The following is a 56525-nucleotide window of genomic DNA, read 5'->3' as shown; positions in this document are numbered from 1 at the left end:
CCAGACCGAAGCCGATGCCGAACAGCAGCGCGAAACTGTAGCCGCTGCCGAGGCGACTCATGCTGCCATACAGCCCCTCACGGAACTCCGGCTCCTGCACCGCGCTGACCATTCGCTCGAACACTGTGGGTATTCCCGGCATCAGGAATGCCGGCAGACTCCAGGCGGCGGCCTGCCAGATCAGCAGAATGAACAGAATCGCCAACACCACGGCGAGGTATTTCTTCGCTCCAGTCAAACGACGTCCCTGGCTCATGCGTGCTCGACCTCCGTCTTGATACCTAGCAACCGCAGAATCTCCCGGCGCTCGGCAGCGAATTCGGAAAGATCGTGACTCTTCTCGCAATGGGTGAAGTTGAAGGTTTTCAGCACACGGGCCGGGCGCGCACTGAACACCAGCACGTGATCGGCCAGGTACAGGGCCTCATCGACATCGTGGGTCACCAGCAGCACGGTCGGCTGGTGCTCCTCGATCAGCTCGCGCAACACATCCTGCAGCGCCATTCGCGTCAGCGCGTCGAGCGCACCGAATGGTTCGTCCAGCAGCAGCACCTCGGGCTTGGCGATGAACGCCCGCGCCAAGGCCGTACGCTGGCGCATTCCGCCCGAAACCTGGTGGGGATAGTAGTGTTCGAAGCCTTCCAGATTGACGCGCGCCAGCCAGGCTGCAGCCTGTTCGAACGCGCTACCCTTGGCGACACCCTGCAACTCCAGCGCCATTGCCACGTTCGCTTGCAGGCTGAGCCACGGATACAGCGCATGCTCCTGAAAAACCAGAGTGCGTTGCGGGCTCGGCGCGGAGATCGGTTGACCATCAGCCAGCACCCGTCCCGCACTGGGTTTTTCCAGCCCGGCCACCAGATGCAACAAGGTCGATTTGCCACAGCCGGACGGACCGACCAGCGCCACCAACTCGCCCTGCGCGAACTCGCCGCTGAAGCCCTTGATGACTTCCAGCTGACCAAAGCGTTTGTCTACTTCATCAAACCTGAGTTGCATAAACACTCTTGAACAGAAAGTGGCTCATCGAATCGAGCCAGAACGAACGGGGCCTGCCGCGCGGCGAGCAGGCCCCCGCGTAGATCATCGTGAATCAGAGCTGGCGGGCATCCTGCCAGGACAGATCGAGGATTGCGCGGGTATCGAATGCCTTGCCATCACGGGTCTTCAGCGACCCCTGCTCCTGCAGGATATCGGCGAGTTCCTGAATGCGTGCCAGATCCTGATCGTCGAGCTTGGCGCTGAACGTCTGGGTCGCGATGGCTTCCTCGATGACCGTCTCACGGGGCAGTTCGCCACGCTTGAGGGTTTTGAGCGTCGGTTCGGCGATGAAGTAGTCGGCGATCAGCTTGGCTGCTTCAGCCGGCTGCTGCTCAAGCAGGCTGATCGCGTCACGTTGTGCATCGAGGGATTTCCACACGGCATCCTTGCGCTTGGCCAGCGTGTCACCGGAGGTGATCACCACCATGCAGGGGAAAGGCCAGACCTCGCCGATCTCGTAGACCTGCTTGACCGGCGCGACCAGTTGCGCGATGCGGTCATAGGGCTCGAACAGGAAGGCTGCGTCGACCCGCCCGGAAACCAGCGATTGCACCGCGACCGCCGGGCTGACGCCCATGATGTTCACATCGCTCGGCTTGAGACCGGCAGCCTTCAGCGTCACACCACGCAGCACGGCATCGGCGGTGCTGCCTTCACGCTGAGATGCCAGACTATGCCCCTTGAGACCGGCCACATCGGCAATACCGGTCTGTTCGCGAACCAGAATCGAGTGATAGCCCTGCTGGGCGCCGCCCACCACTTTCAGGTCCGCGCCCTTCGAAGCCCAGGCCACGGCGTTGGTGAAGCCCAGCACACCGGTATCCAACTGACCGCCGACGATGGCCTTGATCAGATCGGTACCGGAACTGAACTCGATCAGCTCGACATCAAGACCATGCTTGGCATACAGACCGGCCTCATGCGCCACCATTGCCTGCGCATCATCCATTACCCGGATATAGCCGACCTTGAATTTTTCCTGCGCTTGAGCGAATGCGCTCACGAGCAAAAGTGCCGAGAACAGCCAATGCTTTGCTTTCATTTACGACCTCGATTCGAGCTGCACGCAAAGGAATGCCATATAACCAAAAGCAAGCAAGTTATTCTTTTTGGTTATCTAGCGGGTTTGGCTTAGAACTTTACAGGAATCAGAGCAGAGGCGGCACTGGCAAAGCGCTATAAGGTTAAAGCGTTGCGGCATACTGAGCGCGGCGATTTCACAGGCTGATAGGTTTACGTCCGGCCAGCGCGTGGGCCAGTGTACCGCCATCGACCAGATCCAATTCGCCGCCCAGCGGCACGCCGTGGGCGATGCGACTGATGACCAAGCCTTTGGGCACCAGCATCTGGGCGATGTAGTGCGCGGTGGCCTCGCCTTCTACCGTCGGATTGGTCGCCAGAATCACTTCAGCGAACGCACCATCGGCAACCCGCGCGAGTAGTTCGGGAATACCGATGGCCTCGGGACCGAGACCGTCGAGCGGTGAGAGATGCCCCTTGAGGACGAAATAGCGCCCGCGAAACCCCGTCTGCTCGACCGCGAACACATCCACCGGGCTTTGCACCACGCACAGCAGCGCATCGTCGCGGCGCGGATCGGCGCATTGCGGGCAGAGCTCATCCTCGCTCAGCGTGCGGCATTGGCGGCAGTAACCGACGCCTTCCATCGCCCGGGTCAACGCCTGCGCCAGACGCAGACCGCCGCTGCGATCACGCTCGAGCAACTGCAGGGCCATGCGTTGCGCAGTTTTCTGTCCAACGCCGGGCAAAATCCGCAACGCATCGATGAGCTGGCGAATCAGTGGGCTGAAACTCATGGGAATCTCGAAGAAAGAACAGAACAGCAGGTGCCTGTGGCGGCCTCCGCCTGGAAAGCCGGCCACGTGCAGTTGACGGCTGTTGTTAGAAGGGCATTTTGAAGCCGGGTGGCAGCTGCATGCCGGCAGTCATACCGGCCATCTTTTCCTGGCTGTTCTGCTCGATCTTGCGCACGGCATCATTGACCGCTGCGGCGATCAGATCTTCGAGGATTTCCTTGTCTTCCTGCATCAGGCTGTCGTCCAGACTGACACGCTTGACGTCATGACGACCGTTCATCACCACGCTGACCAGGCCCGCACCGGACTGGCCGGTGACTTCGGCATTCGCCAGCTCTTCCTGCATTTTCTGCATCTTTTCCTGCATCTGCTGCGCCTGCTTCATCAGGCCGGCCATGCCACCTTTCATCATGGGAATCACCTCAAATGGGGGTCAGGTTTCGGTGTGTTCTACAGGTTCGATCGTGCCGTCTCGAATCACGGCAGAGAATTGCTGCATCAATTGCTGCACCATCGGATCGGACTGGATCGATCGCTCGGCGGCACGCTGACGCTCTTCGCGACGGCGCGCCGCGGCCTGCGCCGGCGTTTCCTGCTGCGGTTTCTCCAGCTTGATCTCCAGCTGCAGCTTGCGCCCATGATACTGATCCAGCGCGTCGTTCAGGCGCCGCTGCTGAGTGGCGTTGAACAGCGCGCTCTGCGCCGGGTCCAGATGCATCAACCAGCGGTCGCCGTCTACCTCGATCAATGTGCAATTGGCGGCAATGCTGCCAGTCAGCCCGGACAGGCCGAGCTTGAGGTACAGCTCCAGCCAATCGGCAGCCAGCCCGGTTGCTGGTTCGGCCGCCGGCAACGGCTCGCTGGCAACAGCCGCCTGAGTCTCGACCAGATCGTCCAGATAGGCTTCGACCTGGTTTTCGACTTCGTAATAATCCTCGTCACTCAACGGCGGCTCGTCGTCGTCCGTATCCTCGAGCGGAGCCAACGGTGCCGGCTGTTCGGCCGCGATGACAGGCGACGGTACTGGTTCGACGGCGACCACCTCAGGCGTCGCCTGCGCAGTACTTGGCGACTCTATCCACGGCACGTCGATGACCGGTGGTGCAGTGGGTTCGTTCGCGGGCAACGCCGGTGTCTGAACGGTGGATGCCTGCTCGACCGGCGGGACGACCTCGGTCACGGTTGCGACAGGCGGCACGGCGGCAGGTGGAACAGCCACAGAAGGCACGGGAGCAGGCGCGGTGGCCGCTGCGGCCACCGGAGTCCTGTCGGAATCAGCCGTGGCCGGGCTGACTCCCAGGTGCTTTAGCTGTGTTCGCGGCGCGTCTTCGCTGTCGGCGGGACGGAACGCCAGCATGCGCAGCAGCACCATCTCGAAACCGCTGCGCGGATCGGGCGCCAACGGCAGGTCGCGCCGGCCGATCAACCCCATCTGGTAATAGAACTGCACATCCTCGGAGGGCAACGCCTGAGCCAGCGCGAGGACGCGATCGCGGTCGCCCTGGCCATTATCAATCGCTTCCGGCAGCGCCTGGGCAATGGCCACGCGGTGCAGCACATTGAGCATTTCTGCCAGCACGCCGGCCCAGTCCGGGCCCTGCTCGGCCAGCTGGCGCACGGCTTCGAGCAGTGCGCGCGCGTCACCTTCGAGCAACGCCTGCAATACACCGTAGACCTGCCCATGATCGAGCGTGCCGAGCATCGCGCGCACATCGGCGGCGAGCACCCGGCCCTCGCCAAAGGCGATCGCCTGGTCGGTCAGGCTCATCGCATCGCGCATCGAGCCATCTGCCGCCCGGCCGAGCAGCCACAGGGCGTCTTCCTCGAACGGTACGTTCTCCGCGCCAAGTACATGAGCCAGATGCTCGACCACCCGCTCCGGCGGCATGTTCTTCAGCGAGAACTGCAGACAGCGCGAGAGGATGGTGACGGGCAGCTTCTGCGGGTCGGTGGTCGCCAGCAGGAACTTGACGTGCGGCGGCGGTTCTTCGAGCGTCTTGAGCAGCGCATTGAACGAATGCGACGAAAGCATGTGCACTTCGTCGATCAGGTAGACCTTGTAGCGGCCACGGCTCGGCGCGTACTGCACGTTGTCCAGCAGTTCGCGGGTGTCCTCGACCTTGGTGCGGCTCGCGGCATCGACTTCGATCAGGTCGACGAAGCGCCCCTCGTCGATCTCGCGACACACCGAGCACTCACCGCAGGGGGTCGAGCTGACGCCGATTTCGCAGTTCAGACACTTGGCGATGATCCGCGCGATGGTGGTCTTGCCCACGCCGCGGGTGCCAGTGAACAGATAGGCGTGGTGCAGGCGCTGATTATCCAGCGCGTTGATCAGGGCCTTGAGCACGTGCGTCTGCCCGACCATTTCGCGGAACGAGCGCGGACGCCATTTGCGGGCTAGAACCTGATAACTCATAACACCATCGTGGGCTAAGCGGAGGACGGGTAATGCTAGCGGAGCAGGCCGCAAATTGCATCCGACCAATCGGCTTAGCCCAGCAGCGCACCCAGCCCGCGCACGACGCGGGTCAGTTCGTCGTTGTCGCCCTGAATGTGCACCCGCACACCGTCGATTTCGCGCCGTGGCGGATAGGCCTTGCGCAGCTGATCGAAGGCAGCACGACGCTGCGCTTCGTCACCGCGCAGGCTGCGGCGGAACGCGGCATCGTCGCTACGCGGGTCGTAGACCGCGCGGCACAGCGTGGCCAACAGAGTGCATGGATCGGCAGAGCCATCGAAGCTCAGCGCCTGTAGCGCCGGCGCCGGCATCAGCTCGTCCAGCGTCACTGTCGGCGCCAGCCCCTGGGCGGCGCAGAACGCCTGATAGACCTGTGCAGTGCCGCGCAGCTTGCCATCCAGGCTGTAGCCGGCGATATGCGGCGTGGCCAGCTGGCACAATTCGGCCAGGGCGACGTCGACCTGCGGCTCGCCTTCCCAGACATCCAGTACCGCCTGCAGATCCGGTCGACGTAGCAGCAGTTCGCGTAGAGCGGCATTGTCCACCACCGCGCCACGGCTGGCGTTGATCAGCCAGCTGCCAGGGCGCAGTTGCGCCAGTCGGGAAGCGTCGAACAGATGGAAGGTCGGATGCGCGCCCTGCAACTCCAGTGGCGTATGCAGGCTGATCACATCGCACTCGGCGATGATCTCCTCCAGCGTGACAAAGTCACCAGTCTCACGTGCCTGGCGCGGCGGATCGCAGACTCGCACATCCCAGCCCAATCCGCGCAGCACCTCCACCAGCCGCCCGCCCACTTCGCCCGCGCCGACCACGCCGTAGCGACGTGTCGTCAGTTCCTCGCCCTGCCGTTCGGCCAGCGTCAGCAGGCTGCCCAGCACGTAATCCACCACTCCGCGCGCATTGCAGCCGGGCGCACTGGCCCAGGTGATGCCGGCTTCGAGGAAATAGTCGAGGTCCAGATGATCGGTGCCGATGGTGCAGGTGCCGACGAAGCGCACCGGTGTGCCGGCGAGCAATTCGCGATCGACGCGGGTCACCGAGCGCACCAGCAGCACGTCGGTCTGCTCCAGCGCCGCCCGGTTGATCGAGCGGCCGGCCATGCGGCGGATGCTGCCGAAGCCGGCGAAGAAGGCATCGACCAAAGGAATGTTTTCGTCGGCGAGGATACGCATGGCAGGCTCCGTTTCAGATGCGGCCCATTCTAGACGCCTCGCCGCCGTTTTTCCGCCTTTCGGCCAGCTGTCGTGCGGCGTAGACTACCGCGCTCTTTGTATACAACCGGAACGATGCAATGCCTTCTGAGTCGAGAGCCGGCCGGGTGCGGACCGAGCTGCGCACCCTCTTCGCCCTTGCCCTGCCGATGATGATCGCTCAGCTGGCCAATACGGCGATGGGCTTCGTCGATACGGTGATGGCGGGTCGGGTCAGTGCGCACGATCTGGCGGCAGTGGCCCTGGGCAATTCCATCTGGGTGCCGGTTTTTCTGTTCCTGACCGGCGTGATCCTGGCGACCACGCCGAACGTGGCGCAGCGTTTCGGCGCCGGACGCCACGGCGAGATCGGCCCTCTGGTGCGCCAGGCGCTGTGGATGGGCGGCGGCCTCGGCAGCCTGTGCGCCGTCCTGATGTGGAACGCCGAGCCGATGCTGCACTGGATGAACGTCGAAGCCGCGCTGATCGATCCCAGCATGGGCTATCTGCGCGCCGTCGCCTGCGGCTTTCCGGCGATCGGGCTGTACCAGGTGCTGCGTTGCTACAGCGACGGCCTCGGCCACTCGCGCCCGAGCATGGTGGTCGGGGTTCTCGGCCTGCTGCTGAATATCCCGCTCAACTACATCTTCATCTACGGCAAGCTCGGCGCGCCGGCACTCGGCGGTGTTGGCTGCGGTGTCGCAACGTCGCTGGTCATGCTGTTCATGCTGCTGGCCATGCTGTTCTGGGTACGCCGCGCCGCGCCGTATCGACCGAGCCGGCTATTCGCCCACTTCGAATGGCCGCGCTGGCCGGTGCTCAGCCCCTTGCTCGCGGTCGGTCTGCCGATCGGTATCGCGGTGTTCGCCGAAGCCAGCATTTTTTCGGTCATTGCGCTGCTGATCGGCGCATTGGGCGCGACGGTGGTGGCCGGACACCAGATAGCGCTGAACTTCACCTCGCTGATCTTCATGATTCCGCTGTCGCTGGGCATGGCGGTCACCGTGCGGGTGGGACAGGCACTGGGCCGCAGTGCGCCGCGAGATGCGCGTTTCGCCGCTGGCGTCGGAGTGGGAACGGGGCTGGTGTATGCCTGTTTTTCCGCCACCGCGATGCTGCTGTTCGCCGTGCCGATTGCCCGCATCTACACGCCCGACCCCGCGGTGATCGCCGTGGCGTCCGGCTTGTTCTTCTATGCGGCACTGTTCCAGTTCTCCGATGTTGTGCAAGTTACCGCTGCCGGTGCCCTGCGCGGCTACCAGGACACGCGCATGACCATGATCTTCACCCTCTTCGCCTACTGGGGCATCGGTCTGCCGATCGGCTATGTGCTCGGCCTGACCGACCACTTCGGCCCGGCATCCGGCCCCGGCGGGCTGTGGCAGGGTCTGATCGCCGGACTGAGCTGCGCAGCGTTTTTGCTCAGCATCCGCCTGGCACGCAGCGCACGGCGCGCAATTCGTCTTCAGCGGGCTCGCCCGGCTCAGGCCTGAGCCGTCGACGCGAAATCATCGAAGGCGCTCTGCATCAGCGGAAGAGGCGATGACGCTGGTCAGCATGACTTGACCGCCGAACCGGGCAACTGAATACTGTATTCATATACAGTATTTTTGGATTGCCTTTGCATGACATCCGTGGTCGCCCTGGATCGCCTGCTCGATGCACGCCGTGTCTGGCGTGGGCAGGCCATCGTCGCCCCTGCCGCCAGCCAGCCGACCGGACACGCCGCGCTGGATGCCGCCCTTCCGGGTGGCGGCTGGCCGGAGGCGGCACTGAGCGAGATCCTCCTCGCCGCGCCCGGCACCGGCGAGCTGCGCCTGCTGTGGCCGACCCTTGCCCGGCTGACCGTGGCCGGCGAGCGGGTGGTGCTGGTCGACCCGCCGCATCTGCCCTACCCCCAGGCCTGGCTGACCGCCGGCGTCGACCTGCGGCAGTTGAGCATCGTCCACGCCAGCGGGCGCGATGCGCTGTGGGCGACCGAGCAATGCCTGCGCTCGGGTAGCTGTGGCGCCGTGCTGTGCTGGCCGAGGCAGGCGGACGACCGCGCCCTGCGGCGCCTGCAGGTGGCCGCCGAAACCGGACAGACGCTGGCCTTCGCCTATCGCCCGCAGGCCGAAGCGCTGAACCCCTCGCCAGCCGCCCTGCGCCTGGCCATCGACGCTCACCCGGCGCAACTGCGCGTGCTCAAGTGCCGAGGCGGTCTGGCGCCGGCGCGGCCGATCGCCGCCAGCGCCTGGCGGTGACACGGACATGCTCTGGGCCTGCATCCTGCTGCCGCAACTGGCGATGGACGGCGTGCTGCGCGAACGCAGCGACCCTGCCGCGCCGCTGGCCTTGCTCGCCGGGCCGGCGCAGCGGCGCGTGCTGCAAGCGGTCAATCCGGCGGCGCGCGAACTCGGCCTGAAACCCGGCCAGACGCTGACTGCCGCCCAGGCGCTGACCCGCAATTTCGCCAGTGCCGATTACGATCTGGCGGCCATCGAGCGCTGGCAGCGCTTCCTGGCCGCCTGGGCCTACGGTTTCAGCGCTCAGGTCAGCCTGCATTACCCGCGCTGCCTGCTGCTGGAAGTGCAGTCCAGCCTCGGCCTGTTCGGCCCCTGGCCGCGCTTCGAAGCGCGCCTGCGCCAGGAACTGAACGCCCTGGGCTTCCGCCAGCGCATCACCGTTGCCCCCAACCCGGCGGCGGCACGGGTACTCGCCAATGCCCACGATGGTCTGGCGGTGAGCGATGACACAACGCTGCGCGAGGCGCTCGGACGTTTGCCGGTGGAGCGCCTCGGCCTGTCGCGCGAAGTGGCCACGGCCTTCGCGCGCATGGGGTTGCGCAGTCTTTCGCAACTGCTTGCCCTGCCCCGCGACAGCGTGGCCCGGCGCTTTCCGGCCGAGGTGCTGCTGCAGCTCGACACCCTGCTCGGGCGGCAGCCGCTGGCGCTGGAGTTCTACCGCCCACCCGATGTTTTCGACGCGCGCATCGAATTGAACTTCGAGGTCGAGTCACACCAGGCGCTGTTGTTCCCGCTGCGCCGGCTCACCGCCGACCTGGCCGCCTATCTCGCCGGGCGCGACAGCGGCGTGCAGCGTTTCGTCCTGCAACTGGAACATCGCAACCTGGCCGACAGCCAGGTCGTCGTCGGCCTGCTGGCTGCCGAGCGTGAGGCCGGCATGCTGTTCGAGCTGACCCGCGGCCGCCTGGAACAGCTGCAACTGCCGGCACCGGTGCTGGCAGTGCGATTGCTGGCGCGCGAGCTGCCGGCCTTCACCCCGCAGCACCGCCAGCTGTTCGATGAAAGAGCGCAGCAAACGCTGCCCTGGGAACAGCTGCGCGAACGCCTGCGCGCGCGTCTCGGCGACCATGCTGTGCAGGGCCTCGGCGCCTGCGCCGATCATCGCCCCGAACATGCATGGCAGACGCAGGCACAGGCGCCACGTACAGCCCTGCCGGCAAGCGGCCCGCGCCCCGGCTGGTTGCTGACCGCACCTCAGTCGCTGCGCGAAAGCTCGCTGCGCATCCTCGCCGGCCCGGAACGTATCGAGTCCGGCTGGTGGGACGGCGAGGATATACGGCGCGACTACTACCTCATCGAAACACGCGCCGGCCAGCGCGGCTGGGCCTTCCGCCCGCTCGGCAGCGACGGCCCGCTGCTGCTGCACGGCTGGTTCGCATGAGTGGTTACGCCGAACTGCACTGCCTGTCCAACTTCAGCTTCCAGCGCGGCGCTTCCAGCGCCCAGGAGCTGTTCGAGCGGGCAGCGCGACTGGGCTACCGCGCCCTGGCGATCACCGACGAATGCACACTGGCAGGTATCGTCCGCGCCTGGCAGGCAGCCAAGGACAGTGGCGTACCACTCATCGTCGGCAGTGAGGTGCGTATCGAAAACGGCCCCCGGCTGATCCTGCTGGTTGAAAACCTAACCGGCTATCAGGCGCTTTGCCGCTTGATCACCCTGGCTCGCCGCCGTTGCGAGAAGGGTCGCTATCGCCTTTTGTTCGACGATTTCGTCGAGTCCCCGGACGGGCTGCTGGCAATCTGGCTGCCGGATGATGACGACGACCACCTGCCCAGGCTGCGCCGCTTGTTCCCGCAGCGACTGTGGCTGGCCGTCGAACTGCATCGCGGCGCGGATGACGCCGCGCAACTGCAGTACCTGCTTGAGCGGGCGACGTCCTGCGGGCTACCACCGGTGGCCTGCGGCGACGTGCACATGCACGCCCGCGGACGGCGTGCCCTGCAGGACTGCATGACCGCCATCCGCCACCACCTGCCGGTGGCCGAGGCCGGCGCCCATCTGTTCCCCAACGGCGAGCGCCATCTGCGGCGCCACGAGGAGCTGGCCGAGCTGTATCCACCGGCCCTGCTCGCCGAAACCCTGCGCATCGCCGCGCGCTGCACCTTCGATCTCGGCCAGTTGCGCTATCACTACCCGCGCGAACTGGTTCCGCACGGGCATGACGCCACCTTCTGGCTGCGCGAACTGGTCGAGCGCGGCGCCCGCTGGCGCTGGCCGAACGGGGTGCCCGAACAGGCCCGCAGGCTGCTCGAACATGAGCTGAAGCTGATCGCCGAACTGGCGTACGAGAGCTACTTCCTCACCGTGCACGACATCGTGAACTGGGCACGCGAGCGGCAGATTCTCTGCCAGGGGCGTGGTTCGGCGGCCAACTCCACGGTGTGTTTCGCCCTCGGTATCACCGAACTCGACCCCACCCTGCCGGGACGCCGCCTGCTGTTCGAGCGCTTTCTCTCGCGCGAGCGCAAGGAGCCGCCGGATATCGACGTGGACTTCGAGCACGAGCGCCGCGAGGAAGTCATCCAGTACGTTTTCAGCCGCTATGGCCGTCACCGCGCTGCCCTCACCGCCGTGGTCAGCACCTATCACAGCGCCGGCGCGCTGCGCGACGTGGCCAAGGCGCTCGGCCTGCCACCCGTTCAGGTGAATGCACTGGCCGACTGCTGCGGACGCTGGAGCGACCATGTGCCCTCGGCCGAACGCCTGGCCGAGGCCGGCTTCGATGCGAACAACCCTTTGCTGCGCCGGGTGCTAGCATTGACCGGCGAGCTGATCGGCTTCCCCCGTCACCTGTCGCAGCATCCTGGCGGTTTCGTGATCAGCGAACACCCACTGCAGACCCTGGTGCCGGTGGAGAACGCCAGCATGGCCGAGCGCACTGTGATCCAGTGGGACAAGGACGACCTCGATCTGGTCGGCCTGCTCAAGGTCGATGTGCTCGCCCTGGGCATGCTCAGTGCGCTGCGTCGCTGCTTCGCCCTGATCGAGCGTTATCGCGGCACACGCTGGACGCTGGCCAGCCTGCCGCAGGAGGATCCGGCGACCTACGCCATGATCAGTCGCGCCGATACCATCGGCGTGTTCCAGATCGAGTCGCGGGCGCAGATGGCCATGCTGCCGCGCCTGCGCCCGCACAAGTTCTACGATTTGGTGATCCAGGTGGCCATCGTCCGCCCCGGGCCGATCCAGGGCGATATGGTTCATCCGTACCTGCGCCGGCGTAACGGCGAGGAGCCGGTGCTCTATCCCTCCGACGAACTCATGCCGGTATTCGAGCGCACTCTCGGCGTGCCGCTGTTCCAAGAACAGGTGATGGAACTGGCCATCATCGCCGCCGACTACAGCCCCGGCGAGGCCGACGAACTGCGCCGCAGCATGGCCGCTTGGAAGCGCCACGGCGGTCTGGAACATCATCGTGAACGGCTGACTGCGCGGATGCTCGCCAAGCACTATGAGCCGGAATTTATCACGCGCATCTTCGAGCAGATCAAAGGCTTCGGCAGCTACGGTTTCCCCGAATCCCACGCCGCCAGCTTCGCCCTGCTCACCTACGCTAGCAGCTGGCTGAAATGCCATGAGCCGGCGGCGTTCGCCTGCGCGCTGATCAACAGCTGGCCGATGGGTTTCTACAGCCCCGATCAGGTATTGCAGGATGCCCGGCGCCACGGCATCGAAGTGCGCCCGGTAGACGTATGTCACAGCGACTGGGATTGCAGTCTGGAGCCCGGCGCCGAGGCACAGCCGGCGATCCGCCTGGGCCTGCGGATGATTCGTAGCCTGCGTGAGGCGGATGCCCGAGGCATCGAGAGCGCTCGCCGGACACAAGCGTTCAGCGATGTCGATGACCTCAGCCGGCGCGCCGGGCTGGACGCCCGCGCGCGCGAACGGCTGGCCGATGCCGGCGCCCTGCACGGCCTTGCCGGGCATCGTCATCACGCGCGCTGGGCCGTCGCCGGGGTCGAACCGCAGCTGCCGCTGTTCGCCGAGCTGGCTGCAACGACGGAAGCGCCGGTGAACCTGCCGTTGCCCACGACCGGCGAAGACCTGCTGACCGACTACGCAACCCTCGGCACGACGCTTGGACCGCATCCGCTGACACTGCTGCGCGACCAATTGAGGGCGCGACGCTGCCGCAGTTCACGCGAGCTGGCCGATGCCGAGCCCGGCCGGCCGGTCAGCGTTGCCGGCCTGGTGATCGGTCGGCAGCGCCCGCAGACCGCCAGCGGCGTGGTTTTTGTCACCCTGGAAGATGAGTTCGGATTGATCAATGTGGTGGTCTGGCAGCATCTGGCCGAACGCCAGCACCCGGTGCTGCTGCAATCGCAACTGCTGCAGGTCGACGGTCATCTGGAGTCCGCTCATGGTGTGCGCCACGTGATCGCCGGCCGTCTGCGCGACCTCAGTGCGCTGCTCTCAGGGCTGGATGTGCGCAGTCGGGACTTCCAGTGAACCGGCTCGAACGGAGCCCTCACGACGCGCCTGGCGGCTAGCGCTGGGTATTCGCGGCCGGCCTCCGTACAATGCGCGCCTCACGATAGACCCCGATGCGGCGCATGTAGCCCGCACTCAGTGCTGCCCGCCGAAGCGATAACGCCGGCGCCGAGCCGCAATGGCACGCGAAACCTGCCCACAAGCCCCAACGTAACCCTTTGAAACCCGTGAGATAGAGCCTCTTGATTTCCACCGCTAACATCACCATGCAGTTCGGCGCCAAGCCGCTGTTCGAAAACGTTTCCGTCAAGTTCGGCGGCGGCAACCGCTACGGCCTGATCGGCGCCAACGGCTGCGGCAAGTCGACCTTCATGAAGATTCTCGGCGGCGAGCTGGAGCCGTCGGCCGGTCAGGTGATGCTCGAACCCAACGTGCGCCTGGGCAAGCTGCGCCAGGATCAGTTCGCCTACGAAGACTTCAGCGTGATCGACACCGTGATCATGGGCCACGAGGAGCTGTGGCAGATCAAGGCCGAGCGTGACCGCATCTATGCCCTGCCGGAAATGAGCGAGGACGACGGCATGGCCGTCGCCGAGCTGGAAGTACAGTTCGCCGAGTTCGACGGCTACACCGCCGAATCCCGCGCTGGCGAGCTGCTGCTCGGCCTGGGCATCCCGCTCGATCAGCATTTCGGCCCGATGAGCGCCGTGGCACCGGGTTGGAAGCTGCGCGTGCTGCTGGCCCAGGCGCTGTTCTCCGACCCGGAAGTGCTGCTGCTGGACGAACCGACCAACCACCTGGACATCAACACCATCCGCTGGCTGGAATCGGTGCTCACGGCGCGCAACAGCACCATGATCATCATTTCCCACGACCGTCACTTCCTGAACTCGGTCTGCACCCACATGGCCGACCTGGATTACGGCGAGCTGCGCCTGTTCCCCGGCAACTACGACGAATACATGACCGCGGCGACCCAGGCCCGCGAACGCCTGTTGTCGGACAACGCCAAGAAAAAGGCGCAGATCGCCGAACTGCAGACCTTCGTCAGCCGCTTCTCGGCCAACGCCTCGAAGGCCAAGCAGGCCACCAGCCGCGCCAAGCTGATCGACAAGATCCAGCTGGAAGAGGTCAAGCCGTCCAGCCGGGTCAGCCCGTTCATCCGCTTCGAGCAGTACAAGAAGCTGCATCGCCAAGCGGTCACGCTGGAACGCCTCAGCCAGGGTTACGACGGCACTGCGCTGTTCAAGAACCTGAACCTGCAGATCGAAGCCGGTGAACGGGTGGCCATCATCGGACCCAACGGCATCGGCAAGACCACCCTGCTGCGCACGCTGGTCGGCGAGATGCCGCCGCTGTCCGGCGAAGTGAAATGGACCGAAAGCGCCGATGTCGGTTACTTCGCCCAGGATCATGCCGAGGACTTCGAGGACGACGTCACGCTGTTCGACTGGATGGGCCAGTGGACCCAGGGCGGTGAACAGCTGGTGCGTGGCACCCTCGGGCGCATGCTGTTTTCCAACGACGAGATCAAGAAATCGGTGAAGGTGATTTCCGGGGGTGAACAGGGCCGCATGCTGTTCGGCAAGCTGATCCTGAAGAAACCCAACGTGCTGGTGATGGACGAACCGACCAACCACCTGGACATGGAATCGATCGAGGCGCTCAACCTGGCGCTGGAGAACTACCCGGGCACGCTGATCTTCGTCAGCCATGACCGCGAGTTCGTCAGCTCGCTGGCCACGCGCATCATCGAGCTGTCGGAGAACGGTGTGACCGACTTCAGCGGCAGCTACGACGACTACCTGCGCAGCCAGGGCGTGTTGGTCTGATCGATCGACAAGCCCCATGAAAAAGCCCCGCGAAAGCGGGGCTTTTTTGTTTCCGGGCTCAGCGTCCTAACCCACCGCCGTGCTCCAGTCGATCAGGCCGAACTGCCAGGTCGCCAGGATGATGATGCCGAAGACGATGCGATACCAGGCGAACGCCGCATAGCTGTGGTTGCCGATGAACTTCAGCAGCGCCCGCACTGCCAGCATCGCGAAGAGGAACGAGGTGACGAAGCCGATGGCGAACACCGGGAAGTCGCCGGGCTGGAACAGGTCGCGATACTTGTAGCCCGAGTACGCGGCTGCGCCCACCATCGTCGGCATCGCCAGGAAGAAGGAGAATTCCGTCGCCGCCTTGCGCGAAAGGCCGAACAGCAGGCCACCGATGATCGTCGAGCCGGAGCGCGACGTACCCGGTACCAGCGCCAGGCACTGGGCGAAACCGACCTTGAGCGCGTGCGTCCAGCGCATGTCGTCGACCGTTTCGGCTTCGATGCGATGGTCGCGGTTCTCCGCCCAGAGCATGACGATGCCGCCGATCACCAGTGCGGTAGCAACCGTGATCGGGTTGAACAGGTAATGATGGATGAGGTCGGCGAACAACACGCCAAGCACTACTGCCGGCATGAAGGCGATCAGCAGATTCAGCGTGAATCTCTGCGCTTCGCGCTCCTTCGGCAGGCCCACCACCACGCCGATGATCTTGCGCCGATACTCCCAGACCACCGCCAGGATGGCGCCCAGCTGAATGATGATGTTGAAGGCCAGCGCGCGTTCACCGCCGAAGCCGATCAGATCCGCGACGATGATCTGGTGCCCGGTACTGGATACCGGCAGAAACTCCGTCAGGCCCTCAACCACTCCCAGAATCAATGCCTGTACGGCAATCCAAAGATCCATCTATTCCCCATCAGCGATGCAGACCATCGCACTTGAAAATACAACAAAGGTATATGCCAGCACGGCGTCTGGCCGCTGTTCTGACTCGTCGCGGCCAAGTAAATTCCGCCGCGTCACGGGAGGGGGCTCATTTTTAGCCACGCGCGGCCGAAAAGCTATCAGGGAGAGGCCGGACAGGCAGAGCGGCGACGATCACTCATCTGTCCGGCACATTGCACCGATGCCGGTGCGCATAAAGATAAAAGGCTCATCAGGAGTTCTACGAAAATGAATCTGCTGCGAAAGTTTCCCATCAGCAAGCGTCTGTGGCTGATTCCGGTGGTCGCCATCCTCATGCTGTTCATCCTCGGCATGCTGATGATCCAGCAGGTGCGTAGCGATCTGTACAAGGGCAAGCAGGAGATGACCCGTCATGTGGTCGAGACTGCTGCCGGCATCTTCGATCACTACCGCCAGCTCGAAACCAGCGGTGCCATGTCCACCGCCGAGGCGCAGCAGGCGGCCATCAAGCAAATCCGCGCGTTGCGCTACGACGGCCAGGATTACTTCTGGATCAACGATCTCGGCCCGGTCATGATCATGCACCCGATGCAGCCCAAGCTCGAAGGTCAGAATCTGTCCCAGGTCAAGGACCCGACCGGCAAGGCACTGTTCAACGAAATGGTCGCCGTGGCCCGCAGTAACGGCGCCGGGGCCGTGGACTACATGTGGGCCAAGCCGGGCGAAGCCGACCCGGTACCGAAGATTTCCTACGTTCAGCTGTTCCAGCCCTGGGGCTGGATCATCGGCTCGGGCATCTACGTCGATGACGTCGAGGCCGAGTTCAAGAACTATCTGATGCGTTTCTCCATCATCGGGCTGCTCATCGCGGCGATCATGGCCGTACTGGTGGCTATTCTGATCCGCAGCATCACCCGCCCGCTGCGCAACTCGATGTCGGCGATGGCCAACATCGCCAGCGGCGAGGCCGATCTGACGCGCGATCTGGATGTTTCCGGCAACGATGAACTGACCACCTTGGGCCGCGACTTCAACCGCTTTACCGGCAAGCTGCGCAGCGTGATCAGCCAGCTGCTGGAGACGGCGCAGTCGCTAGGACAATCGTCCCAGACGCTCGGCAGCGTCTCCGGGGATGCCTTCCAGCAAAGCCAGCAGCAGCTGCAGCAGATGGAGCTGGTGGCCACTGCGATCAACGAAGTCACCTACGCCGTACAGGAAGTCGCGAAGAACGCCGAGCATGCCGCCAGCGAAGTTGGCGATGCGGAGAACCAGGCCGGCCAGGGCCAGCAGAACATCGAGGCCAGCCTGCAACAGATCGACCAGCTGTCGGCGACCATCAGCCAGGCCGTGGGCGTCATCCAGTCGCTGGCCGATGAAACCACCAAGATCGGCAGCGTGCTCGAAGTGATCGGTTCCATCGCCGACCAGACCAACCTGCTCGCGCTCAACGCCGCCATCGAGGCCGCCCGCGCCGGCGAACAGGGCCGCGGCTTCGCCGTGGTCGCCGACGAGGTACGTCTGCTCGCGCAGCGCACCCAGCAATCGACGGCGGAAATCCAGACCATGATCGAGCGCCTGCAGAAGAACTCCGGCGCGGCGGTGAACGTGATCATGGAGAGCAACCGGGCATCGCAGCTCACCGTCGAGCAGGCCAGCCAGGCCGGCGAGAGCCTCGGGCAGATCGCCCAGGCGCTGCGCAACCTGTCCGGCCTCAATGCCTCCATCGCCAGCGCGACGCTGCAGCAGTCGCATGTGGTCGAAGACATCAACCAGAACGTCACCCAGGCGGCCGGCCTGGCACAACAGAGCACCGACGCCGCCGAGCAGACCCGCGAGGCTGGCAAGCACCTCGGTGAACTGGCCGAGCGCCTGAACAGTCTGCTGCGCCAGTTCCGCGTCTGATCGACTGAGCGCCCCGGTTACATCGGGGCGCCGAGTCACACGGCAGGCATCGGCCTGCCGTTTTTTATTTGGCGGCAAGTTGTCGCAGCCCGACTGACCGCCGGTCGCCTGGGCAACGCCTGCGCCTTCCAGCAAATTCCTTTTAAATCATGTTCTTAGCACGCCTGATTGGTGCGCCAGAAACCAAACTCGCGCGTTATACCTTTGGCTAATTGCAAAAAAAGTCTCAACTCTCGGAATTCGAGTGTGACTCGCAAGTCCTCTGCGTACATCAACTGCATGTAAGGCCAACGCTGCAAGGCTCGAATGGCCCACCCATCGCACACAGAGAGACATGCCCAATGAACGCACCGCTCCGCATCAACGACGCCCTCCTCATCACCGATCGCGCATTCAAGCCCTTCCAGTGCGTAGCCTGGACCCTGCCGGAAGGTAACGGCGAAGTCAGCATCACCGTTGTCGACAGCGCCCTCGCCCGCCCGCTGGGCCGCTGCAAGATGTCCAGCAGCGTGTACACCGATCCGGTCAAGTTGGGCGAAGCGTTGGAGCAGTCCCGCGAGCAGATGACCCGCGACGGCATCCACTTCTCGCCCTGGCACATGCCTGAATAAATTCGGTGCGTGTCTCCAGAAGGCCCGGCAGCTCTGCTCCGGGCCTTTTGCATTTCCGGACGCTGCGTTTGTTTCGCGTCGACCGACCCATTCACCTGTTTCACGGTCAGTAGAGATATCGACGAAACAGGAGACTCCCCATGAAAGGTGCTCACGCCTACGTCAACGACCAATGGCACAGCTGCGGTCTGGCCAGCCTGCCGCAAGGGCCGGGCGCTCACGACATCACCCTGAAGTTCATCATCCCGCGCGATACCCAGTTCACCGGGCTGCTCGAACATGTCTGCAAGATTGCCCTGCAGCACCTGCAGGAGGCCTACCCGGGGCGCGACGTCACCCACGCGCCAATAGTCGGCTCCGTGGTCGGTGACGGCAGCGGCGACGGAATCCGGCTCGTTTACCACGTGGCGGCCGCCTGAACGCAACTTCGCAGATAACGAGAACAACTACCGATGACGCCCTTCGACTGGCAACGCATCCTGCTCGATGACTTCCCCCTGCTGTTCATCGCCGAGGTGTCGATGCGCGCGCTGTTCGCCTTCGTCGCCGTGTTCGCCTTTCTCAAGATCAGCGGCCGACGCGGCATCCGCCAGCTTTCGGTGTTCGAACTGGTGATCATCCTGACGCTCGGTTCGGCGGCGGGGGATGTGTCCTTCTACGAAGACGTCCCGCTGCTGCCGATCATCGCGGTATTCGTCACCCTGCTTGGGCTGTATCGCTTCACGGTGTTGCTGATGACCCGCAGCCCACGCTTCGGCAGCTGGCTCGAGGGCAAGCCGGTGACGATCATCCGCGATGGCCTCTACGAACTGCACAGCCTGAATCGCCATGACATCTCCGCCGACGAGTTCTTCATGGAGCTGCGTCAGCAGGGCGTCGAACATCTAGGTCAGGTCCGACTGGGCATTCTGGAAACCGACGGTGATGTCAGCCTGTTCTTCCATACGCCGGACCAGGTGCGCCCGGGTTTGTCAGTGCTGCCACCGGAGCATCGCCCCGAATTCCGGCAGGTTCCGGCTAGCGGCCTGTATGCCTGCAGTCATTGCGGTTTTCCACAGACACTCGAAAGCCAGCAGGAGATGAGCTGTCCGCGTTGTGGGCATCGCTGCTGGTGCAAGGCGCTGACCCACCCACGCCTGCACTGACACACGGTCCCGAACCGCGTCGCTGGCCGGCGGTCAGTCTGAACAGGGCCGACATCACGCCGGCCTCCCCCGAAGGAGATGCAGACATGTTGGGTGATTACTCCGCTATCAACGACCACCTCGATACCGCACGCAAACACGCCGATCAGGCCGAAACCGAAGGCAAGCCGGCGATCTATCGGGAAGCTATCGACGAACTGGTGGCCGCGATCCGCCTGCTGATGCGCAACACCGCCGAACGCGACGAGTGACCCCACAAGCCGATGCGCAACCCTGCCGAGGCTCCGAAGCTACCGCCGCAGGCAACCGGCATCCGCCCAGTGCCCGAAGACGAATCGGGCGACACCGGCACGCCGCTCTGCCCCACACTGCCGGCAGAGCTGAACTACGTCGACGACAGCCAGCCGGGCATCCGACGCCGGCGACTGCGCGGCAAGTTCGTCTACTACACCGCGCAGGGCGAACGCATCACCGACGAGGCGCAGGTTCGCCGCATCAACAGCCTCGCCATTCCGCCAGCCTATCGCGACGTCTGGATCTGCGCCGACCCGCAAGGTCACCTGCAGGCCACCGGGCGCGATGCACGCGGGCGCAAGCAGTACCGTTACCACCCGCGCTGGCGCGAGATACGCGACAGCAACAAGTACGAGCGCATGCTGGCGTTCGGCGAAACCCTGCCAACGTTGCGCAAACGCCTGGAACAGGACCTCGCGCGTACCGGCATGCCGCGCGAGAAAGTCATGGCGCTGGTGGTGACGCTGCTCGAATCCACGCTGATTCGCATCGGCAATCCACGCTACGCCCGCGACAACCGCTCCTACGGTCTCACCACGCTGCGCACACGGCACGTCGACATCCGCGGCACGGCGATTCGCTTCCAGTTTCGCGGCAAGAGCGGCGTCGAACACCAGGTGACACTGCGAGATCGGCGGCTGGCGCGCCTGTTGCGGCGTTGCCTGGAGCTGCCGGGACAACAGCTGTTCCAGTATCTGGACGATGACGGCCAGCGCCGCACGGTCGGCTCGGGTGACATCAACCAGTACCTGCGCGACCTGACCGGGCGCGATTTCACCGCCAAGGACTACCGCACCTGGGCCGGCAGCGCGCTGGCGCTGGAGCACCTGCGCACACGGCGATGGCAGACCCAGACCGAGGCGCGCCAGCAGCTGGTCGAGACGGTGAAACAGGTCGCCAGCCAGCTGGGCAACACGCCGGCGGTATGCCGCCAGTGTTATATCCACCCGGCGATTCTGCAGGCGTTTGCCGAAGGCGAGCTGGCGGACCTCAAGCGCGCACGTCAGCGCAAGTGGTTGAGCCGCCAGGAAGTAGCCTTGCTGGCCTTTCTGCGCAGTCGTAGCGACGCGCAATAGCCGGACCGCCCATCACTGGTCGCGCGCGGCGTGCCCATGCAAGGTGACGCAGTTGCGGCCGGCGGACTTGGACGCGTAGAGCGCACTGTCCGCCCATTCGATCAGCTGCGCATGTCCCGTGCTGGGCTGGCTGAGATCGGCGATGCCCAGGCTGATGGTGAAACGGATCGGCCGCCCGTCGTGCTGCACTTCATGCGCCTCGACGACCCGGCGCAGGCGCTCCGCAAAGGTGAATGCGCCCTGCTTGTCGGTATCGCGCAACAACACCACAAACTCCTCACCACCGTAGCGACCCGCCACGTCGCAATCGCGCATGGTTTCGCGGATCAGCTCGGCGACCTGCTGGATCACGGCATCGCCGGCCTGGTGACCGTAGGTATCGTTGATCGACTTGAAGTGATCGATATCGAACATGACCAGTGCGGACTGGCTCTCGTGGCGACGATGGCGCGCATAGTCCTGACGAAGAATCTCCTCCCAGTGACCACGGTTGTACAACCCGGTCAGGCGGTCGGTGCTGGACAGCCGCTGCAGCTCGCGATTGGCCGCCTGCAGCTGGCGACGGTTCACCGCGACGTCGGTCACGTCATAGATGATCAGGCAGACCTGCTCGATGGCGCCGCTGGTGCCCCGCAGCGGCAGCAGCGTGGTGTTCTGATACATGAAGTCTTCCAGCCCGGTGATCGGCTGGTAGTTCTTGAAGCGCAGCAGGTAAGGCCGCTGCTCCCAGATGGTGAACGACGGCGTGCCGAGGGTTATGACGCTCTCGACCTTGCGCCGGAACCACTCCTCGTCCAGCTCGGGGAACAGCGCGAAGAACGACTGCCGGCGCGCCGCTTCGGGCAGCACGCCGGAGCGGTTCTCCATGAAGGTGTTCCAGACTTCGACGCAGTAGTCTCGATCGAGAACCACGACCCCGACGTCGATGCTCTGGACAACCGCCAGCAGCCAGTGAAATTCGCTGGGTTGGGACATGGTCAGTTCATCAGGTAGGCAAGTTTGCGGGACAGCAGGTCGAGCGAATCCTCGGTGAACAGCAGCAGCAGGTCGAAATGGATGTCGTGGCCTTCCAGGCTGTAGCTGATCTCCACCGCCAGGGTGCGCTTCCAGCGCAAGCGATTCAGGCGAATCAGCTCGTCGATCGGCGCGTGCTGGCCCAGCACCTGTGGATGTCCCTGGGAGAAGGCGACGTCGATCTGGTCGGCGATACCGCTGAGGCAGGCGCTGATCAGCAGGCTGGACAGGTCCAGCAGCATCTCGATTTCGTGATGATCTTGGCGACGCAGCAAGCGCGCCATGTCGGCGACTTCCGAATCATGGAACAGCAGCAGCGCCTCGCCCGCGATGCCGCCGCCGATGTAACCCTGGCAGACGGCGGTAAGCCTGTCGCCACGCGCGGCATCGGCCAGCGCCATGTGCAGCTCACTCACTTCGAGAAGGTTGACGTTGGGAATCGGCAACTGGATGAACACCCCCAGCACCCGCGCCAGCAACGCTGCTGCGCGTCCCATCGCAATATTCACAACCTCGCGCAGGGCATCGCGAAAACCGATGGCTTCACCGTCGGCGCGCGTCGCCAGCGCCGTCTGCTCGTTCAGAAGGCCGAGGCTCGCCAGCGTCTGATAGAGGTGCAGCGGTTCGGCCGGCTTGCGGATGAATGCCAGCGCCCCGAGCTCGAGTACCCGCCGCACCGCTTCATCCTGAACATCCGCCGATACCACGATTGCCTTGCACGACAGGCCCTCGCGCCGCAGGGCCGCGAGCACCTGATAGCCATCCATGCCAGGCATGGTGAGGTCGAGTATCAGCACGTCGATGCCGCCCTGGCGAATGCGCTCCAGCGCCGCGGCACCCGTTTCCACCTGCGTCACGGCCACCGGCCAACCTGCCGGCAGCGCACGCAGAAGCTGCTTGCGCGCCAGGTTGGAGTCGTCGCAGATCAGAAGGGAGGTGGTATACATGCGCGCTGGCATTCCGTGCCGATGGAATCGGAAGCCGCCAGCTTATATCAACCGCGAGATGCATTGGTGGCCATTTGGCATCATCCGACAAAATGGCACTTTCGAGCGACAGCCGTGACGCGCGGTTATCGCGTCACGGTGTTGGGAAGGGTAACTCAGTAGTAGGCGTTGTCGCGGTTGCTGTGGTCGGTCACGTCGCGCACGCCCTTGAGTTCGGGGATGCGCGCCAGCAGCGTCTTCTCGATGCCTTCCTTGAGGGTGACATCAGCCTGCCCGCAGCCCTGGCAACCGCCGCCGAACTGCAACACGGCAATGCCCTCGTCGACCACGTCGATCAGCGTGACCTGGCCACCGTGGCTGGCCAGCCCGGGGTTGATCTCGGTCTGCAGGTAATAGTTGATGCGCTCGTTCAGCGGGCTGTCTTCGTTGACCATCGGCACCTTGGCATTTGGCGCCTTGATGGTCAGCTGCCCACCCATGCGGTCGGTCGCGTAGTCCACCAGCGCATCTTCCAGGAACGGCTCGCTGGTGCCGTCGATCCAGGCGGTGAAACTCTTCAGCGCCAGGGCGATGTCGTCCGGCTTCTCCTCGCCCGGCTTGCAGTAGGCGATGCAGGTTTCCGCGTAAGGGGTACCCGGCTGGGTGATGAAGATACGAATGCCGATGCCGGTGGTGTTCTGCTTTTCGAGCAGATCGGCCAGATAGTCGTGTGCAGCTTCGGTAATGGTGATCGCGCTCATGGCAACTCCTCGCAGATATGCGCGGCAGTGTACGCCAACGCGGGCCGCGGATAAAGTCCTAGTAATTTAGTCAAGTACAGCCACCACCTTTTACAGGTTCTGATAACGGTTCATGTCGAGCACACCCGCTTCCAGCGGATCGGTTTCTTCCAGATAGCGTGACAGGTCGTTGAAGTAGAACCAGAACTGCGGGTGGCTGCGGCGAATGCCCCAGCGCTCGACGATACGCTCGAAATCGGCACCGTCGCGGACCCGCTCCAGCGCCGCGACAAACGTCGTTACCTCCCGGGCATCGAGATTGAACAGGAAGTTCGGATAGCTGCTGAGTATTCCGGGGTAAACCGTCAGCGTGTCCCGCCGCGGCTGGTAGCGCCAGTCCTCGCCGAACATGAAGGCGACATTGCTGTGCGCGCGGTTGCGCAACAGGCTGTACAACTCGCGCTGGCCGGAGCCGTACTCGATGCGCAGCAGCGTCGCCTCCGGTAACTGGCCGACGACCGGCAAGCCAGCGGCCATGCGGTTGCTCAGGCGGCTGAGTGCTTGCTCGGCCTGCTGCAGCGGCACCGGCTGGTCGGCGCGATAGCAATGCGTGCCAAGGCAGCGATTGAGCGGGTCGGGCGCGGCGTTGATCGGTGCCAGGCGTGTCAGTAACTGGCGGGCCAGCGTCTGCTTGGAGTCGCCGGGCTCGAGCATGAGCCTCGATGGCGTCTGCGTATCCAGCGAGGTGTAGGCCAGCAACAGCTTCAGCTGGCCGCCTTGCTCGTACCAGCTGTCGAGAATCGACTGGCGCGACTTCGCCGGCAGCAGGCGCAGGAAGTTCAGCTCGGCACCGTTGCGAATCAGGTCGAAGTAAAGACGCGTCTGCCCCTGGTGAGACACGTTGCCGAACACGTCGAAGTTCACCACCAGCTGGTAATAGGTGCGCTCCAGCAGTGGATAGTCCATCCACCACAGGGTTTGCGGCACCGCACCGATCAGGCCTTTGCGCACCGAGGCGCTGTCGTGCTGGCGGAAGATCGACAGCAGCGCGTTGTCGTTGCCAGCCCAGATATGCGCCCACTCGGCCGGCTGCTCGGCATAGGCCTCCATGCGCAACTTCTCGTAGCGGTTGCGCTTGGGCTGGTAACGCTTCCAGAAACCCAGCAGCTCGCCAAGCTCGTCAAACTGACCGGGCATCGCCAGCAGCGGCGTGGTCTTGTCGCGGTAGTCGGCATCGGTGAGATAGAGGTCGTGCTGCGGGTCCTGGAACAGCACCCAGAAGTTGTCGCGAATCACGTCGGTGGCGATCTGCCCGCGGCACACCGGGCCGCGGATGAAGGTGCGCACGAAATACTCGGCGTTATCCAGCATGAACTGATAGCGCGCCTGCGGTGGAATCGCCGCGAAGGTCAGGAAGGGATTGGCGCGATGCCCCGCGCCATAGCCCGGTACCGGCCCGGCCTGCCAGTCAGAGCCGAAGAACAGCTGGCGAACCCGCGCCAGCCGCGCCTCGCTCAGCGGATAGGTGATGTGCGTCTTGTGCACGATCACATCGCTGATCGGCCACAAGCGGTAGTAGAACGTGGTGCCCGGATCGCCGTTGGGCCGTCGCGTGGCGATCGGATCGGCCGGCGCGCCGCTGGGGGTGCGCGAGCGCACCAGCTGATAGAAGTGCCCGCCCTCACCCTCTCCTTCGAAGTACAGATGGGCGAGGAACAGGTGTTCGTAAAGCCAGCGGCCGACCAGCTGCTCCCGCGTGCCGGGGGCGTTCAGCAGGTCTTCCCACTGGCGGATCTGCTGCTGCTCGCTCGCGCTCGGCTGCAGTTTGGCCAGCTCTACCGGCGCACCCTGTTCGAGCCAGCGTTGCAGGGTCGCGTACTCGTCATCCGTCAGCCCAGTCACCGCGAACGGCATGCCTCCATGAGCGCTCTTGGCGGCGTAGGCGGCAAACTCATCCGGCAACGGGCAGCTGTTCTTGCGGCCGATGCTGATATCCAGATCGGCCGGCAATTTGGCGTTCGGCTCCAGCGGCTGGCTACGCCCCAGCTCCAGCATGCGCGCCATCAACGCGGCCTGGCCGTCCGCCGCACTGAGTACGGAATGGAACCCCTTGCGCCGCCAACCTGCCTCGTCATGTGCATCGAGAAACAGCCGCGTCGTCTCCTGCGCCCTGACTCGCGTGCCGTCGTAGACCGGCTGTTTGGAAAAACCACGCTGCGCGCCATCGCCGCTGCCCAGGTTCAGCTGGCACGGCGAGTCGTAACAGGCATGGCAGGCAACGCACTTGGCGGTGAAGATCGGCTGAATGTCACGCTGATAGGACGGCGCTTGCGCCTGCGCCACGGCACCGTACAGAACGACCAGCAAGCCGAGCAGGAGTCGAGCAAACATGACGAATCAACCTGAAGAAGAGCCGGCATTCTAAACAGCGGCCTGCTGGAGGGCTAACCCAAACGACAAGCTGAATAATATTCATGGAAAAGGCGACATGATCAAAAAGCATGCAGCTTTGCTATGATTGTCCGTCTCTGTCACCCGCTCGTTCAGGTAGTCCCCATGTCCACTCGCAACACCCGCCTCCAGGCACTCCAGCACGCACTCAAGGAGCGCATTCTGATCCTCGACGGCGGCATGGGCACCATGATCCAGAGCTACAAACTGGATGAAGCCGACTACCGCGGCGAACGCTTCGCCGACTGGCCGCAGGACGTCAAGGGCAACAACGATCTGCTGCTGCTCAGCCGGCCGGATGTGATCCAGGCCATCGAAAAGGCCTACCTGGATGCCGGCGCCGACATCTTGGAAACCAACACCTTCAACGCCACCCGGGTGTCCCAGGCCGACTACGGCATGGAAGAACTGGTCTATGACCTGAACGTGGAAGGCGCCCGCCTGGCCCGTGAAGTTGCCGATGCCAAGACCCTGGAAACCCCGGACAAACCGCGCTTCGTCGCCGGCGTACTCGGCCCGACCAGTCGCACCTGCTCCATTTCGCCGAACGTCAATGACCCGGGCTTTCGCAACGTCACCTTCGACCAGCTGGTGGAAAACTACAGCGAAGCCACCCGTGGCCTGATCGAGGGCGGCGCCGACCTGATCCTCATCGAGACCATCTTCGACACGCTGAACGCCAAGGCGGCGATCTTCGCCGTGCAGGGCGTGTTCGAGGAGCTGGGCGTCGAGCTGCCGATCATGATCTCCGGCACCATCACCGACGCATCCGGCCGTACCCTGTCCGGGCAGACCACCGAGGCGTTCTGGAACTCGGTGCGCCATGCCCAGCCGATTTCCGTCGGCCTGAACTGTGCGCTCGGCGCCAAGGACCTGCGTCCCTATCTCGAGGAGCTGGCGACCAAGGCCGACACCTTCGTTTCGGCCCACCCCAACGCCGGCCTGCCCAACGCCTTCGGCGAATATGACGAAACCCCGGCGCAGATGGCTGAAGTGGTCGAAGAATTCGCCGCCTCGGGTTTCCTCAACATCATCGGCGGCTGCTGCGGCACCACCCCGGCGCACATCCAGGCGATCGCCGAGGCGGTGGCCAAGTACCCACCACGCGTCATTCCGGAAATTCCCAAGGCCTGCCGGCTGTCTGGCTTGGAGCCGTTCACCATCGATCGCAGCTCGCTGTTCGTCAACGTCGGCGAGCGCACCAACATCACCGGTTCGGCCAAGTTCGCGCGGCTGATCCGTGAGGAAAACTACACGGAGGCGCTGGAAGTCGCCCTGCAGCAGGTGGAAGCCGGCGCCCAGGTGATCGACATCAACATGGATGAGGGCATGCTCGACTCCAAGGCGGCGATGGTGCGCTTCCTCAACCTGATCGCCGGCGAGCCGGACATCTCGCGCGTGCCGATCATGATCGACTCCTCCAAGTGGGAAGTGATCGAGGCCGGTCTCAAGTGCATTCAGGGCAAGGGCATCGTCAACTCCATTTCCATGAAGGAAGGCGTCGAGCAGTTTAAGCACCACGCCCGGCTGTGCAAGCGCTACGGCGCCGCCGTGGTGGTGATGGCCTTCGACGAAGCTGGCCAGGCCGACACCGCCGCGCGCAAGCGCGAGATCTGCCAGCGCAGCTACGACATTCTGGTCAATGAGGTGGGCTTCCCGCCGGAAGACATCATCTTCGACCCCAACATCTTCGCCATCGCCACCGGCATCGAGGAGCACAACAACTACGCGGTCGACTTCATCGAGGCCTGCGCCTATATCCGCGACCATCTGCCCTACGCGCTGACCTCGGGCGGTGTATCCAACGTGTCGTTCTCTTTCCGCGGCAACAACCCGGTGCGCGAAGCGATCCACTCGGTGTTCCTGTTCCATGCGATCAAGGCGGGCCTGACGATGGGCATCGTCAACGCCGGCCAGCTGGAAATCTACGACGAGATTCCCAAAGAGCTGCGCGACGCGGTGGAGGACGTGGTGCTCAACCGCAGCGCCAACGGCACCGAGGCGCTGCTGGAACTGGCCGAGCAATACAAGGGCGGCGGCGCCGTGAAGGAAGCCGAGACCGAAGAATGGCGCAGCCTGCCGGTGGGCAAGCGGCTGGAGCATGCGCTGGTCAAGGGCATCACCACCTACATCGTCGAAGACACCGAGGAGTGCCGTCAGCAGTGCGCACGGCCGATCGAAGTCATCGAAGGTCCGCTGATGGCCGGCATGAACGTGGTCGGCGACCTGTTCGGCGCCGGCAAGATGTTCCTGCCGCAGGTGGTCAAGTCCGCCCGGGTGATGAAGCAGGCCGTGGCGCACCTGATCCCCTTCATCGAAGCGGAGAAAGGCGACAAGCCTGAAGCCAAGGGCAAGATCCTCATGGCGACCGTCAAAGGCGACGTGCACGACATCGGCAAGAACATCGTCGGCGTGGTGCTGGGCTGCAACGGCTATGACGTGGTCGACATGGGTGTGATGGTGCCGGCGGAAAAGATCCTGCAGACCGCCATTGCCGAGAAGTGCGACATCATCGGCCTCTCCGGCCTCATCACCCCGTCGCTGGACGAGATGGTCCACGTCGCCCGCGAGATGCAGCGCCAGGGTTTCAGCCTGCCCCTGATGATCGGCGGCGCCACCACCTCCAAGGCGCACACCGCGGTGAAGATCGACCCGCACTACAAGAATGACGCCGTGATCTACGTCACCGATGCCTCGCGCGCGGTCGGCGTCGCCACCACGCTGCTGTCCAAGGAACTCAAGCCGACCTTCGCCGAGAAGACCCGCGAAGAGTACGCCATGATCCGCGAGCGCACCGCCAACCGCAGCGCACGCACCGAGCGGCTGAGCTATGCCCAGGCGCTGGCGAACAAGCCGCAGTTCGACTGGGCGGCGTACACCCCGGTCAAGCCGAGCTTCACTGGCCGCCAGCTGCTGGAAGACATCGACCTGCGCACGCTGGTCGACTACATCGACTGGACACCGTTCTTTGTCGCCTGGGACCTGGCCGGCAAGTACCCGCGCATCCTCGAGGACGAAGTGGTCGGCGAAGCCGCTACCGCACTGTTCAATGATGCCCAGGCGATGCTCAACAAGCTGATCGACGAGAAGCTGATTCGTGCCCGCGCCGTGTTCGGTTTCTGGCCGGCCAACCAGGTGCAGGACGACGATCTGGAAGTCTACGGCGACGCTGGCGAGAAGCTCGCCACCCTGCATCACCTGCGCCAGCAGATCGTCAAACCCGATGCCAAACCAAACCTCTCGCTGGCCGACTTCGTCGCACCGAAGGACAGCGGCGTGACCGACTACGTGGGCGGCTTCATCTGCACCGCCGGTATCGGCGCTGAAGAAGTGGCCAAGGCCTATCAGGACAAAGGCGACGACTACAACTCGATCATGGTCAAAGCCCTCGCCGACCGCCTCGCCGAAGCCTGCGCCGAATGGCTGCACGAGCGGGTGCGCAAGGAATACTGGGGCTATGCCAGCGATGAAGAGCTGAGCAACGAGGACCTGATCCGCGAGCAGTACAAGGGCATCCGCCCTGCCCCCGGCTATCCGGCCTGTCCGGATCACACCGAGAAAGGCACGCTGTTCCAGCTGCTCGATGCCGACGGCATCAGCCAGGTCACGCTCACCGAACACTACGCCATGCTGCCCACCGCAGCCGTCAGCGGTTGGTACTTCGCCCATCCGGAAGCGCAGTACTTCGCCGTCGGCAAGGTCGACAAGGATCAGGTGGAAAGCTACTCAGCGCGCAAAGGTCAGAGCCTGGAAACCAGCGAACGCTGGCTGATGCCGAACCTGGGGTACGACGCATGAGTGACACCGATAACCCCTACCTGCTCGATCAGCTCGAAAGCGCCGACATGCTGGAAATCGACGGCCTGCACGCCTTCGATTTCACCCTCGACGAAGCGGTGCTCGACCAGGCGGACGCCGCCGCCGAAGCCGGACTGCCGTTCGCCAGCGACGACATCGTGGTCAGCATCGAGGCGCTCGACGGTCGCGAACGCAAGCGCTGGCGCTTCAGCTACAACAACGTGATGGAAGCCGAATACCAGGCCGAGGACGACAGCTGGCAGCTCGGCCCGCATCGCCTGAAATGCCTGGGCGCCGTCCAGGCCAGCAGCGAAGACGGATAACGTCGCGCGCAATCATTCGCGTCGCAGCAGCAAGGCGATGGCCAGCACCACCAGCAGGCTGCCTGGCAACCAGTGCCAGCCGATGCGCGCGGGCTGGTCGTAGAACAGCAGTAGCATCGACACAAATGGCACCAGATAGCTGTATGCCGTCACCGCGCCGGGCGTGAGCACGCTCGTCGCGCGTTGCTGCAGGAAAAACGTCATGGCGCTGGAGAACACACCCAGATAGATCACCAGCAGCACGTCCAGCGGATTCATGCGCAGCAACGCCGCCGGTTGCTCCCAGATCAGTCCCATCAACGCAATGAGTACGGCGCCGGCAAGCAGGCTCCAGAAGGTCCGCAGGCCTGCCTGTGTCGGCAGCACACCACGGGCCAGGCCCCATTTGCTGAGCACCGGATACAGCGCCGAGGCGATGCAACCGAGGAAGAACGCCAGCTCGCCCAGCCCCAGCTGCAGGCCCGTGAAGTTGCCACCGTTCTCCGCCCAGGCCAGCCCCAGCGCGCCGGTCGCCCCCAGCGCCAGAATGGCGAGCAAGCGACCGGCCGGACGCTCTACGCCGAGCCCACGCCCCAGGCCATACGCCAGCAACGGGACGCTGACGAACAGCGTGGCCATCGACAGCGCGGTAACCCGGTGCGCGACCCAGAACATGGTGCCGAAGAAGCCGGCCAGGCACAGCCCCATCAGCGCATAAAGCAGCCAGGTGCGGAGGCCCGGATGCCCATCGCTCTGGCGCCAGGCCAGCGGCGCCAGCACCAGCGCAGCGATGACGAAACGCATGGCCGTCAGCAGCAACGGCGGCAGCCCTTCGCTGAGCAGCCCCACCGCGGGAAACGACAAACCGACGAACAGCGCCCAGAGCAGCATGCCCAGATGCGCAGCGGTAACCCGACCGACGCCACCCGCGTCGGTCGTACGTTCGGTTCGCGATGAGAGAAAAGACAAGCGGTGTCGCTGGCTCACGGATCACTCCTGGATTCGTTGCCTGCGCGATGGCGGTCGCTTAGCGCGAGGCGGACCGTCGAATGACCTTGATCGAATAGGTAAGGTTCGGTTTGCGCGTCACGCTGATGGGCTTGCGGGTCACCGTATCGATGGTGATGTTCCAGAACCCCGAACTCGGCACCACGATCTTCGCCGGAAAGCGGTCGAAGGCGCCGCCATGATAGGTATGGCGTCCGCCGTTCCTGAAGCTGCGAAAGTTCGCATCGTTCATCAGGCGGATATTGCAGGTCTGCGAGCACTGGATGACGACGATATCGTCCTCCTCGAGTTGCTCGCGCTGGTGTATGAACTTCATCGAGGGACTCCGCAGGTTACAGCCGGCAAAGCGAGACGATAGCATGCCGCCTCGCACCGGACGTTACATGGCGCCCGCTCCGCTCACCGCCTCACCCAAGGACCGTCGCGCATGTCCGCGCTGCCCACCACTGCCGATCTCACCTCGCCGCTCGTGCGGCACGCCACGCGCTGCGGCTTCTTCATGGCAGGTTTCGGCCTGTCCGTCTGGGCGCCGCTGGTGCCTTACGTGCGCGCACGGATTGAGATGAGCGATGCGCTGTTCGGCCTGTTGCTGCTGTGCATCGGTCTCGGCTCGCTGAGCTGGATGCCCGTTTCGGGCGTGCTGGTGGCGCGCTGGGGCATTCGGCCGGTGATTCTCTGCTGCGTCGCGCTGCTGGCCCTGGCACTGGCCGGCATGGCGTTGGTCGATTCGATCTGGCTGCTGGCGCTGGCACTGTTCTGCTTCGGCGGCAGCCTCGGCGTGCTGGATATCGTGCTCAACATCCAGTCGCTGCTGATCGAGGGCGCGCTGGGACGGCGCCTGATGTCCAACTTTCACGGCATGTTCAGCCTTGGCTCGATCAGCGGCGCGCTGGCGTTGACCGCCCTGCTCTCGCTCGGCCTGAGCGCCGAAGCCGGCTGCTTGCTGATGATCGTGCTGATCGTGGCAGCGAACCTCGCGGTACTGCGCGGCTTCGTGCCCGACCGGGCGCCGGCTGGCGGCGGTGCCTTCGTGCGGCCTAGCGGGCAAGTGTTGCTGGTCGGGTTGCTGTGCTTCGTGGTTTATCTGGCCGAAGGCGCCGTGCTCGACTGGAGCGCCCTGTTTCTCACTGCCGACAAGCACCTGGAGACCGCCAAGGGCGGCCTGGGCTACGCCAGTTTCGCGCTGATGGTGACTATCGGCCGCTTCGCCGGCGCACCGATCATCAACAGCCTCGGTACCGCGCGAACCATCGCCTTGGGCGGCGTGCTCGCCGCCATGGGCATCGCCCTGAGCATCTTCGCCGAACACTGGGCGCTGGCGCTGGTGGGCTACGGGCTGTGCGGACTGGGCTGCGCCAACGTCTCACCGGTACTGATTTCCTCGCTCAGCCGCCAGGACGCGATGCCGGTGCATCTGGCGGTCACCGCCGCGACCACGGTGGGCTTCGCCGGGGTGCTGGCCGGTCCGGCGCTGATCGGTCTGATGGCACATTACAGCTCGCTCGCCGTCGCCTTCGGCCTGCTCGCGCTGATGTTGCTGAGCATTGCCTTCGGCAGCCGGCGTTTCGCCGACTAAGCGCCTGCCCTTTCTGCGAGCGGCCCGCTAGAATGCGCGCCCCATGCGTATCCACGATATCCACCAGTCGTTCGCCGCCGTCGGCGCCAAACCCCGCCACATCGGGCGGATGACCCGCGCCTGGCTGCTCGGCCGCGACATTTCCATCGGCCGCCGCCAGCAGCAGGCGGAGGACTTCCTGCCGCTCAGCGTGCGCGAAGCCCTGCCGCAATTGGCCATGGCGCTGGACAAGCTGGCGCGCCTGCGCTCCGAACACCCCGCCGCCGATGGCTCGGCGCGCCTGCTGGTGGAGCTGGCCGACGGACAGATGGTGGAAAGCGTGCTGCTGCCGCGTGATGGCCTGTGTGTATCCAGCCAGATCGGTTGCGCGGTGGGCTGCCTGTTCTGCATGACTGGCAAGAGCGGCCTGCTGCGCCAGCTGGGTAGCGCCGAAATCGTCGCCCAGGTCGCCCTTGCCCGCCGCTTTCGCCCGGTGAAGAAAGTCGTGTTCATGGGCATGGGCGAGCCGGCACACAACCTCGACAACGTACTCGAGGCCATCGACCTGCTCGGCACCGATGGCGGCATCGGGCACAAGAACCTGGTGTTCTCCACCGTTGGCGATCCGCGCGTGTTCGAGCGCCTGCCGCAGCAGCAGGTCAAGCCCGCGCTCGCGCTATCGCTGCACTCCACCAATGCCGAGCTGCGTCAGGCGCTGCTGCCGCGCGCGCCGCGCATCGATCCCGAGGAACTGGTCGAACTCGGCGAAGCCTATGCGCGCCAAACCGGCTTTCCCATCCAGTACCAGTGGACGCTGCTCAAGGGTATCAATGACCATCAGGACGAGATGGACGGCATCCTGCGCCTGCTCAAGGGCAAGTACGCCGTGATGAACCTGATCCCCTACAACAGCCTGGAAGACGATGCCTACCAGCGCCCGGACGGCGAGCGCATCGTACAGATCGTGCGCTACCTGCACAGCCGCGGCGTGCTGACCAAGGTACGCAACTCGGCGGGCCAGGACATCGACGGCGGCTGCGGCCAACTGCGTGCGCGTGCGGAGCAGGCTCTGGCGCGGCGTCCGACGCGGGCGAGCTGAACGCCCGACGGCCCGCATTGTCCCAGCTAGAGCCGCTCGCACCGAGCGAAGCAACGCCAGCCCGCAAGGACGCCACCATGCACACCCTGGAACAACTCGAGCGCGGCGATCTGGCCGGCATCACCCGCCTGGACCTGTCCGCCGACCTGCAGGAGTTCCCGGAGGCCATCTTCGGCCTGGCCGACACGCTGGAAGTCCTCAACCTCTCGGGCAACCAGCTGAGCGTACTGCCGGCCGATCTGTCGCGGCTGCATCGTCTGCGCATCCTGTTCTGCTCCGATAATGCCTTCAGCCAGGTACCGGAATGCCTGGGCGACTGCGCGCAACTGGAGATGGTCGGCTTCAAGGCGAACCGCATCAGCCACCTGCCCGCCAACGCACTAACGGCGCCGTTACGCTGGCTGATCCTGACGGACAATCTGCTATCAGAAATTCCCGCCGAGCTCGCTGGGTGCAGCCGACTCCAGAAGCTGATGCTGGCCGGCAATCGGCTGCGCTCGGTGCCTGAGCAGCTGCAGGCTTGCACCCGTCTGGAACTCTTGCGCATCGCCGCCAACCGCCTGGAAGCGCTGCCTGATTGGCTGCTGCACTTGCCGCGGCTGGCCTGGCTGGCCTTTGCCGGCAACCCGTTCAGCGACGCCGAGGAGATCCGCGCCCTCGCCGCCCATCCCAGCCCCGCAGTCGCACGGGAACAGCTCGCACTGCATGAAGTACTTGGTCAGGGCGCGTCCGGCATCATCCATCGGGCCAGCTGGCACACGCCTCATGGGGTCCGGCCGATGGCGGCCAAGCTGTTCAGGAGCAGCCTGACCAGCGACGGCCTGCCCCACAGCGAGATGGCGGCCTGCCTTGCGGCCGGCGCGCACCCGAATCTGATCCAGGTCGCCGGGCCGCTGGCGGAGCAACCCGGCAGCCCGGTCGGCTTGTTGATGGAGCTGATCGCGCCGGCATTCCAGCCGCTGGCCGGGCCGCCGTCGCTAGCCAGCTGTACACGTGACTGTTACGCCACCGACAGCCGATTCAGCGTCGAGCAGGTACTGCGCATCGGCCACGGCGCGGCATCGGCGGTTGCGCACCTGCACGAGCGCGGCATCCTGCATGGCGACCTCTATGCGCATAACCTGCTGGTCAACCCGCACGGCCAGTGCCTGCTCAGCGATTTCGGCGCGGCATCGTTCTTCGCTGGCGAAAGCCGCACCGGCCAGGCGTTGCAACGTATCGAGGCGCGCGCCTTCGGCTGTCTGCTCGAAGAAATGCTGCAGCGCTGTGCGGACGCCAACGACGAGCGATTGCTTCAGCTCGACCAGCTGCGTCAGCAATGCCTGCTCAACGAAAGCCGCGAGCGCCCAGATTTCGCCTCGCTGACAGCCAGTCTGGCGCAAGTCCAAGCGTCCTGCGAAGCGACCGCCGGTGCCTAACTGTCACGCTTAGCCTTCATCGAACGGGGAAACTATCATGCCGTCCCGCGAAACCTCCTCCGACACCGACCATGCTCGCTATCCCGCGCCCTTTACCGACGCGGCGCTGGCTGACGACCCGTTCGTAAAGGGGCTCAAGCAGCGCCTGCCAGAAACGCTGCGCGAATCGTTCACGGACGCGCAACTAGAAGCGCTACGCCAGGTGTTCGGCGCGCGCTCCTGGGTCAAGCACAAGGTCGATCTGCGCGGTACCTTCCGCCTGCTGGGCGCGCAGTACTACTTTGCCGTGCTCGCCGGGCGCAACAAACGCGGCCACTCACGCGCTGAGCAACACCTTTCACTGGCTGCCAAGGCTGCGCTGGCTACACTTTTCCTGCTGTTCAGTACTCTGCTCGGACTGGCGATTCTCTACCTGGTCAAGTCGGCGCTGGGCATTGACCTGCTGCCCAACTACTCGCTCGGCCTGTGGGACTGGTTCAAGGCGAACATCTGATATGACTTGACAGGGATCAAACGCTGCTCCGGTGAAGAGACCAAACTGATTTGGCCTTACGCAACCACACGCTTAATGGAGGTTACAAATGACAGACACGTCGAACAAACCTGCAGCAAGTGACGCCAAGGAGTCCAGCGCCCAGCCGCCCGTCAGCCAAGAAAGCTGGCGCCCGTTCGAAGGCCTGCGTCGGCAGATCGATCGCCTGTTCGATGATTTCGATCGTTCCTTGCATCGACCCAGCCGCCACAGCCTGGAAACCACGCCATTCTGGCAAGGCGGGCTCAGCCGTATGCCCGCGGTGGACGTGGTCGAGAAGGACCACGCCTTCGAAATCACCGCCGAACTGCCGGGCATGGATCAGGCCGACATCGAGGTAAAACTGGTCGGCGATACGCTGGTCATCAAGGGTGAAAAACGCCAGGAGCGTAAAGAAGAGAAGCAGGGCTACCACCTCTCCGAACGCTCGTTCGGCAGCTTCCAACGCAGCTTCGCCCTGCCGGACGGAGTCGACCGCGAGCAGATCGACGCCCGTTTCAGCAAGGGCGTGCTGTCGCTCACGCTGCCGAAGAAGCCCGGCGCCCAGCCAGGCGAGAAAGCCATCTCGATCAAGACCGACTGACAACGGAGCGACCGCAGGCCTGATGAATGGTCAGACCTGCGGTCTGGGTTTCTCCGTCGACCACCTGAAACATGTGCGCGCTCGACTAGACTCCAGACAACGCCCCCGCACGAGTCTGCAACATGAGCGACGAACCGCAGCACAAACCCATGACCCTGCGCCAGATGCTGCAAAGCGTATTCGCCGCCGCGCTAGGCGTTCAGAGCGGCAAGAACCGCGCCCGCGATTTCACTCAGGGCAAGCCTGGCCATTTCATCCTGCTCGGCGTTGGCTTCACGGTGATCTTCGTGCTGGTGCTCATTGCGCTGGTCCGGCTGGTGATCCACCTCGCCGGTGCGTGAGCCCGGCGCTACTGATAACTGAGCCAGAAGATCGCCGTGCCGACTGTGAGCAGGATCAGGGCGAGAATGGCGGCCGCATCTACCAGACTGTCGCGATGATTCATGGAACATCTCCATTGGCTATGAGCGAAAGCACTGTCACGAGACCAGTAAAGATCATCGCTAGGCACCCTTCCCGGTCAACGGTCCGATAGCGCCAGAATCGCGTGTTTCGTTCTAAACATATTCCCAAACATCACTTTTGCGTATAACCACGAGCTGGTATCTTGCCGCCCTTCCTCGTAGGGTGCGCAGCCGTGCGCGCGACAAGCTGTAGCCAGCCTGAAAACAGGACACTTCATGTACGTTTACGATCAGTACGACCAACACATCATCGAGGACCGGGTCCGTCAGTTCCGCGATCAGACCCGCCGATTCCTCGCGGGTGAGCTTGCCGGTGACGAATTCCTGCCGCTGCGCCTGCAGAACGGCCTGTATATCCAGCGCTTCGCCCCGATGCTGCGCATCGCCGTTCCTTATGGTCTGCTGTCTTCCACTCAGCTGCGCAAGCTGGCGTATATCGCCCGCCGCTATGACAAGGGCTACGCGCATGTAAGCACGCGCACCAACGTGCAATTCAACTGGCCGGAACTCGAAGACGTCCCAGACATTCTCGCCGAGCTGGCGACCGTGCAGATGCATGCGATCCAGACCAGCGGCAACTGCATCCGCAACACCACCACCGACCAGTTCGCAGGCGTTGCCCACGACGAACTGATCGACCCGCGCCCGTGGTGCGAAATCATTCGCCAATGGTCGACGTTCCATCCGGAATTCGCCTACCTGCCGCGCAAGTTCAAGATTGCCGTCAACGGCGCCGTCAGCGACCGCGCCGCCATCGAGGTGCATGACATCGGGCTGGAAGCGGTGCACAACGCCACCGGCGAGCTGGGCTTCCGCGTCTCGGTTGGCGGTGGCCTGGGCCGCACGCCGATTGTTGGCAGCTTCATCCGTGAATTCCTGCCGTGGCAGCATCTGCTCAGCTACCTGGAAGCCATCGTGCGGGTCTACAACCGCTACGGTCGTCGTGACAACAAGTTCAAGGCGCGTATCAAGATTCTGGTCAAGGCGCTGACCCCGGAAGTTTTCGCCGAGCGCGTCGAGGCCGAGTGGGCCCATCTGAAAGATGGCCCGAGCACCCTGACCGATGCCGAAGTCGAGCGCATCGGGCGCTTCTTCGTCGATCCGGCTTACAAAGAGCTGGAAGATCAGAGTGCGGCCCTCGCGCAGCTAGACGCCGAACACCCCGGCTTCGCTCGCTGGCGCCAGCGCAACGTGGTCGCGCACAAGAAGCCCGGTTATGCCGCCGTGACACTGTCGCTGAAGAGCACCGGCAACACGCCTGGTGACGTCACCGACAAACAGCTCGACGCCATTGCCGACCTGGCCGACCGCTACAGTTTCGGCGAGGTGCGCAACTCCCACGAGCAGAACATTATTCTTGCGGACGTCGAGCAAAGCCGTCTGTTCGAGCTGTGGCACGAGCTGCGCGAACTCGGCGTAGCGACACCGAACATCGGGCTACTGACCGACATCATCTGCTGCCCCGGCGGCGATTTCTGCTCGCTGGCGAACGCCAAGTCGATCCCGGTGGCCGAAGCCATTCAACGCCGCTTCGACGATCTGGATTACCTGTTCGACATCGGTGATCTGGACTTGAACATCTCCGGCTGCATGAACGCCTGCGGTCATCACCACATCGGTCATATCGGCATTCTTGGCGTCGACAAGAAAGGCGCCGAGTTCTATCAGGTCTCGCTGGGCGGCAGCTCCGGCCGCGATTCCAGCCTGGGGCAGATTCTCGGCCCGTCCTTCGCACAGGACGTCGTGCCGGATGTGATCGAAAAGATCATCAGCGTCTATGTGGAGCTGCGTACCGAAGATGAACAGTTTATCGACACCTTCCGCCGCGTCGGCATCGATCCCTTCAAGGAGCGAGTGTATGCAGCGAATCATTAAGAACGAGCAGATCATCGACGAAACCTGGCACCTGCTGCCCAAGGAAGAGACGCTGGACGGCCTGTCCAACTGCGATGACGTGATCGTGCCGCTGCACCTGTGGATCGATCACGCACACGCACTCAAGGCGCGTGACGGCGGCCTGGGCATCTGGCTGGATTCCAACGAGGAAGTCGAAGAGATCGCCGACGATCTGGAACACTTCCAGGTAATCGCGCTCAACTTCCCCAAGTTTACCGACGGCCGCCACTACTCCAGCGCCCGCCTGCTGCGCGAACGCTATGGCTACAAGGGCGAGATCCGCGCGATTGGCGACGTGCTGCGCGATCAGCTGTTCTACATGCGCCGCTGTGGCTTCGATGCGTTTGCCATTCGTGCCGATCGCGACCCGGAAGACGCGCTGCAGAGCCTGAAGGACTTCTCCGTGCGCTACCAGGCAGCAGTGGACGAGCGCCTGCCGTTGTTCCGCCGACGTCAGGGCTGAATCGCACACATAAAAAACCCGCCTGATGGCGGGTTTTTTCATTTACGCAACAGGCTGTCAGTCCAGCCGCACCAGCACCCGCCCCACTTGCTGCCCGGCCAGGATACGCTCGATCGCACCAGGCAATTGTTGTAGGTCGATCTCCTCGGCCAGCTCGTCCAGGTGCGGCAGACGCCATTGCAGCGAGAGCTTGTCCCACATCGAGGCCTTCTCGACCAGCGGAATCTCGACCGAGTCGACACCCAGCAGGTTGACCCCGCGCAGGATGAACGGCAGCACGCTGGCTGAAAACTGCGTTCCGGCGGTCAGACCGCAGCAGGCCACACTAGCCCCACGCTGCAACGACTTCACCACGTTGAACAGAATCTCCCCGCCGACGGTATCCACTGCACCGCCCCATTGCTCTTTCAGCAGCGCCTTCTCTGTTCCAGCCTGCAACACGCTGCGCTCGACGATCTGGCTGGCGCCCAGACGACGCAGCAGCTCGCCCTGCTCTGCCTTGCCAGTCATGGCCGCAACGGTATAGCCCAGCCGTGCCAGCAAAGCCACGGCAATACTGCCCACCCCGCCGGTAGCGCCCGTGACCAGCACCGGTGCCGCACCAGGCTCCAATCCCGCGCGCTCGAGCTTCTCGACACACAGTGCAGCGGTCAGGCCGGCGGTTCCGAGGATCATCGAATCCCGCAGCGAGAGCCCTTGCGGACGTTTGATCACCCAGGCCGCCGGAACACGGATGTACTGGCCGAAACCACCTGCGGTGTTCATGCCCAGATCGTAGCCGGTGACAATCACCTCATCGCCAGCCTTCAGCTCGGCGACGCTCGACGCCTCGACCACGCCCGCCGCATCGATACCCGGCGTATGCGGATACTGGCGGGTCACGCCGCGATTGCCGCTGGCCGAGAGCGCGTCCTTGTAGTTCAACGAGGAATAGCGCACCCGGATAAGCACCTCGCCGGCGGGCAACTCATCGATCGCTCGCTCGACGATACGTGACGTGAAATGTCCCTGCCCGTCCTCGCTGACCTGCAATGCCTTGAAGCTACCCATGCGCCTCTCCTCTATCGCCAGAATTTCTGTTCGTTGATTTGTTTCCAGCCCTTGGCCACGCCATGTTCGATCAAAGCGCTGGCCGCCATGCCAAAGCGCTCGGGCAGACTCTTTTTCTGCGCATAGTGCAGATGGAAAAGTTCAGCCTCATGCGCGCGCTCAGCCAGATACTGGTCGCTGGTCTTGATCTCGTCAGCCAGGTGCTTGCCCAGCGCGGCGGTGCCCAGCCAGACTTCGCCGGTGGCTACGTCGTCGATACTGACCTGCTGCCGATAACGCGCCACGAAGTTCTTGAACAGATCGTGCGTGGTCTGCAGGTCTTCCTGGAATTTCTCCCGGCCCTTCTCGGTGTTCTCACCAAAGACGGTCAGCGTGCGCTTGTACTCACCCGCGGTAAGCACTTCGAAGTCAACGTCATGCTTCTTCAGTAATCGATGCAGGTTAGGCAGCTGCGCCACCACACCGATGGAGCCGAGAATGGCGAACGGTGCGGTAAGAATGCGATCACCGATGCAAGCCATCATGTAGCCGCCGCTGGCCGCAACCTTGTCGACACAGACCGTCAGCGGCACGCCGGCATCGCGGATACGCACCAACTGCGAAGCCGCCAGGCCGTAGCTGTGCACCATGCCGCCGCCACTCTCCAGGCGCAGCACCACTTCATCCTGCGGTGTGGCCAGAGTGAGCAGCGCGGTAATTTCGTGACGCAGACTTTCGACGGCGGACGCCTTGAGGTCGCCATCGAAGTCCAGCACGAATACGCGTGACGGCGTTTCGGACTTCTTCGCCTGCTTCGCGGCCTTTGCCTCGCGCTTGCGCTGCGCCTTGAGCTGATCTTTCTCCAGTACCGATTGCTCGAGGCGTTCGCGCATCGCCTTGTAGAAATCGTTGAGCTTGTGCACCTGCAAATTGCCGCCGCTCGACTTGCCGCGACCACGTCGTGACGATGCCACGACGATGAGTACGACCACGATGGCCAGCACCAGTGTCACGGTCTTGGCCAGAAAACTGGCGTAATCGGCAAGAAATTCCACGATCGCTCCTTGGTTTTGGATGACAGCCGCCAGTATTCGCTTGTGCGGCGCCGGATGGGCAAGCATACCGGGGCGCCTGTAGCGGAACCAGCGCGCGCCCAATTCAAACAAACGTATGAATTGTCGTTGACACTCCCCGTCGCTCCTCCTACCCTCGCGAAAAACCAGCGAACGGGCACGACAACACAATGGGCAGCATCTACCTGATCAGACATGCTCAGGCGTCTTTCGGTGCACAGGACTACGACGTGCTCTCGCCTCTGGGCTACCGCCAGGCTGAAGCGCTGGGCGACTATCTGGCGCAGCTCGGCATCCGCTTCGATCGCTGCATCAGCGGTGAACTGCATCGTCAGCAGGACACCGCCCGCACCACACTCGCCCGTCTGGATCGATCGGATAAAGGTCCGCCGTCGCTTGAAATCGACGCAGCGTTCAACGAATTCCAAGCCGATGCGGTGATTCGAGCGCATCTGCCCGAGCTGCTGGAAGTCGAACCGAACGCCCTGCATATCCTGCGCAATGCCGCCAGTCATCGCGCGGAATTTCAGCGTCTGTTCACCTTTGTCGTGCACCGCTGGATTTCCGGTGAACATGAAAAGGAAGAACTGGAAAGCTGGAGCAGCTTTCTCGAACGCGTCACCGGCGGTCTGGAGCGCCTGCTCGAGCAGGCCGAAAAGAGCGACAAGATCGCCGTCTTCACGTCCGGCGGCACCATTACCGCGCTGTTGCAGCGAATCATCGGCGTACCGGCCGTGAAGGCATTCGAATTGAATTGGCAGATCGTCAATACCTCACTCAGCCAGTTGAAATTTCGCGGCCGCGAGGTCGCGCTCGCTTCGTTCAACAGTCATGCGCATCTGCAATTGTTGAAGAACCCGGAGCTTGTCACTCACCGATAAGCCCAGCCCAAGAGCGGCCCCAGGCTGCATGTTTCATCCACATCAAAATAAAGGAACACGTCATGAGCAACGTTGCCGAAACCTTCAAGGGCATGCAGTCCAAATTCAACCCGAGCGCCGCCGCCGGCCTGGATCTGGTCTTCCAGTTCAACATCACCGACGCCGAGAACTACTACCTGACCGTCAAGGACGGCACCTGCGATCTGCAGCAGGGCGACTCCAGCGATGCCAACGTCACCCTGATCATGGATAGCGAAACCATGCAGGGCATCGTCAGCGGCGAAACCGACGGCATGCAGGCGTTCATGGGCGGCAAGCTGCGCGCCGAAGGCGACATGATGCTGGCATTGAAACTCAGCGAACTGTTCCCCGCGTAAGGCGAGCCAGTCGCAACACCGAAACCGAAGCCATCTGGCTTCGGTTTTTTTATGAGCCGGGCCCGCTGCAGGAGCGATCAGCCACCCTGATCGGGCACCAACATCTTCGCCAATAACAGCTGGCCAACCTTGGTTCGCATCACCCGCAGCATTAGATTACTGAATCATCTCGAGCACCAAACATAAGCAGAAGGGATAAAACATGGCGCTTACGGATCAAACCACGGGTATCCGCGAAGGCGAGGAGCTACCGGTCGAGGCTGTGGAACGCTACCTCAAGGCGCACATAGCCGATTTGGAAGGCAGCCCGCGGATTTCGCAGTTTCCCGGCGGCGCATCGAATCTCACCTACCTGCTCGAATACCCGAACCGTGAGCTGGTGCTGCGCCGCCCACCCTTTGGCCGCAAGGCCAAGTCGGCCCACGACATGGGCCGCGAGTTCCGCATCCTCAACCAGCTGAACGCCGGGTTTCCGTATTGCCCCAAGGCCTACGCCTATTGCACCGACGAATCGGTAATCGGCGCCGAGTTCTACGTGATGGAACGCGTCAACGGCATCATTCTGCGTGCCGAGCTGCCACCTGAGCTGAATTTCGACGAAAGCCAGACCCGCGCACTTTGCGAAAGCTTCATCGACAAGCTCGTGGAGCTGCACAACGTCGATTACCAAGCCTGTGGGCTGGCCGATCTGGGCCGACCGGAAGGCTATGTGAAACGCCAGATCGAAGGCTGGAGCGAGCGTTACGAGCGCGCCCTGACGCCCGATGCGCCGCAGTGGACGCCGGTCGTCGCCTGGCTGAAGGCCAAGATGCCGGCCGATCATCCCAAGCCCGGCATCGTTCATAACGACTACCGCTTCGACAACGTTATCCTCGACCCGCAAAACCCGATGCAGATCATCGGTGTGCTGGACTGGGAAATGACCACCATCGGCGATCCGCTCATGGATCTGGGCAATACGCTGGCCTACTGGATCGAAGCGAACGACCAGCCCGCCATGCAGGCCATGCGCCGGCAACCCAGCCACCTGCCCGGCATGCACACGCGCGCGAGCTTCGTCGAGTACTACGCTCGCCGCTCCGGCATCGAAATCCCCTGTATCGACTTCTATTACACCTACGGCCTATTCCGGCTCGCCGGGATCATCCAGCAGATCTATTACCGCTTCTATCACGGGCAAACGCAGGACCAGCGTTTCGCCCGCTTCATCACCATGAACCGGTTGCTCGAACAAAAAGCGCTGCACGTGATCGAGCACTCTCAGCTCTGAACCCACTTCGGCTCCTGCGATGGGGCCGAACCACGAACAACAAGAGGAACCATCGATGTCCAAGACCCAACTGTTCGACCTGGACGGCAAGATCGCCTTCGTCTCTGGCGCCAGCCGTGGCATCGGCGAAGCCATTGCCCGCCTGCTGGCCCAGCAGGGTGCCCACGTGATCGTCTCCAGTCGCAAGCTCGAAGGCTGTCAGGCCGTGGCCGACTCGATCATCGCCGATGGCGGCAAGGCCACCGCCGTGGCCTGCCATATCGGCGAAATGGAGCAGATTCAGGCGGTCTTCGCCAGGATTCGCGAAGAGTTCGGCCGTCTCGACATCCTGGTGAACAACGCGGCCACCAACCCGCAGTTCTGCCACATCCTCGATACCGACGTGGCGGCGTTCCAGAAAACCGTCGACGTCAACGTGCGCGGCTACTTCTATATGTCCGTCGAGGCCGGCAAGCTGATGCGCCAACAGGGTGGCGGCAGCATCATCAACGTCGCCTCGATCAATGGCGTCTCGCCGGGCGATTTCCAAGGTATCTATTCGATCACCAAAGGCGCCGTGATCAACATGACCAAGGCCTTCGCCAAGGAGTGCGCGCAGTTCGGCATCCGCTGCAACGCCCTGCTGCCAGGCTTGACCGACACCAAGTTCGCTTCGGCACTGGTCAAGAATGACAGCATCCGCGAGGCGGCCTTGCAGCACATCCCCCTGCGCCGCGTTGCCAATCCCAGCGAAATGGCCGGCGCCGTGCTGTACCTCGCCAGCGACGCGTCCAGCTACACCACCGGTGTGGCACTCAACGTCGACGGCGGCTACCTGGCCTGATCGGCGATGCAACAACAATAAAAAAGGGAGCGATCAGGCTCCCTTTTTTGTTGCGCGTTGTGCGCTACCAGTCTTTCAGCGCCTGGCGCGCTTCGGCGTTCACTGGCGATGCGAGCAAACCGGTCGCCGTCTGTTCGATCTGGAAAGCCGCGCCATCAACCAGCGGCATGAAACTCACGCGCTGTGTCTGCGGCTCGATGAACGGGACGCTCCAGTCCAGGCTCCTTAACCAATCCCAGACCGGCACGGCTGTGCTGTTTGTCAGCGGCACCCGCGTATGGCGCGCCTGTTCCTGCTGCTCCACCGAGAGATAGCGCCCTGACAACGCCTGCAGCCGATAACCTGGCTCCAGCCCGATCAGCGCAGCCAGTCCGCTCCAGCGCAGCATGTGCACCTCCAGTTGCCACAAGTCCCCCTCTACAACCGCCGAGCGCTGCCGGGTGGCCTGCCGAAGCTCAACCTCGTAGCGCTGCTTGCCCTGTGCATGGAAGACGACCGTCGCCAGCGGAGTGCCGTTCGCTATGGCCTGGTAGTCGCGAACTTCGTACGCGATGAGGCCAATCATCGCGGTAAGTACGACCAGCAGCATGCCGAACGTGCCTCGCAGCCAGCCGAGCAGCCAACTGCCACCAAACAGCACCCGCAACGCCACCAACAGAACCACCAGCGCGAGTAACGCCACCACCAACGCAAGCCCGAGATATTGCATGAATGCTGCCTCTCCCAACGAGTGCGGCATTATCCGCAGCGTTCGGGCAGGCATCCAGCATGGTGGTGGGACATCCATCACGCCTCGGCAACTTCGCCTGCGTGCGATATCAGCCATCGACGGTATGGGTCCCGCTGACTTGTTGCAGGCATCGTCTTATGCTGGAGGCCCTCTTCCCGGCCTCACGAGTACCCGATGCCATTCGCGTTCGAACTCGCACTCGATCCTCTTTCCCTGCTGGCACTGATTGTCGTGGCGTTCATCGCCGGCTTCATCGATGCGATCGCTGGTGGCGGCGGGCTGCTGACCATTCCTGCGCTGCTAACCGCAGGGCTACCACCGCATCTGGTGCTGGGCACCAACAAGCTCTGCGCAACCTTCGGTTCAGCCACGGCAAGCTACACCTTTTATCGGCGACGCCTGTTCGATCCGCAGCTCTGGCGACGGGCGCTGCTCGGCACGGCAATCGGAGCCACGCTTGGCGCTGCCGTTGCCCATCGGTTGCCGGCAAGCTGGTTGAATCAGATGCTGCCGCTGGTGGTCTGTGGCTGCGGCTTGTACCTGCTGTTCAGTCGTACGCCAACCGGTACGGCCGCGACTACCCCGCTACTCATCGCTCCGCGTCGCCAATGGCCGCAAGGCTTGGGGCTGGGTTTCTATGACGGTGTCGCGGGGCCAGGCACCGGGGCATTCTGGACGGTCAGCAGCCTGCTGCTTTATCCGCTGGATCTGCTACGCGCCAGTGGCGTGGCGCGCAGTATGAACTTCGTCAGCAATGCCGCTGCCCTGGGCGTCTTCATCGTTGCCGGACAGGTTGCCTGGGTGCTGGGCATCGGCATGGGGCTCGCCTTGATGAGTGGCGCCTATTTCGGCGCACGCACAGCCATCCATGGCGGCGCAAAGTTCATCCGTCCGGTGTTCATTCTGGTGGTACTGGCGCTGAGCGTGCGCCTAGCCTGGCAACATTGGGTCATCGCGGCCTAGACGACGCGCGAGGTAGAGCTCGATCAGATAACGGGCAATCGATTGGCGCGCAGGTAATTCAGGCAGGCGATGAATGGAAAACCAGCGAGCATCTTCGATTTCTTCGGGCTGAGGAACAATCTCGCCGGTTGCATATTCGGCGTGAAAACCCAGCATCAACGAATGCGGGAACGGCCAGCCCTGGCTGGTGATGTAGCGCGGTGGGTGGATCGACACACCGACCTCTTCGCGTACCTCACGCTCGACGCATTGCTCGACCGATTCACCCGGCTCGACGTAGCCGGCCAGCGTGCTGTACACCCCGGGAGCAAAACGAGGTGAGCGCGCGAGCAACAACTCGTCCCCACGGGTGACCAGCACAATCATGCTGGGCGAAAGACGCGGGTAATGATGGATGCCGCAGTCCGGGCAATGCATGGCGCGCTCGCGCGCATGCTGTTGCATCCGCGCCCCGCAATGACCACAGAAGCGATGCTGCGTCGCCCATGTTCCGATTTGCGCGGCGTAGCCAAGCATGCGAAACAGATCGCGGTCGTCGTTCTGCAGCATGAATTGCCGCAGTCCCTGCCAGCCAGCACCCGGTACGGCGGCCGGGCGGTCCAGCTCGTACAGGAACACCGCATCGCCATCGAAGTAGCCCAGCCCCTGCTCGCTCAGCAGCGGCAGCTCCAGGCGCTTGAGCCAATCACGAGGAAACAGCACGCCGCTGCTGTCGAAAAGAAACTGCTGCTGGCAATGCACCACCGCCCAGCCTCCCGGCGTAGCGGGATCGAGCAGGGCGGCGTGCCAGCGCAAGCTCATCAGGCGGCGACCGGCATTCCAAGCGCCCGAACGCTTTCGCTGGCCAGATCGAGCACGCTGGCGCGCGAATCATCACGGCGCAATATCGCACCGCCGTCCAGATAATATTCCAGGCTGGTCAAAGCGTCGGCGAGGGTCTCAAGCATCTGTTCGGCAGGCATCTGGGTGGATTCGAGCATCTGTTTCTGAATGAAATCCGCACAGGCGCCGATCAGTTCTGCGGCACGCTCCTGCTCAAGAAAGCGCAGGCCTCCGCGGACGGACTGCAGACTGAAGGGCACATTGGCCAGGTGCAGTTTTTCACCGTTGGATTCCAGATAGGCGGTGATCGCACGTTTCGCCAGTGCCAGACCGGCGGACGCCTCATCGATAACCACGATGTACGCCTCGGTCAGCTGATGATTCGCAAACGCCTCGGCTTCAAGACCAGGCGCAGCCGGCGGCAGCCGCCCCTCCCGGCGTTCACCCTTCTCCAGGCTGGCGACCATGCTTTCCACATAGAGCACCGCGTCGGCCAAGCGAAGCAGCTCCTGCGCCTGCGCAGGCTGCTCCTGCGTCCAGCCGGAAACCACGGCAAGCTGCGTATGCAGCGTGTTGGCGGCCGAAGACAAACCGACCATGCCGAGCGTCTTGGCCAGTTTGCCAAGCAGCGTGTGCAGATTGGCGAAGGCCTCGGCGGGTGCCGTCCCGCGCTCAATGAGATCCAGCAAATCCTTCAGGCTGGCCAGCTCTTCGCGGATGGCGGAGGACAGCGAACGCATAACCCCCTGACCGGGGCCCGCCAGACGCTGGGACTCTTCCTCGAGCATGTGATCGGTGAACGGCAACGCCCCGAGCGCAAACACCTCTCGCACCTGCATCGCGAGCGGCCCCGCGCTGTCGGCCAGCGCAACCAGATACAGCAACTCCTTGAGCAGGCTGCGCGAGGTTTCATAGTCAGGATTGCCGAGCAGCTGCTTGAGCTCACGATCCAGACGGGAAAACAGCTGCTTGCGCGATTTGCGCGGCAGTAACTGGCCGTCGAGCTGACTCTCAAGCGCCGCACCACCGATCCAGCACAAACGACCGGCCGGCAGGTGGGCATAGAGCTGCTCAAGGCGCCCTAGCGCCCGGGCCATCAATCTCAGGCTGGCAGCCAGGTTCTCCTCGCGGAGGAAACCTAGCAGACCGATCTGGTACATGTGCCGCATGCGTCGCGTCTCGGCATTCAAGTCCGCGACAGGCCGCGCGTGCGACAGGCTTACCGGACGCGCATGATCCAGGCGCGCACTGAAAAAGAAGCTCTCCGGCAGCAGCGGTTGCGAAGCCGCCAGACGCAAGGCATTGATCGCCGGAAGCAAGAGCTCGGGCATTTCCTGCCGGCTCGCATCGACACTTTCGAGATAGCGCCGCAGCACATACAGGCCGTTGCTCATCGCCGCCATCTGACTGTCACGCTCTTCGCTGGCTCCCACCGGGATATCCATCGCGAGCTGCAGCACTTCCTGCGCCAGCAGCTCCGCTCCGGCCAACTCGATGAGGTTGAGCGTGCCACGAACCTGCTTGAGATTCTCCACCGCCTGCTGCAGCAAGCCGCCATTGTTGCGATCGATGATGAAGTGTTCGAGGCTCTGCTCCGCCTCTTCCATCGTGGCGAACAGTTCGTCGCGAACCAGACCGAGCGATGTAGCTCCAGTAACCATGCCTAGTGCGCCTCCCGCGCAGCGTTGTTGTGACGCATCAGTCGGCAAAGTCCGGCTTCTGTTTGGTCATGTGTGCGGTAACTGCAACCCGAAGATCGGCCGCCTGCAGCATTGCGGCGTTCCAGGTGGCAATGTACTCCAAGCCGTCATCGACCCGATGGTCGCGCATGTAGCGGATCATCTCCTTGGTGCCGCGAATCGCCAGCGGCGACTTTTCCGCAATCTGTCGCGCCAGGGCCTGTACGCCGTCCTGCAATGCCTGCTGATCAGCGTAGGTACGGTTGACCAGGCCAATCGCACGCGCTTCTTCGCCATCGATGGTGCGGCCAGTAAAGGCGAGCTCGCGCATCATGCCGTCGCCGATGATTCGCGGGAGCCGTTGTAGGGTACCGACATCGGCCGCCATGCCCATGTCGATTTCCTTGATCGAAAACTGCGCATCGCTGGTGCTGTAGCGCATGTCGCACGCGGAGATCAGGTCGATCGCACCGCCCAGGCAGTAGCCCTGGATCGCCGCGATGACCGGCTTGCGACAGTTGTCGACCGCGTTGAACGAAGCCTGGAGCGAGAGAATCTTGCGCCGCAGTTTTTCGGCGTTGCGCCCGACATCCTTGCCCAGCTCGCCACCCACCTGCGCCAGCAGCTGCAGATCGATACCCGAGGAAAAATGCGCACCCGCTCCGCTGAGCACCACGACACGAACGTCGTCGGTTTCGTCGATCCAGTTGAAGATATCGATGATCTCGGTCCAGAAGGCCGCGTTCATCGCATTGATCTTCTCCGGCCGATTAATTACGACATTTGCGACTTTATCAGCCAGCTCGACACGAAAGGCTTGGTATTGGTTCACGCTACGATCCTCGGCAGCCGATGCAGCAAGCGCGGCAGGCGGCATGGAAACTCTTTTGTCTGACGGCCTGTTTCTAGCGGCGCAACTATAACAAGCGGCCCGCGGGCCGGTGCATGTCGATGCGGACGATGTGAAACAGACCACGCATGCTCAGCGCACAATGAACGTTCGCCATAACCCACTGAACGGCTTGTAAAAAAGCCGCTCAAGCTTCGCGCACACAATCCACGGTATACAAGGTGCCTGCCGCAGCCTGCTCCTTCTGCAGACCATGCACGTCGGCGTCGAAGCCCGGGAAGCGCTCGGCGAACGCGCGAGCGAAACGAAGATAATCCACAATCGAACGGGTCTGCGGCGTAAAGCGTTCGCCTGGCATGATCAGTGGGATTCCCGGCGGATACGGCACCAGCATGACCGCACAGATTCGCCCTTCCAGTTCGTCGATGGACACCGCTTCCACCTCCCCGCGCACCAGCTTGTCATAGGCATCGGCTGGCTTGAGCGCGAGCTCCGGCAAAACCGTGTACATCCGCCGCATCGCCCGTGCGGTCGCGTTCTCGCGATAACAGCGATGCAGTTCGTCGCACAGGTCGCGCAATCCCATGCCCTCGTAGGCGACGCCCCCGGCACGCGCGATGGACGGCAGCGCCTCGCATAGCGGGCGATTGGCGTCATAGTGGCGCTTGAACTCCAGCAACTCGGTCAGCAGGGTGCTCCACTTTCCCTTGGTGATTCCCATGGAGAACAGCACCAGCATCGAGTACAGGCCGGTCTTCTCCACCACCAGGCCGCGTTCCCAGAGGAACTTGCTGACCACCGCCGCGGGGATGCCGCGGTCGCTCAGCATGCCGGCGGCATTGAGGCCAGGGGTAGCCAGCGTCACTTTGATCGGGTCGAGCAGCACGTAGTCCTCGGCCATCTCGCCGAAACCGTGCCACTCGGCCTCCGGCTCCAGCAGCCAGTCGGCCGCTGACGGCGCTTCGGCACCGTCAACCTTGGGCGGCTGCCAGATGGTGAACCACCAGTCGTCTTCGGCAATGTGCTGGCGCAAGTTGGCCAGTGCGCGGCGAAAACTCAGCGCCTCATCGAAGGTTTCCTGGATCAGCGATCGCCCTGCCGGGCCTTCCATCATGGCCGACGCCACGTCCAGCGAGGCGAGGATGCCGTACTGCGGTGATGTGGAGGTGTGCATCATGAACGCCTCGTTGAAGCGGTCACGGTCCAGCTGCCGTGTCCGGCTGTCGAGCACGTGAATCATCGAGGCCTGGCTGAACGCCGCCAGCAGCTTGTGCGTCGAGTGAGTGGTAAACACCAGCGGGCCTTGCTCGCGCGTGTCCATCCCGTAGCGGCCGTCATAAAACTCGTGAAACGCGGCATAGGCAAACCAGGCTTCGTCGAAATGCAGCACTTCGACGCTGTCGACCAGCGCGCGCTTGATCAAGTTGGCGTTGTAGCACAGGCCGTCGTAGGTCGAGTTGGTGATAACCGCGAGCTTCACCTTCGGCGCCCGGCCGCGGGCCAGCGGGTTGGCATCGATCTTGGCTGCGATCGACTCGCGACTGAACTCCGACAGCGGGATCGGACCAATGATGCCTAGTTCATTGCGCGCCGGCGAGAGATACAGCGGAATCGCGCCGGTCATGATGATCGCGTGCAGGATCGACTTGTGGCAGTTGCGGTCGACCAGCACCAGATCGTCGCGCGCGACCATCGAATGCCAGACGATCTTGTTTGCCGTCGAGGTGCCGTTGATGACGAAGAAGGTATGGTCGGCGCCGAAATTGCGCGCCGCCCGCGCCTCCGCAGCTGCCAGCGGACCGGTGTGATCGAGCAGCGAACCGAGTTCGGGCACCGACACCGAAAGGTCGGAACGCAGCGTGTTCTCGCCGAAGAACTGGTGGAACGCCTGCCCCACGGGGCTCTTGCGATAGGCCACACCGCCGCCGTGTCCGGGCGTATGCCAGGAATAGTTGGAGTCATGAGTGTGCTGCACCAGCGCACGAAAGAACGGTGGCAGCAGATCCTCGAGGTAGCTGCGCGCAGCACGCGCCACCTGGCGGGCGAGAAACGGCACGGTGTCTTCGTACAGGTACAGCAGGCCGCGCAGCTCGTTGAGATCGGCCATCGCCTCGGCCGGAGCGTTCTCGATCGTGATCTGCTCGCCGAGCGCGAAGATCGGCAGCTTCGGCGCACGACGGCGTGCCACCCGAATCAGCTCCACTACGTCGTGCAGCAGCCGCTGGTTTTCGCCAGCGCCTTCGGCCGCCACCAGAATGCAGGCCAGACCGTGGTGAGTTGAAGCAACGATGCGGCCTTCGGCCGAACTGGCAGTTGGCAGGATGGCGAAGCCGTCCTGCTCGAGTTCTGCGGCGATGCCGCGAATGCGTTCGCCGGCAACGGTGTCGGCCTTGATGTCGCGATGAACGATGAGAACCGGAAACTTCAGGTCTTTGTACATGAGCGTTTCCCTAGGAGTATCAACCTCAGGGTAGAAGCGCCGCCGCAAAAACGATAGGGGAAACCGTCAGCCGTCCAGTTGCGCCCACAACGGCGCCGCGCCGCTGGCCTTCTCAATCACCGCAAGACGCGCGGCATGCGCGGCCATCTCCTCTTCGCTGGCGCGCAGCACGATGGTGCGCTGCCGATCAGCCGGCAGCCGGCGAATCGGGCTCGGCTGCGGTCGCCCACCGTTGCCGGTGTCGGCGCCGTCGCCAGCCAGCGAAAGGTTGGTCTGCCCGCCGGTCATGGTCAGCCAGACATCGGCGAGAATCTCGGCGTCGAGCAGTGCGCCGTGCAAGTCGCGGCCCGAGTTGTCCACGCCATAGCGCTTGCACAACGCGTCCAGGCTGTTGCGCTGGCCCGGGTGGCGCTCTCGGGCCATCAGCAGGGTATCGAGCACCGAGCAATGATCGGTGATCTCGGCGCGCTCCTGCTGACCGAGCAGGGCAAATTCGTTGTTGATGAACCCGATATCGAACGCCGCGTTATGGATAACCAGCTGCGCGTCCCGGATGAACTCAAAGAACTCATCGGCGACATCACGGAAACGCGGCTTGTCGGCGAGAAACTCGTTGGTGATGCCGTGAACGGTGATCGCGCCCTCGTCTACCTCACGGTCCGGCTGCAGGTAGACATGGTAGTGCCGTCCGGTCAGGCGCCGGCCGATCACTTCGACGCAGCCGATTTCGATGATCCGGTGACCATCGGTCACCGGCATGCCCGTGGTTTCGGTATCCAGCACTACGCTACGCATGTCTTCGCTCGCTTACACAATCGGTTGACGTTTGGCCTGCACCACGCCGCGGTTGGCCAGCAGATCGGCCTGCTCATTGCCCGGATGGCCGGTATGCCCGCGCACCCATTTCCAGCTGACCTGATGACGATTGACCTGCTCGTCGAGCTGCTGCCAAAGATCGGCGTTCTTAACCGGCTGCTTGCTGGCCGTTTTCCAGCCGCGCTTCTTCCAGTTCGGCAGCCAATCGTTGATGCCCTGCATCACGTACTGAGAGTCGGTCACCAGACACACCTGGCAGGGACGCTTGAGCTCGGCAAGCGCACGAATCGCCGCCATCAGCTCCATGCGGTTGTTGGTCGTCTGCGCCTCGCCGCCCCAGAGCTCGCGTTTGACACCCTTATATATCAGTAGCGCCCCCCAGCCACCGGGGCCCGGATTACCTTTGCAGGCGCCATCCGTATAGATTTCGACCAGCTCGTCGCTCATGAGAAAGTGCTTACCCTGTCAATCGGAATGGCGTGGTGCAAGGGTGCCGACGCTCGATTACTCGGCATCCCGGCGGCTGACCTTGGCCACCGGCAGCGGCAGCAGCTTGCCCATGCGCTCGCGGCGCTGCTCACGCAGCGGGCGCAAGCCGATCATCAGCTTGCGCGCCACCAGGACGTAGAATCCGCCATTTGGCGCCTGCAAACGCTGCCCCAGCGACTCCAGCCGCAGCAGGCGCGATTGCCACTCGCCCGAAGAAAGCGGCGGACAATAGCACCCGAAACGCCGATTCTCCAGCGCAAATCCGAGCAGGTTGAGCCAGTCCGCGACCCGTGTCGGACGAATGCAGCGGGCCTGCCGCAACGGCTCGCGCGACACCAGACGACGGGCACCCCACAGGCTCCAGGGATTGATACCGACGATCAGCAAATGTCCGCCCGGACGCACGCTTCGCGCCGCTTCCCGCAACAAGGCGTGCGGGGACAGACTGAAATCCAGGCCGTGTTGCAGCAGCACCACGTCGGCCGCGTGCTCGCCGAGCGGCCAGGCCTGCTCCTCGCAGACAATTTCCACCCCGGCAAACGCTGCCCCAAGCCTGACGCTACGTTTGATCTTCGGCGGCACGACCGAGGCGCCGGAAAACGGGCCGTAATGCACCAGATAGCTGCCGAAGCAGCGATTCAATTCATCACCGAGTACGCGCTGCTCCTGCTCGAGCAGCTGACGCCCCAGCGGGCCGGCGAACCAGTCGTTGGCCTCTGCGATCATGCGCAGCCACTGGTCGTTTGCCTGGGCGCAAGGTTGCGGTTTCATCGTTGGGCTCCTTTGCTCGGTCCTGCCTTCGATGTCAGTTTCGCTAGGTTTACGCTCGCCGATGTCCTGCTAGGATGCGCCTTTGTCACTGTCTTGGCGACCCGACCATGCTGAAGATCGAGGCACTGCCCGCGTTCACCGACAACTATATCTGGCTGCTGCAGGATGACACGCAACGCCGCTGCGTAGCGGTCGATCCCGGCGATGCTGCGCCAGTACTGGGATGGCTGGCGGCCAATCCGGACTGGCAACTGACCGATATCCTCGTCACCCATCACCATCATGACCACGTCGGCGGTATTGCCTCGCTGAAGGCGGGCACCGGCGCTCGCGTTCACGGCCCAGCCAACGAACGTATTCCCGGTTGCGATCACGCCCTGCAAGACGGCCAGCGAATTCGGATTCTCGGCCATGAGTTGCTCGTATTGGCGGTTCCGGGCCATACCCTTGGACATATTGCCTATTACCATCACGATGACGAACAGCCGTGGCTGCTGAGTGGTGACACGCTGTTCGCCGCTGGCTGCGGGCGCCTGTTCGAGGGCACGCCACAGCAGATGCACGAATCGTTGCAGCGTCTGGCGGCATTGCCGGAACGCACACTCGTCTACTGCACCCATGAGTACACGCTAAGCAACCTACGCTTCGCCACGGCGGTGGAACCGAACAATTGCGAGATCGGCAAACGCTTGCAGGATGTTACCGAGCGCCGCGCGGCAAACCGCAGCAGCCTGCCCACGCGAATCGATCTCGAGTTGGCGACCAATCCCTTCCTACGCTGCGGAATAGGCGCCGTACGCGCGGCCACGCAAGCACACAGCGAGACCGAATTGAAAGCGTCAGCAGAGGTTTTTGCGGCACTGCGCGCCTGGAAAGATCGGTTCTGAACAACCTCGACGGGTTCCCGAAACGCGGCAGTGCGCTTGACCCACCGGAACCCGGTTTCTAGAATCCGGCGAATTTTATTTCCCGGAAAACCTCCAGCCAATGCCGCCAGCGCCCAGAAGACGCTGCGTTCCAGACGCCTTGGCAGCCTCTGGACGCGCACTCGCCGCCGCCCTCTGCGTGGCCCTTGCGGGCTGCCAGAGCAACGCGCCGCAGGATTACTCATCCACTCGTTCGGTGACCCCTCTCACCATCGAGCAGGATCCTCTGTGGCTGTCGGACAAGTCCGTGGCACCGGAGCACGAGGACATCTGGGAACGCATTCGCGATGGTTTCATGCTGCAGGAGCACCTGGACAGCAATCCGCGCATCGAACAGCAGCGTCTTCTGTTTGCGAGCCGTCCCGGCTCCGTTCAAACGGCGACCGCCCGCGGTGGGCCGTACATTCATTACATCGTCGAACGACTGGAAGAGCGCGACATGCCGCTGGAGCTGGCGCTGCTACCAGTAATCGAAAGCTCCTACGACCCCTTCGCCTACTCCCCAGCCCACGCGGTAGGCCTGTGGCAGTTCATCCCCTCTACCGGCCGCCATTTCAACCTGCGTCAGACCAATTGGTACGACGGCCGACGCGACATCACTGCCTCGACCAACGCAGCCCTGCGCTACCTGAGCTATCTGCACGGTCTGTTCAACGGCGACTGGCTGTTGGCCCTCGCGGCCTACAACGCTGGCGAAGGAACCGTCAGCCGTGCCATCGAACGCAACCAGAAGCTCGGCCTGCCGACCGATTACTGGAACCTGCCACTGCCGCGCGAAACGCGTGACTACGTACCCAAGCTGCTTGCGCTGTCGCAACTGGTCAACGCGCCGGAAGCCTACGGCATTACGCTCAGCCCAATCGCCAACGAGCCCTACTTCGAGGTGGTGACGCTCAAGCAGCGCATGGACCTGGCGCAGATCGCGCAGATGGCGGACCTTGATGAAGACGAGCTCTATCAGCTGAATCCGGCATTCACCCGGCGTATCACGCTCGACGGCCCGCAGCAGCTGTTGGTACCGCTGGACAAGGCCGAAATGCTGACTGCTAACCTGGCGCTGATGAAGCCGCAGGACATGGCCAACTGGCAGCAGTACAGCGTACGACCGGGCGACACCCTCAGCAGCATTGCCGAGCGCCATCAGGTCAGTGTCACCACGCTGCGCGACCTCAATCGTCTGCGCAGCAACCGGCTACGCATCGGTCAGGTCCTCAGCATTCCCTCGCGCATTGGCAGCGAACCGGCAGGTGAGTTGCTCCAGGCCGTCGCGCGCCGCACGCCTAGTGCGCCGCGTAGCTATCGCGTCAAGGCCGGCGACAACCTATGGGATATTGCCAAGGCCCAGCGGG

52 protein-coding genes (2 of these 52 only partly in view) are annotated in these 56525 nt (G+C 63.5%); 28 read left to right on the top strand and 24 right to left on the bottom strand.

Annotation, left to right across the window (positions count from 1 at the left end; translation table 11 throughout):
* The 7 genes from AC0ZJQ_RS09105 to pdxB form a co-directional block, all read right to left on the bottom strand.
* Positions 1–256 carry the beginning of an ABC transporter permease gene (locus tag AC0ZJQ_RS09105; protein ID WP_043295583.1) on the bottom strand. It extends 518 nt beyond the left edge of the window, so 256 of the gene's 774 nt are visible here — the first part of the coding sequence; it begins with the start codon at positions 254–256; its stop codon lies beyond the left edge, outside the window.
* Positions 253–999: an ABC transporter ATP-binding protein gene (locus AC0ZJQ_RS09100; RefSeq protein ID WP_008567821.1), complete on the bottom strand. Its 747-nt coding sequence runs from the start codon at positions 997–999 to the stop codon at positions 253–255. The genes AC0ZJQ_RS09105 and AC0ZJQ_RS09100 overlap by 4 nt, the downstream gene beginning before the upstream one ends.
* 94 nt (positions 1000–1093) lie before the next feature.
* Positions 1094–2083 (bottom strand): ABC transporter substrate-binding protein, encoded by a 990-nt coding sequence (locus tag AC0ZJQ_RS09095; RefSeq protein ID WP_008567822.1) that lies wholly within the window; start codon positions 2081–2083, stop codon positions 1094–1096.
* Between the two features lie 175 nt (positions 2084–2258).
* The gene (gene recR / locus AC0ZJQ_RS09090) at positions 2259–2858 is read right to left on the bottom strand and encodes a recombination mediator RecR (RefSeq protein WP_102828379.1); all 600 of its coding nucleotides are present in this window, start codon (positions 2856–2858) and stop codon (positions 2259–2261) included.
* Positions 2859–2943: 85 nt separating this feature from the next.
* Positions 2944–3270 (bottom strand): YbaB/EbfC family nucleoid-associated protein, encoded by a 327-nt coding sequence (locus AC0ZJQ_RS09085; protein WP_008567825.1) that lies wholly within the window; start codon positions 3268–3270, stop codon positions 2944–2946.
* Positions 3271–3291: 21 nt separating this feature from the next.
* Entirely contained in the window at positions 3292–5277 is a 1986-nt protein-coding gene (gene dnaX / locus AC0ZJQ_RS09080) for a DNA polymerase III subunit gamma/tau (protein ID WP_476477701.1), read from the bottom strand.
* Positions 5278–5351: 74 nt separating this feature from the next.
* Positions 5352–6494, bottom strand: a complete 1143-nt coding sequence (gene pdxB / locus AC0ZJQ_RS09075) for a 4-phosphoerythronate dehydrogenase PdxB (RefSeq protein WP_213663408.1) — start codon at positions 6492–6494, stop codon at positions 5352–5354.
* A 119-nt stretch (positions 6495–6613) separates the two neighbouring features.
* On the opposite strand from pdxB, the gene AC0ZJQ_RS09070 reads away from it, so the two are divergent.
* The 5 genes from AC0ZJQ_RS09070 (at position 6614) to AC0ZJQ_RS09050 (ending at position 15063) form a co-directional block, all read left to right on the top strand.
* The gene (locus tag AC0ZJQ_RS09070; protein WP_037019706.1) at positions 6614–8005 is read left to right on the top strand and encodes an MATE family efflux transporter; all 1392 of its coding nucleotides are present in this window, start codon (positions 6614–6616) and stop codon (positions 8003–8005) included.
* Positions 8006–8137: 132 nt separating this feature from the next.
* On the top strand, positions 8138–8755 hold the full coding sequence (gene imuA / locus AC0ZJQ_RS09065; RefSeq protein ID WP_102828376.1) for a translesion DNA synthesis-associated protein ImuA: 618 nt from the start codon (positions 8138–8140) through the stop codon (positions 8753–8755).
* Positions 8756–8762: 7 nt separating this feature from the next.
* Positions 8763–10178 carry a Y-family DNA polymerase gene (locus AC0ZJQ_RS09060; protein ID WP_008567834.1) on the top strand — a complete coding sequence of 472 codons (1416 nt, stop codon included), beginning with the start codon at positions 8763–8765 and terminating at the stop codon, positions 10176–10178.
* Complete coding sequence (locus tag AC0ZJQ_RS09055) at positions 10175–13249, top strand: error-prone DNA polymerase (protein WP_476477700.1); 3075 nt, start codon at positions 10175–10177, stop codon at positions 13247–13249. Before AC0ZJQ_RS09060 ends, AC0ZJQ_RS09055 begins: the two co-directional genes overlap by 4 nt.
* 224 nt (positions 13250–13473) lie before the next feature.
* Positions 13474–15063, top strand: a complete 1590-nt coding sequence (locus tag AC0ZJQ_RS09050) for an ABC-F family ATPase (RefSeq protein ID WP_008567836.1) — start codon at positions 13474–13476, stop codon at positions 15061–15063.
* A gap of 66 nt (positions 15064–15129) precedes the next feature.
* Here the strand turns inward: AC0ZJQ_RS09050 and AC0ZJQ_RS09045 are convergent, their stop codons facing one another.
* A complete protein-coding gene (locus AC0ZJQ_RS09045) occupies positions 15130–15960 on the bottom strand; it encodes an undecaprenyl-diphosphate phosphatase (protein WP_213663413.1) in 831 nt (276 codons plus the stop codon).
* 267 nt (positions 15961–16227) lie between these two features.
* Between AC0ZJQ_RS09045 and AC0ZJQ_RS09040 the strand changes: the two genes are divergently transcribed.
* The 6 genes from AC0ZJQ_RS09040 to AC0ZJQ_RS09015 all read left to right on the top strand — a co-directional run bounded on the left by AC0ZJQ_RS09040 (position 16228) and on the right by AC0ZJQ_RS09015 (position 20988).
* Positions 16228–17862 (top strand): methyl-accepting chemotaxis protein, encoded by a 1635-nt coding sequence (locus AC0ZJQ_RS09040; RefSeq protein WP_213663414.1) that lies wholly within the window; start codon positions 16228–16230, stop codon positions 17860–17862.
* Positions 17863–18203: 341 nt separating this feature from the next.
* Positions 18204–18473, top strand: a complete 270-nt coding sequence (locus AC0ZJQ_RS09035; protein ID WP_008567839.1) for a hypothetical protein — start codon at positions 18204–18206, stop codon at positions 18471–18473.
* A gap of 140 nt (positions 18474–18613) precedes the next feature.
* Positions 18614–18892 (top strand): hypothetical protein, encoded by a 279-nt coding sequence (locus AC0ZJQ_RS09030; RefSeq protein ID WP_008567841.1) that lies wholly within the window; start codon positions 18614–18616, stop codon positions 18890–18892.
* 33 nt (positions 18893–18925) lie between these two features.
* Positions 18926–19618 (top strand): DUF421 domain-containing protein, encoded by a 693-nt coding sequence (locus AC0ZJQ_RS09025; RefSeq protein ID WP_167135190.1) that lies wholly within the window; start codon positions 18926–18928, stop codon positions 19616–19618.
* A gap of 86 nt (positions 19619–19704) precedes the next feature.
* Positions 19705–19869 (top strand): hypothetical protein, encoded by a 165-nt coding sequence (locus tag AC0ZJQ_RS09020; RefSeq protein ID WP_008567843.1) that lies wholly within the window; start codon positions 19705–19707, stop codon positions 19867–19869.
* 12 nt (positions 19870–19881) lie between these two features.
* The gene (locus AC0ZJQ_RS09015; protein ID WP_476477699.1) at positions 19882–20988 is read left to right on the top strand and encodes a DNA topoisomerase IB; all 1107 of its coding nucleotides are present in this window, start codon (positions 19882–19884) and stop codon (positions 20986–20988) included.
* Between the two features lie 12 nt (positions 20989–21000).
* On the opposite strand, the gene AC0ZJQ_RS09010 is transcribed toward AC0ZJQ_RS09015, so the two are convergent.
* The 4 genes from AC0ZJQ_RS09010 to AC0ZJQ_RS08995 form a co-directional block, all read right to left on the bottom strand.
* A complete protein-coding gene (locus AC0ZJQ_RS09010; RefSeq protein ID WP_476477698.1) occupies positions 21001–21963 on the bottom strand; it encodes a sensor domain-containing diguanylate cyclase in 963 nt (320 codons plus the stop codon).
* A 2-nt stretch (positions 21964–21965) separates the two neighbouring features.
* On the bottom strand, positions 21966–22949 hold the full coding sequence (locus tag AC0ZJQ_RS09005; protein ID WP_476477697.1) for a response regulator: 984 nt from the start codon (positions 22947–22949) through the stop codon (positions 21966–21968).
* Between the two features lie 155 nt (positions 22950–23104).
* Positions 23105–23689 (bottom strand): Fe-S biogenesis protein NfuA, encoded by a 585-nt coding sequence (nfuA, locus tag AC0ZJQ_RS09000; protein WP_003287873.1) that lies wholly within the window; start codon positions 23687–23689, stop codon positions 23105–23107.
* Positions 23690–23779: 90 nt separating this feature from the next.
* Positions 23780–26059, bottom strand: coding sequence for a fatty acid cis/trans isomerase (locus AC0ZJQ_RS08995; RefSeq protein ID WP_476477696.1), 2280 nt, complete (start codon positions 26057–26059; stop codon positions 23780–23782).
* Positions 26060–26224: 165 nt separating this feature from the next.
* Between AC0ZJQ_RS08995 and metH the strand changes: the two genes are divergently transcribed.
* The gene (gene metH / locus AC0ZJQ_RS08990) at positions 26225–29917 is read left to right on the top strand and encodes a methionine synthase (protein ID WP_476477695.1); all 3693 of its coding nucleotides are present in this window, start codon (positions 26225–26227) and stop codon (positions 29915–29917) included.
* Positions 29914–30240 (top strand): DUF5629 family protein, encoded by a 327-nt coding sequence (locus AC0ZJQ_RS08985; RefSeq protein ID WP_008567849.1) that lies wholly within the window; start codon positions 29914–29916, stop codon positions 30238–30240. Before metH ends, AC0ZJQ_RS08985 begins: the two co-directional genes overlap by 4 nt.
* A gap of 12 nt (positions 30241–30252) precedes the next feature.
* On the opposite strand, the gene AC0ZJQ_RS08980 is transcribed toward AC0ZJQ_RS08985, so the two are convergent.
* A complete protein-coding gene (locus AC0ZJQ_RS08980; RefSeq protein WP_008567851.1) occupies positions 30253–31110 on the bottom strand; it encodes a DMT family transporter in 858 nt (285 codons plus the stop codon).
* 136 nt (positions 31111–31246) lie between these two features.
* Positions 31247–31543 (bottom strand): DUF1883 domain-containing protein, encoded by a 297-nt coding sequence (locus AC0ZJQ_RS08975; protein WP_003287880.1) that lies wholly within the window; start codon positions 31541–31543, stop codon positions 31247–31249.
* A gap of 111 nt (positions 31544–31654) precedes the next feature.
* Here AC0ZJQ_RS08975 and AC0ZJQ_RS08970 point away from each other — a divergent pair, with 111 nt between their 5' ends.
* The 8 genes from AC0ZJQ_RS08970 to AC0ZJQ_RS08935 all read left to right on the top strand — a co-directional run bounded on the left by AC0ZJQ_RS08970 (position 31655) and on the right by AC0ZJQ_RS08935 (position 39237).
* Positions 31655–32803, top strand: a complete 1149-nt coding sequence (locus tag AC0ZJQ_RS08970) for an MFS transporter (RefSeq protein WP_476477694.1) — start codon at positions 31655–31657, stop codon at positions 32801–32803.
* Positions 32804–32846: 43 nt separating this feature from the next.
* Entirely contained in the window at positions 32847–33881 is a 1035-nt protein-coding gene (locus AC0ZJQ_RS08965) for an RNA methyltransferase (protein WP_476477693.1), read from the top strand.
* 77 nt (positions 33882–33958) lie between these two features.
* Positions 33959–35299: a leucine-rich repeat-containing protein kinase family protein gene (locus AC0ZJQ_RS08960; RefSeq protein ID WP_476477692.1), complete on the top strand. Its 1341-nt coding sequence runs from the start codon at positions 33959–33961 to the stop codon at positions 35297–35299.
* Between the two features lie 37 nt (positions 35300–35336).
* Entirely contained in the window at positions 35337–35792 is a 456-nt protein-coding gene (locus AC0ZJQ_RS08955; protein WP_476477691.1) for a 3-phosphoshikimate 1-carboxyvinyltransferase, read from the top strand.
* Positions 35793–35880: 88 nt separating this feature from the next.
* Entirely contained in the window at positions 35881–36414 is a 534-nt protein-coding gene (locus AC0ZJQ_RS08950) for an Hsp20/alpha crystallin family protein (protein ID WP_476477690.1), read from the top strand.
* A 122-nt stretch (positions 36415–36536) separates the two neighbouring features.
* Complete coding sequence (locus AC0ZJQ_RS08945) at positions 36537–36755, top strand: DUF2970 domain-containing protein (protein WP_237264760.1); 219 nt, start codon at positions 36537–36539, stop codon at positions 36753–36755.
* A gap of 339 nt (positions 36756–37094) precedes the next feature.
* Positions 37095–38753 carry a nitrite/sulfite reductase gene (locus AC0ZJQ_RS08940; RefSeq protein ID WP_237264761.1) on the top strand — a complete coding sequence of 553 codons (1659 nt, stop codon included), beginning with the start codon at positions 37095–37097 and terminating at the stop codon, positions 38751–38753.
* Positions 38737–39237 (top strand): DUF934 domain-containing protein, encoded by a 501-nt coding sequence (locus AC0ZJQ_RS08935; RefSeq protein ID WP_003287890.1) that lies wholly within the window; start codon positions 38737–38739, stop codon positions 39235–39237. Before AC0ZJQ_RS08940 ends, AC0ZJQ_RS08935 begins: the two co-directional genes overlap by 17 nt.
* Before the next feature lie 57 nt (positions 39238–39294).
* On the opposite strand, the gene AC0ZJQ_RS08930 is transcribed toward AC0ZJQ_RS08935, so the two are convergent.
* A complete protein-coding gene (locus tag AC0ZJQ_RS08930; RefSeq protein ID WP_476477689.1) occupies positions 39295–40287 on the bottom strand; it encodes a YhdH/YhfP family quinone oxidoreductase in 993 nt (330 codons plus the stop codon).
* A gap of 11 nt (positions 40288–40298) precedes the next feature.
* Positions 40299–41321, bottom strand: coding sequence for a protease SohB (gene sohB / locus AC0ZJQ_RS08925; protein ID WP_008567865.1), 1023 nt, complete (start codon positions 41319–41321; stop codon positions 40299–40301).
* A 188-nt stretch (positions 41322–41509) separates the two neighbouring features.
* Between sohB and AC0ZJQ_RS08920 the strand changes: the two genes are divergently transcribed.
* From AC0ZJQ_RS08920 to AC0ZJQ_RS08905, 4 genes are all read left to right on the top strand, one after another.
* Positions 41510–42220: a histidine phosphatase family protein gene (locus AC0ZJQ_RS08920; RefSeq protein ID WP_476477688.1), complete on the top strand. Its 711-nt coding sequence runs from the start codon at positions 41510–41512 to the stop codon at positions 42218–42220.
* Between the two features lie 62 nt (positions 42221–42282).
* Positions 42283–42597, top strand: coding sequence for an SCP2 sterol-binding domain-containing protein (locus AC0ZJQ_RS08915; RefSeq protein ID WP_008567867.1), 315 nt, complete (start codon positions 42283–42285; stop codon positions 42595–42597).
* 202 nt (positions 42598–42799) lie between these two features.
* Complete coding sequence (locus AC0ZJQ_RS08910; protein WP_476477687.1) at positions 42800–43867, top strand: phosphotransferase family protein; 1068 nt, start codon at positions 42800–42802, stop codon at positions 43865–43867.
* Between the two features lie 55 nt (positions 43868–43922).
* Positions 43923–44690: an SDR family oxidoreductase gene (locus AC0ZJQ_RS08905; RefSeq protein WP_102828356.1), complete on the top strand. Its 768-nt coding sequence runs from the start codon at positions 43923–43925 to the stop codon at positions 44688–44690.
* A gap of 64 nt (positions 44691–44754) precedes the next feature.
* Here the strand turns inward: AC0ZJQ_RS08905 and AC0ZJQ_RS08900 are convergent, their stop codons facing one another.
* Positions 44755–45399: a hypothetical protein gene (locus tag AC0ZJQ_RS08900; RefSeq protein WP_476477686.1), complete on the bottom strand. Its 645-nt coding sequence runs from the start codon at positions 45397–45399 to the stop codon at positions 44755–44757.
* A gap of 195 nt (positions 45400–45594) precedes the next feature.
* Here AC0ZJQ_RS08900 and AC0ZJQ_RS08895 point away from each other — a divergent pair, with 195 nt between their 5' ends.
* Positions 45595–46383 (top strand): TSUP family transporter, encoded by a 789-nt coding sequence (locus AC0ZJQ_RS08895; protein ID WP_138299963.1) that lies wholly within the window; start codon positions 45595–45597, stop codon positions 46381–46383.
* Here the strand turns inward: AC0ZJQ_RS08895 and nudC are convergent.
* The 7 genes from nudC to AC0ZJQ_RS08860 form a co-directional block, all read right to left on the bottom strand.
* A complete protein-coding gene (nudC, locus tag AC0ZJQ_RS08890; protein WP_155552656.1) occupies positions 46351–47184 on the bottom strand; it encodes an NAD(+) diphosphatase in 834 nt (277 codons plus the stop codon). The genes AC0ZJQ_RS08895 and nudC overlap by 33 nt on opposite strands.
* A complete protein-coding gene (locus AC0ZJQ_RS08885; protein WP_476477767.1) occupies positions 47184–48866 on the bottom strand; it encodes a FimL-related protein in 1683 nt (560 codons plus the stop codon). The genes nudC and AC0ZJQ_RS08885 overlap by 1 nt, the downstream gene beginning before the upstream one ends.
* Before the next feature lie 37 nt (positions 48867–48903).
* Positions 48904–49716 (bottom strand): crotonase/enoyl-CoA hydratase family protein, encoded by an 813-nt coding sequence (locus AC0ZJQ_RS08880; protein ID WP_178091763.1) that lies wholly within the window; start codon positions 49714–49716, stop codon positions 48904–48906.
* A 205-nt stretch (positions 49717–49921) separates the two neighbouring features.
* Positions 49922–52174: an Orn/Lys/Arg family decarboxylase gene (locus AC0ZJQ_RS08875; protein ID WP_301617932.1), complete on the bottom strand. Its 2253-nt coding sequence runs from the start codon at positions 52172–52174 to the stop codon at positions 49922–49924.
* 66 nt (positions 52175–52240) lie between these two features.
* On the bottom strand, positions 52241–52969 hold the full coding sequence (gene dnaQ / locus AC0ZJQ_RS08870) for a DNA polymerase III subunit epsilon (protein WP_476477685.1): 729 nt from the start codon (positions 52967–52969) through the stop codon (positions 52241–52243).
* A 12-nt stretch (positions 52970–52981) separates the two neighbouring features.
* Positions 52982–53437: a ribonuclease HI gene (rnhA, locus tag AC0ZJQ_RS08865; protein WP_008567879.1), complete on the bottom strand. Its 456-nt coding sequence runs from the start codon at positions 53435–53437 to the stop codon at positions 52982–52984.
* Positions 53438–53494: 57 nt separating this feature from the next.
* On the bottom strand, positions 53495–54250 hold the full coding sequence (locus AC0ZJQ_RS08860) for a class I SAM-dependent methyltransferase (protein ID WP_054093069.1): 756 nt from the start codon (positions 54248–54250) through the stop codon (positions 53495–53497).
* A 107-nt stretch (positions 54251–54357) separates the two neighbouring features.
* On the opposite strand from AC0ZJQ_RS08860, the gene gloB reads away from it, so the two are divergent.
* Complete coding sequence (gloB, locus tag AC0ZJQ_RS08855; protein ID WP_155552648.1) at positions 54358–55137, top strand: hydroxyacylglutathione hydrolase; 780 nt, start codon at positions 54358–54360, stop codon at positions 55135–55137.
* Between the two features lie 100 nt (positions 55138–55237).
* Positions 55238–56525: the 5' portion of a lytic transglycosylase gene (locus tag AC0ZJQ_RS08850; RefSeq protein ID WP_178091759.1), read on the top strand. Its footprint extends 263 nt past the window's final position; the window shows 1288 of its 1551 coding nt (coding positions 1–1288); the start codon lies at positions 55238–55240; its stop codon lies off the right edge, out of view.

This window comes from Stutzerimonas sp. 21-1 (assembly GCF_056336065.1).
The sequence above is the reverse complement of the archived record's forward strand: the minus strand, read 5'-3'. Positions and strand labels throughout refer to the sequence as shown.

Coding starts and splice junctions, on each gene's coding strand:
- AC0ZJQ_RS09100 (WP_008567821.1), bottom strand. CDS start 999: ATGCAACTCAGGTTTGATGAAGTAGACAAACGCTTTGGTCAGCTGGAA.
- AC0ZJQ_RS09095 (WP_008567822.1), bottom strand. CDS start 2,083: ATGAAAGCAAAGCATTGGCTGTTCTCGGCACTTTTGCTCGTGAGCGCA.
- recR (WP_102828379.1), bottom strand. CDS start 2,858: ATGAGTTTCAGCCCACTGATTCGCCAGCTCATCGATGCGTTGCGGATT.
- AC0ZJQ_RS09085 (WP_008567825.1), bottom strand. CDS start 3,270: ATGATGAAAGGTGGCATGGCCGGCCTGATGAAGCAGGCGCAGCAGATG.
- dnaX (WP_476477701.1), bottom strand. CDS start 5,277: ATGAGTTATCAGGTTCTAGCCCGCAAATGGCGTCCGCGCTCGTTCCGC.
- pdxB (WP_213663408.1), bottom strand. CDS start 6,494: ATGCGTATCCTCGCCGACGAAAACATTCCTTTGGTCGATGCCTTCTTC.
- AC0ZJQ_RS09070 (WP_037019706.1), top strand. CDS start 6,614: ATGCCTTCTGAGTCGAGAGCCGGCCGGGTGCGGACCGAGCTGCGCACC.
- imuA (WP_102828376.1), top strand. CDS start 8,138: ATGACATCCGTGGTCGCCCTGGATCGCCTGCTCGATGCACGCCGTGTC.
- AC0ZJQ_RS09060 (WP_008567834.1), top strand. CDS start 8,763: ATGCTCTGGGCCTGCATCCTGCTGCCGCAACTGGCGATGGACGGCGTG.
- AC0ZJQ_RS09055 (WP_476477700.1), top strand. CDS start 10,175: ATGAGTGGTTACGCCGAACTGCACTGCCTGTCCAACTTCAGCTTCCAG.
- AC0ZJQ_RS09045 (WP_213663413.1), bottom strand. CDS start 15,960: ATGGATCTTTGGATTGCCGTACAGGCATTGATTCTGGGAGTGGTTGAG.
- AC0ZJQ_RS09040 (WP_213663414.1), top strand. CDS start 16,228: ATGAATCTGCTGCGAAAGTTTCCCATCAGCAAGCGTCTGTGGCTGATT.
- AC0ZJQ_RS09035 (WP_008567839.1), top strand. CDS start 18,204: ATGAACGCACCGCTCCGCATCAACGACGCCCTCCTCATCACCGATCGC.
- AC0ZJQ_RS09030 (WP_008567841.1), top strand. CDS start 18,614: ATGAAAGGTGCTCACGCCTACGTCAACGACCAATGGCACAGCTGCGGT.
- AC0ZJQ_RS09025 (WP_167135190.1), top strand. CDS start 18,926: ATGACGCCCTTCGACTGGCAACGCATCCTGCTCGATGACTTCCCCCTG.
- AC0ZJQ_RS09020 (WP_008567843.1), top strand. CDS start 19,705: ATGTTGGGTGATTACTCCGCTATCAACGACCACCTCGATACCGCACGC.
- AC0ZJQ_RS09015 (WP_476477699.1), top strand. CDS start 19,882: ATGCGCAACCCTGCCGAGGCTCCGAAGCTACCGCCGCAGGCAACCGGC.
- AC0ZJQ_RS09010 (WP_476477698.1), bottom strand. CDS start 21,963: ATGTCCCAACCCAGCGAATTTCACTGGCTGCTGGCGGTTGTCCAGAGC.
- AC0ZJQ_RS09005 (WP_476477697.1), bottom strand. CDS start 22,949: ATGTATACCACCTCCCTTCTGATCTGCGACGACTCCAACCTGGCGCGC.
- nfuA (WP_003287873.1), bottom strand. CDS start 23,689: ATGAGCGCGATCACCATTACCGAAGCTGCACACGACTATCTGGCCGAT.
- AC0ZJQ_RS08995 (WP_476477696.1), bottom strand. CDS start 26,059: ATGTTTGCTCGACTCCTGCTCGGCTTGCTGGTCGTTCTGTACGGTGCC.
- metH (WP_476477695.1), top strand. CDS start 26,225: ATGTCCACTCGCAACACCCGCCTCCAGGCACTCCAGCACGCACTCAAG.
- AC0ZJQ_RS08985 (WP_008567849.1), top strand. CDS start 29,914: ATGAGTGACACCGATAACCCCTACCTGCTCGATCAGCTCGAAAGCGCC.
- AC0ZJQ_RS08980 (WP_008567851.1), bottom strand. CDS start 31,110: ATGCTGCTCTGGGCGCTGTTCGTCGGTTTGTCGTTTCCCGCGGTGGGG.
- AC0ZJQ_RS08975 (WP_003287880.1), bottom strand. CDS start 31,543: ATGAAGTTCATACACCAGCGCGAGCAACTCGAGGAGGACGATATCGTC.
- AC0ZJQ_RS08970 (WP_476477694.1), top strand. CDS start 31,655: ATGTCCGCGCTGCCCACCACTGCCGATCTCACCTCGCCGCTCGTGCGG.
- AC0ZJQ_RS08965 (WP_476477693.1), top strand. CDS start 32,847: ATGCGTATCCACGATATCCACCAGTCGTTCGCCGCCGTCGGCGCCAAA.
- AC0ZJQ_RS08960 (WP_476477692.1), top strand. CDS start 33,959: ATGCACACCCTGGAACAACTCGAGCGCGGCGATCTGGCCGGCATCACC.
- AC0ZJQ_RS08955 (WP_476477691.1), top strand. CDS start 35,337: ATGCCGTCCCGCGAAACCTCCTCCGACACCGACCATGCTCGCTATCCC.
- AC0ZJQ_RS08950 (WP_476477690.1), top strand. CDS start 35,881: ATGACAGACACGTCGAACAAACCTGCAGCAAGTGACGCCAAGGAGTCC.
- AC0ZJQ_RS08945 (WP_237264760.1), top strand. CDS start 36,537: ATGAGCGACGAACCGCAGCACAAACCCATGACCCTGCGCCAGATGCTG.
- AC0ZJQ_RS08940 (WP_237264761.1), top strand. CDS start 37,095: ATGTACGTTTACGATCAGTACGACCAACACATCATCGAGGACCGGGTC.
- AC0ZJQ_RS08935 (WP_003287890.1), top strand. CDS start 38,737: ATGCAGCGAATCATTAAGAACGAGCAGATCATCGACGAAACCTGGCAC.
- AC0ZJQ_RS08930 (WP_476477689.1), bottom strand. CDS start 40,287: ATGGGTAGCTTCAAGGCATTGCAGGTCAGCGAGGACGGGCAGGGACAT.
- AC0ZJQ_RS08920 (WP_476477688.1), top strand. CDS start 41,510: ATGGGCAGCATCTACCTGATCAGACATGCTCAGGCGTCTTTCGGTGCA.
- AC0ZJQ_RS08915 (WP_008567867.1), top strand. CDS start 42,283: ATGAGCAACGTTGCCGAAACCTTCAAGGGCATGCAGTCCAAATTCAAC.
- AC0ZJQ_RS08910 (WP_476477687.1), top strand. CDS start 42,800: ATGGCGCTTACGGATCAAACCACGGGTATCCGCGAAGGCGAGGAGCTA.
- AC0ZJQ_RS08905 (WP_102828356.1), top strand. CDS start 43,923: ATGTCCAAGACCCAACTGTTCGACCTGGACGGCAAGATCGCCTTCGTC.
- AC0ZJQ_RS08900 (WP_476477686.1), bottom strand. CDS start 45,399: ATGCAATATCTCGGGCTTGCGTTGGTGGTGGCGTTACTCGCGCTGGTG.
- AC0ZJQ_RS08895 (WP_138299963.1), top strand. CDS start 45,595: ATGCCATTCGCGTTCGAACTCGCACTCGATCCTCTTTCCCTGCTGGCA.
- nudC (WP_155552656.1), bottom strand. CDS start 47,184: ATGAGCTTGCGCTGGCACGCCGCCCTGCTCGATCCCGCTACGCCGGGA.
- AC0ZJQ_RS08885 (WP_476477767.1), bottom strand. CDS start 48,866: ATGGTTACTGGAGCTACATCGCTCGGTCTGGTTCGCGACGAACTGTTC.
- AC0ZJQ_RS08875 (WP_301617932.1), bottom strand. CDS start 52,174: ATGTACAAAGACCTGAAGTTTCCGGTTCTCATCGTTCATCGCGACATC.
- dnaQ (WP_476477685.1), bottom strand. CDS start 52,969: ATGCGTAGCGTAGTGCTGGATACCGAAACCACGGGCATGCCGGTGACC.
- rnhA (WP_008567879.1), bottom strand. CDS start 53,437: ATGAGCGACGAGCTGGTCGAAATCTATACGGATGGCGCCTGCAAAGGT.
- AC0ZJQ_RS08860 (WP_054093069.1), bottom strand. CDS start 54,250: ATGAAACCGCAACCTTGCGCCCAGGCAAACGACCAGTGGCTGCGCATG.
- gloB (WP_155552648.1), top strand. CDS start 54,358: ATGCTGAAGATCGAGGCACTGCCCGCGTTCACCGACAACTATATCTGG.